Raw genomic sequence first — 56,567 nt, 5'->3', positions numbered from 1 at the left:
CTGCAGCGCGGATGTCCTCCGGTGCGTGCTCGACGGGCACCACCCGGATGACTCCGTCGCCGCCGACACCCGCGCGCCGGTCTGCGAGGAACACCACGTCGTCGGCTGTGATTGCGGGTGTGCCGTCCAGCGCCGGCACGAGCACGAAGTCGTTCTTGGTGCCGTGGCCCTTGGCGAAACTGATGGTCGTCACCCGTCCATCTAAGGTCATCCGGCGTCGCCGCGTCATCCCGGTGTCACGGCCCGGACGCCGGGGCGGCTGCCCGGACGGTCGCCAGCGCGCGGTCGAGCAGATCCGGGGCGTCATACGGCAGCCAGTGGATGCGTGGGTCCGGGCCGAACCACGACTGCTGACGGCGTGCGAACTTCCTTGTCAACGTCGCTGTTTCGGCCTGTGCCTGTGTTTCGGTGAGTATGCCGTCCAGTTGCTGCAGCGCCTGCGCGTAGCCGATGGCACGGCTGGCGGTGCGACCCTCACGCAGTCCGATGCGATCCAACCCGCGCACTTCGTCCAGCAGTCCGTCGTGCCACATGCGCTCGATGCGGACACCGATCCGGTCGTGCAACGTCGGTCGATCGATCTGCAGGCCGAGCATCACTGCCGGAGAGACGAATTCGCGCGTCGGCATGGTTGCGCTGAACGGCTCGCCGGTGAGTTCGATGACCTCCAGCGCGCGCACGATGCGGCGACCGTTGCTCGGGTGGATCTGTTGCGCTGCGGGTGCGTCCGACGAGGCCAGCTGTGCGTGCAGTGCCGGGGCGCCGACCGCGTCGAGTCGGGCCTCCCACCGGGCCCGAACCGCAGGGTCGGTGGGCGGGATCCGCAGGTCGTCCAGCGCAGCCCGCACGTAGAGACCACTGCCGCCGACCAGGATCGGCACCCGGCCGCGCTCGCAGATCCCGGCGATCACCTCGCGCGCATCCTGTTGGTATGCCGCGACGTTGGCCTCCTCGTGCACGTCCAGCACGTCGAGCAGGTGGTGCGGCACCCCTTCCCGCTCGGGCAACGTGAGCTTGGCGGTGCCGATGTCCATCCCCCGGTAGAACTGTGACGCGTCCGCGTTGACGATCTCACCGTCGACGGAGTGCGCGAGCGCGATGCCGAGGTCGGACTTGCCGGTCGCGGTCGGGCCGACGATCGCGATGATCGGGAGCGGGGGCGTCATACGACTCAGTCTGGCAAAGCCGCGGCTGCCGGCCGCGTGCACGCTCCTACGATGAGCCGGTGACCTCGCAACCCACCGTCGATCAGCTCGGTGCCCGCGTTCGCGGCGCCGCACTCCAGCGTGCGTTCGACTACTTCGCCGTGCAACAGCCGGACCGCGCCGACTTCGTCGCCGCCGCGGAGCGGATCTGTGCGGACCCCATCGCACTGGGTCGGATCGGCGAGGTCGTGGGCCGGCTGAGGGCGGGCATGGGGCGGATGCTCGCGCCGCAGCAGATGTTCCTCCCCGCCGCATTCGACCCGCAGGATCCGGACGAGCCGGTCGAGGCGCGCTTCTTCTACCCGGTGGCCTTCGCCGCGACGCTGCCGGACACCTTGGCATTCCATCGGACTCGTGCCATCCCCGACAGCGGCTCGCGCGCGATCCTTGCCGATGTCGGACGCCATCTGCGGGTCTTCGAGCGCACCTTCGGGCACACCGGACTCCATGTCCAGAACTGGATCTCCCTGCACTTGCGCGGCATGATCTTCGACTTCGGTCGGCTGCAGGCCGATCTGGAGGTGCTGGACGCATCGGCGGCCGTGGTGCGGACAGCGTGCCTGCCGGTTGTCACCGGATCCGTGGTGGCCGGCATACACATCCCTGACAGTGGTCCGCTCCGGCCGGCGGAGGTCGACGCGTCCCTAGCGCGGATGCAACCGTTCTTCGCGCAGCACTTCCCCGAGCTGCCGCCGATCTCGGTCGCCCGCTGCACCAGCTGGCTGCTCGACGAGCAGTTGCTCGAGCTGGTGCCGGACAGCAACATCGCACGATTCGGTGCGCGATGGCGGCGGATCGGTGCGCCGACGGACGGAGACGAGTCGGTGCGCAACTTCGTCTTCCGGCGTCCGTATGCCGACCCTGCCGACCTCACCGGTTCGACCCGGCTGGAGCAGGCGCTGCTCGCGCACTGGCGAGTCGGCGGCCACCTGCACCAGCGGTCCGGCCTGCTGAAACTGCCCGGGGCGGTTCCTTCCTGAGCCGGAGTGCGCGACAGTGGGGTCATGAGCACCGAGAACGACGACTACGACCGTGCGGAAGAAGAAGTCGCCACCGAGGAGGGCATGCCCCTGCTGCCCCACCGCGACGACTGGAACGAGCCGATCGAGGACGACGAGGACTGACCTAGCACCAATGGGGCCGAGCGTGGGTGAACCACGCCTGGGAACTACCCGCGAAGTCACCGCCAAAACGATGTGAGTTCTCTCCTACTGCCCTGCTCGTGGGCTCAGCCGGATCTACGTTCGGCCCGGCGCCCATCCCGCGCCACCCGCGAGTCCCAGGAGCAGCCACATGCCCAGATCCCGTTCCACCACGCGCGTCACCACGGTCGCCGGCGCTGGTGTCCTCGCGCTCGCCTTCGCGGCGAGCCTCGGCACCGGCGCGGCGCACGCCACGGACGCCGGCAACACCCGAGTGGCCGTGGCGGCCGGCACGAACGTCGCCGCCGTCCCGGGCGCGAAGGCGTTCGGCGACACCGATCCGAGCACTCCCGAGCAGGTGTCGTTCGTGCTGAAGGAACGCCACAAAGGTGCTCTCGACGCGCAGGTGGAGCACGGTGTGCGACACCAGCTGAGCGTGTCGCAGTTCGCTCACAGCTACGGCCAGAGCAAGCAAACGATCGACGAAATCAACTCGTACCTCGCGTCATTCGGCATCAAGACCACCGTGTATGCCGACAACGTCGACATCGCCGCCTCCGGCACCGCCGGCCAGTTCGACAAGGCGCTGGCGGTGCAGCAGCACGACTACAAGGTTCCGGCGCAAGGCGGGACCGGTGACTCCGGCCGGATCCCCGCGCAGACCGTGCACGGCACGAAGCAGCAGCCGAAGCTGCCGCGCAAGGTGGCCGACAGCGTGCTCGCGGTGCTCGGACTGTCCAACTACAGCCCGTTCGTCTCCCACGCCAAGCACGTCAACTCCGGGGTCCGTGCGAAGCAAGCGGCCACGAACAGTATCGACTGCACCGCTCTCACCGGCCTGCCCGGCGCCTGCAACACCCCCACCGACTACACACAACGCTATGGCCTGGCCAAGACCGAGCAGGCCGGCAACACCGGCGCCGGACAGACCGTCGGCATCGTGACCCTCGCCGCGCTCGACGAGGGCGCTCCGGAGTACTTCTGGTCGAACGTGATGCACCTGCCGGACACCGGTCGGGCCGTCACGGTGCAGAACATCGACGGCGGTCCCGGCGCGCCGAGCGACGCTGCAGGCACCGGTGAGACAGACCTGGATGTGGAGCAGTCCGGCGGCGTCGCACCGGGTGCGGACGTGACGGTCTACCAGGCACCCAACACCGACAACGGTTTTGCCGATGCGTTCTTCACCGCAGCCACCCAGAACACCGCCGATTCCGTGTCGGCCAGCTGGGGCGAGTCGGAGACGATCATCCAGGCGTCCGTCGCCTCCGGCGTCGAAACCCCGCAGTACCAGGCGGCTTTCGACGAAGCGTTCCTCGAGATGGCGGTCCAGGGTCAGTCCGTCTTCGCCTCCGCCGGCGATGAGGGCGCGTATGACGCGAGCCGCGACCTCGGCACCACGAACCTGTCGGTCGACGCACCCGCGGACAGCCCGTTCATCACGTCGGCGGGAGGCACGACGCTCCCCTGGTCCGCGACACTGACCAGCAGCAAGACCGGCAACTCCGCGCAGGTGTCCGTCACCGACGAGCGCGCGTGGGGCTGGGACTACCTGTGGTCACCACTGGCGAAACTGCACAACACCACCGAGGCCGCCGAGGCCATCAAGGAGATCGGCGGTGGTGGCGGCGGATACAGCACCCTGGAGACCGAGCCGTCATACCAGCGTCGCCTGGTGGGCAGCTTCTCCGCGGTGCCGTACCTCACGCCCACCGAATACCAGTCGGTCAGTGGCATCACCGAGCCGACGAACTGGAGCTTCACCGCTGACCCCGCGGTCACCACGGGTCACGGAACGGGTCGCGCCGAGCCCGACGTCTCGGCCGACGCCGACCCCTACACCGGTTACGTGCTCTACGAACCGAGCGCGGGTGCCGGCAACGAGTTGCAGGGCGGCTGGGGCGGCACCAGTTTCGTGGCACCGCAGCTCAACGGCAGTGCCGCTGTGATGGACCAGGCGCTCGGACACCGGGTGGGGTTCCTGAACCCGGCGCTCTACAACCTCGCCGCAGGGAAGAAGTCACCGCTGAACTCGCTGAACACCAGCGGAACCAGCAACGACAACCTCTACTACACAGGGACCGCGGGCACGCGCTACAACCCGGCCACCGGACTCGGCACACCCGACTTCGGCGGCATCATCGCGCAACTCCAGCACCGCTGACGCGCACGGCCTGTGGGTCGAAGGGGCCGACCCGCTGGGCGAGGCCGTCTCGAGACCGCAACACGGTGAACGGATTCCGCCGAGCAGCCAGTTAGGCCGCTCGGCGGATTCGTGTCTTGACCTTCAACCAGGTCGAAGGCCCACGCTCGTCGTATGACGAAACCAGTGGACCCCTGGGCGGCGGCCGCATGAGTGTCCTGGTCCACTTGTGCCGATCGTGCGGGCATCAGCAGACCTGGCACTCAGGCGGCAACGGCGGCTACACCTCGTGTCGTTGCTGTCGTGCCGATGAGTGCGATCCAGCACCGGAACCTGGTCTCCTGCAGACCCTTTCGTTCCCCGGCTGGCAGCTTGAGCCGCTGCTCGCTCCCGGCACCGTCCGCAATTCCGGGTCGATGCACGCCACGGAGTGTTGCGTCTGCGCCGCGTGCGTCGTCGCCTACGAGCGGCTGGTGAAGACGGCTCAGTCCGCCTGACGCTCAGCCAATTCGGTTGCCTACCGGTCCGATCTCCCGCACCCTTGGGTCGTGACCAATTACCTCGCGCTCAACCGCGCTAACTGGGACGACCGGGCCGCTGCACACGCCGTGAGCCCGGACTACGCCGTGTCCGAACTGATCGATGGCACAAGGCGATTGAGCGGTGTGGTGGCCTTCGACGAGGAGCGCCTGGGCGACATCCGCGGTCTCGAAACCTTGCACCTGCAGTGTCACATCGGCACCGACACGTTGTCGCTGCACCGTCTCGGGGCGCGGGCGACCGGCCTCGACTTCTCCCCTGCGTCGTTGGCAGAGGCACGGAGGATCGCGTCAAGTGCAGGGGCACCGATCGACTACGTCGAGTCGGACGTCTACTCCGCCCCGGAAGCTCTGGGCGACCGCACCTTCGACTTGGTCTACACGGGTATCGGCGCATTGTGCTGGTTGCCGTCGGCCGACCGCTGGGCACAGGTCGTCGCGTCGCTGCTGCGGCCCGGTGGCCGTCTCTTCATCCGGGAGGGTCACCCGATGCTGTGGACCTTCGAGGAGGACGGCTTGGAGCCGAATTACTCCTACTTCGAGCAACCCGAGGGCAATACCTGGACCGACGGCGGCACGTATGTCGCCACCGACCACGTGTTCACCGCGAACGCCGGGATCGACTGGAATCACGGGCTCGGCGAGATCGTCACCGCGCTGCTGCGCCACGGGCTGCAGCTGACCGGGCTCGTCGAGCACGACAGCGTGCCGTGGTGCGCGTTGCCCGGCCTGATGTCGGTCGACGAGCACGGCGAATGGCGCCTCACCGAACGACCCGAGCGCCTCGCCGCCAGCTACACCCTGCAAGCGGTCAAGACCTGACCGACCCCGCTCTCCCATACGGCGTCGGTCCTTGACCGGCGCCGTATTTGTATTATTTGCAAAGGAATTCATCATGCAGAAGATCAACGACCGGCTCTTCAACTGGGCCTCGCTGCTCGAGGGCAACACCCGGGAGCAGGCAGAGCTCACCGCGACGATGCCGTTCATCCACCCGCACCTTGCGCTGATGCCGGACGCCCACCTGGGGCTCGGTGCCACCGTCGGGTCGGTCATTCCGACCCTGCGGGCCATCATCCCGGCCGCCGTCGGCGTCGACATCGGCTGCGGCATGATCGCCGTCCGGACCCAGTTCTCCGTCGGCGAGCTGCCGGAGGACCGGTCCGTCATACGGCACAGCATCGAGCGGTCCATCCCCCTGTCGGCCGGTGGATACAACCACCGGATCACGCGGGAGCACACGCAGACTCGGCTCGACGCGCTGTCCGCGATGGCGCGGGACGCCGGATTCGACCCGGCGTCATACGCGAAGAAGTGGGATGTGCAGCTGGGGTCGCTCGGCTCCGGAAACCACTTCATCGAGATCAGCCTCGACGAGCAGGACCGGGTGTGGCTCTTCCTGCACTCCGGGTCGCGGGGTGTCGGCAACCGGATCGCGCAGCGGCACATCAAGGTCGCGCGGGAGCAGTGCGAGAAGTGGTGGATTCCGTTGCCGCACAAGGACCTCGCCTACCTGGTCGAGGGCACGCCGGAGTTCGGCACCTACCTGGCCGAGCTCCGGTGGGCGCAGCACTTCGCGCTGCTCAACCGGGAGGAGATGATGGACCGGGTCGTGCACGACGTGTCGCACTGGGTCGGTGAGCCGGTGGTGGAGCAGGAGCGGATCAACTGCCACCACAACTACACCGAGCAGGAGCGGCACTTCGGCAAGGATGTGTGGCTGTCCCGGAAGGGCGCCATCAACGCCGAGGCGGGGCGGCCGGGCCTGATCCCGGGATCGATGGGCACGGCGTCATACGTCGTCGTCGGCCGGGGCAACCCGGTCGCGCTCAACTCTTCTCCGCACGGGGCAGGTCGGGCCTACTCGCGGTCGGCCGCTCGGAAGAAGTTCACCGGCGACCAGCTGCGGGAGGCGATGGCCGGCATCGAGTACCGGGACACCGATGCATTCCTGGACGAGATCCCGCAGGCGTACAAGGACATCGACGTCGTCATGCGGGATGCTGCCGACCTGGTCGAGGTCCGGCACACCCTGCGGCAGATCGTCAACGTCAAGGGCGACTGACGTCCGGAACCACGCCGAGAGTGCAGTAGTGGTCGTTACCAGCGCCGGCAAACGACAGCTGCTGCACTCTCGGCGCGGCGTCAGTAGCGCAGCCCGATCCGGTCGTGGACGTCATCCAGAGTCCGCACCACGAGCTCGCGGGCACGCGCATTGCCTTGTCGCAGCACGCTTTCCAGGTATGCCGGGTCGGCGGCCAACTCGGCGCGGCGGGACCGGTGTTCCGCGAGACCGTCGTTGACCACGGTGGTGAGTTCCCGTTTCAGGGCTGCCGCTCCCCCGTCGCCGATGCGGTCGGCCACCCGCTCGGGCGCCTCGCCGGTGAACAGCCCGACGATCCGCAGCATGCTGGACACCTCCGGCCGGCCCTCCGGTGCGAAGGTGATCCGGCGCTCGGAATCCGTGCGGGCCTTGCGGATCCGCGTAGCGGTCTCGTCGGCCGTCATACCCAGGGAGATGCCGTTGCCCCGACTCGTCGACATCTTCCGGCCGTCGAGGCCCGGGACGACCGGCAGATCGGTCAGCAACGCGTCCGGTGCGCGGAAGTACTCCTCCCCGGCGGCGTAGCGACTGTTGAAGCGTCGCGCGATCGCCCGGGTCTGCTCGACGTGCGGCAGCTGATCGCGGCCCACCGGCACGACGGTCCCGTGCACGCCGAGGATGTCAGCGGCCTGATGCACCGGGTAGGTCAGCAGCAGCCCGGAGAGCGGACGGCCGTCGGTGGCGGCGAGCTCGTCCTTCACCGTCGGGTTTCGTCGCAGCTCCGCGTCGGTCACCAGGGACAGGAACGCCAGGGTGAGCTGCCCGATCTCGGGCACCGCCGAGTGCGCGAAGATCGTGGACCGGGCCGGGTCGATGCCCGAGGCGAGGTAGTCGGCCAGCTGCCCCAGTGTCGCCGCCCGCACGTCGCCGACACTGTCCCGGTCGGTGATCACCTGATAGTCCGCGACCAGGACGATCGTCTCGATCCCCTTGTCCTGTATGGCGACTCGCGACTGCAACGTGGCAAAGAGGTGCCCGATGTGCAGCGGACCGGTCGGCCGATCCCCGGTCAGCACGCGGAGGTTCTCGCGACCACGCGCCCGTGGGTCGTCGATCAGCTCGTGCAGGGTCGCGCTGCGGGCGTGGCTCGCGGCATACGAGGCGTCGGTGTGCAGCTCGGTGTCGAGCGGAGTGTCATCGAGAGTGGTCATGGTGCGCTCCTTGTCGGTTGATGCCCGGCCGGGAGCGCCATACGAAAAGAGCCGCCCGACCGGGCGGCTCTGGTGGAAAACGGGTTTCGTCAGCGGGCCGCCGGGGAAGGCGACCACCATGCGGTGCTGACGATGTGCATGAAACAAGCCTAGCGCGCTGTCCGGCGGGCACGACGCGCGACCAGCACCGCGACCGCGAATCCGAGCGCCAGAAGCACACAGACATACGCCACGGAGGCGTTCCAGCCGCCCGCCGCGTAGGCGAGGCCGGAGCAGGCGCCGAGTGCCGAGCTGCCGGCGTAGTAGGCGAAGAGATAGAGCGCGCTCGCTTCGGCGCGGTGCTGTCGGGCGAGTAGACCCACCCAGCCGCTGGCGGTGGCGTGTGCGGCGAAGAAGCCTGCGGTGAACAGCAAGACGCCGACCAGTAGAAGTGGCAGGTTGTTCGGCAGCGTCAGCGCCAGACCCGCAGCCGAGACGATCTCCGCGGTGAGCAGCGTCTGCGAGCGGCCGAAGCGATCGGCCAGCCGACCGGCGCGGACGACACGGTACCCGACAGATACATGAGGAACACCGATCCCGCGACCGCCTCGGACAGGTTGAACGGCGCTGCCAGCAAACGGAATCCGAGCATATTGTAGACCGACACGAAACCGCCCATCAGCAAGAACGCCGTCGCGAAGAGTCCGAGCAGTGCCGGTGTGCGCAGGTGTTCGCCGAGCGCGCGAGAGGTCGTGCGCAGTCCGACAGGTTGTGACTCGAAGTAGCGGGAAGCCGGCGCGAGTCGGACGAAGACGACGGTGAATCCGAGGGCAACGAGGGCAGCGATCTCCAGGGCCCATCGCCAGGTGGTGGCGTCGAGCGAGAAGGAGGCGACCAGCCGCCCGGCCAGACCGCCGATCGTCGTGCCGGCGATGTAGCGGCCCATCGCGGCGCCGAGATGCTTGCGGTGCACCTCCTCCGCCAGATAGGCCATCGCCGTGGCGGGGACACCCGCGAGCGCGACCCCTTGGAGCGCTCGCAGCACGACCAGCACTTGCATCGACGGCGACCACGGGAGTACCAGCCCGATGACGGCCGAGGCCACCGCGGAGACGGTCATCACGCGGGTCCTGCCGAAACGTTCGGACAGCGCGCTCGCCGGGATGATCGCGAGCGCGAGCAGACCGGTGGTGGCCGACACGCTCAGCGCGGACACCGCAGGGCTGACGTTGAATTCCGTTGCCAGTGAAGGCAGCACAGCCTGTGCGCAGTACATCGCAACGAACGTCGTCATACCCGCGGCGAAGAGCGCAGCAGTGATCCGCCGGTAGCCGGCATCGCCACGGCGGTATCCGGCGGCTGCGGGGGTCTGCTGAACTGTTGTCACCGGATCCATGTTGGCGTGCCGCGACGTCATACGTAAATGAATCTCTTCTCGTATTGTTATGCGTCTGCGCTATAAAGTGCTCGCATGCGTGATGCCGTGCGATGGTTCGTCGTCCTCGCCGAGGAGGAGAACGTCACGGCTGCCGCGGCGCGCCTGCGCATCCCGCAGCCGACGCTGTCCCGGCGACTGGGTCGCCTCGAGAGACAGCTCGGCACGACCCTTTTCGACCGCAACGGGAAACGGCTGCGGATCAACGACGCCGGCCGCGTGTATGCCGAGCACCTCCGCCGGGCCGACGCGGAACTGACCGCAGCCGAGCAGGCAGTCCGCGAATTGCAGTCGCACGGACCGCGCGTGGTGCGGCTGGGGTTCCTGCATTCGTTCGGGACCTGGCTCGTGCCGGACCTGATCCAACGCACCCGCGAGGCGGACCCGGGTGTTCGGTTCGAATTGGTGCAGGACGCCGCCGAGACGATCACCTCGGCCGTGGTGGCCGACGACATCGACCTCGGCATCGTCTCGCCCCGACCGCGGGATGCGCCGGTGAGCTGGCGCCTGCTGCTACGCCAGGAGGTCCACCTCACCGTGCCGTCGACCGATCCGCTGGCGCGGCGCCGCTCCGTCGGGTTCGCCGAGGTACGCGACCGCGAATTCGTGGCCATGGCAACTGGTTTCGGTATGCGGCAGCTGCTCGATGAGGCGTGCGCTGCGGTGGGCTTCGAGCCACGTATCACCGTGGAGTGTCAGGAACTCGACACCGTCGCCGGCCTGGTCGCAGCGGGCATCGGCATCGCCCTGCTGCCCGAGTCCCCCAACCGGCAGCTGCCGACCGGTGTCACCGCGTTGCCGGTCACCGGCATCGACGCCGCCCGGGAGGTCGGCCTCATCTGGGCGCGTGGGGCTGCGCTGTCCGAGCCGGCCCGGCAGGTGCGGGCGCTGGCGACGTCGCCGTGAAGAATCCGTGACTGGACGGTTGACGAAACATCTTTGAGAGAGTTCTATCGATACATCACTCTCATTGGAGGCCGGATGACCAATCGCTTGAACGATGTCGAACTCGACGCTCACGGTGCGCGGGCACTGGCCCATCCGGTACGCCTCGCGATCCTCGCGAAGCTGCGCGCCGTCGGATCCTCTACGGCCAGTCAGCTGGCCCCCGATGTCGGGGCGAGCCCGTCAGTCACCAGTTGGCACCTGCGCCACCTCGCCGAGCACGGACTGGTCGAGGACGATCCGGCCGACCACGGCGGGGGTCGGTCCCGCTGGTGGCGCGCTGTCGGCTCAGGTTTCCGCTTCCAGGTCGACCCCGACGACCCGGAGCCGGGTCTCGCACTCAGCGACGCCATCGAGGCCTCCGAGGGTGGGCTCGTCGAGCGATGGCGCACGACGCGCTCCTCGCTCGCTCCGGAGTGGCTCGCAGTGTCGGGCCGATACAACACCCGGATCCACGCGACGCCGAAGGAGATCGCCGCGCTCGACGACGCGATCGAGGCGTTGTTGGCGCCGCTGGCCAGGCGCCCCTCGTCCGACCGTCCTGCTGACGCGCGACCGGTGCGGATCCTTCGATACACCATGCCGGAGGCGGTCGACGATGACGATCACAGGCACGGATCAGACTGACACCGCACGCATCTGGCGCGACCGCGGGTTTCGCACGTATTGGACCGGCTACGCCGTTTCCGCGCTCGGCGATCAGGTCTCGGCCCTTGCGCTGCCCCTTGTCGCGGTCGTCGCGTTCGACGCCTCGGCTGCGGAGGTCAGCCTGCTGACCGCCCTGCTGTGGTTCCCACAATTCTTCTCGCTGTTCGTCGGCACGTGGGTCGATCAGCACGGTCGGCAACAGCACCTGCTCATCGCTGCGGACCTGGGCCGTTGCCTCGGCGCCGCCGCCGTTCCGACGGCCTACGCGTTGGGCGGATTGAACCTCGCGGTGCTCTACGGGTGCGCGATCGTGCTCGGCTCCGGCAGCGTGCTCGGCGGGTGCTCCGGACAGAGCTTCTTCGTCCGCCTGGTGCCGAGAACCCAGTATGTCGAGGCGCATTCGTTACTGTCGAGCACCCTGTCGATGGCCGCACTCCTCGGTCCGGCCGCGGGCGGCGTCCTGATCCAGGCGCTCAGCCCGGCGGATGCAGTGGCGGTCGACGCCGCAACCTTCTTCGTATCGGCGATTGCGATCAGCCAGGTGCGCACGCGGGTCCCGGCCGCCGCGCCGTCCACGGGCGACGCGTCCTATCGCCGACGCCTCGGCGAAGGTGTCCGCTACCTGTTCGGCCATCGCTACCTACGCGCCAGCCTGATTGCATCGACCGCGATGAATCTCGGCGACTTCACCGCCCGAGCGGTCCTGATCCTCTTCGCCACACGCGACCTGCAGATGAGCCCGGGCAGGATCGGACTCGCACTCAGCGTCGGTGCGGTCGGCGGGTTGACCGGCGCATTGACGGCCGGCCGGTTCGCCGCGCTGATCGGCACCGGACCGGCCATGGTGATCGGCGGCGGACTGAGCGTTGTCCCGTATGCCGCGCTCGCCGTATTGCGCGGTCCGACAACGGGTTTCGTGGTTCTCGCTGGTGGCGCGTTCGTGGCAGCGTGGGCGGTGTTGCAGTTCGACATCAACAACAACTCGGTGCGCGCCACCGTCACCGACGATGCATTGCGCGGGCGGGTCGCGGGCGCCTACTCGATGATCAACTACGGCTCACGACCGATCGGGGCGCTCTTCGGCGGCTTCATCGCGACGACCATCGGCACCCGTGCCGCCTTCGTCGTGGCCGGAGCGTTCGGGATCCTTTCGGTCGCGCTCATGGTGCGCTCACCGATGTCGCGTGTCCGATCGATCGAAACCGTTGCCGAGGGCGAGTCCTGGCAGCGTTGATCTCGATCTGCTCCTCGGGCGGGCTCCCAGGTTGGGCGATCGGCGTCGGAAGTCAGTTGCAGCCGCAACCATCCGCGACGGGCGTGGTCGCGGGAGCGCCGATGGCCGGCATACCGAGTGCGACGGCCGGCTTGCGGGTCGCACCGTCGGTGGCCTGATCCTGCAACGCTTCCCAGGCGTTGCCGCCGCGAGTGCGGCGCACCTCCCAGGTGCCGCCCTCTGCTCCGGAGTCGGCGACCAGGTGGTGGGGCGCGGCATACGTGACGCTGACGGTGACCAGGTCACCCGGACGCGGCCGGTCGACACCGTCGGGGACGGCGAAGTGCACCAGCCGGTTGTCGCGGGCACGACCGGACATGCGATGGGTCGCGGCGTCCTTGCGACCTTCGCCCGGCGACACCAGCACCTCGACGGTCTCGCCCTCGAGCCGGCGGTTCTCCGCCCAGGAGACTTCCTCCTGCAGCTCGATGAGCCGGTCGAAGCGTTCCTGCACAACGGCTTTCGGGAGCTGGTCGGGCAGGTCCGCAGCGGGCGTCCCGGGGCGGATGGAGTACTGGAAGGTGAAGGCCGATGAGAAGCGGGACTCGCGCACGACGCGCAGCGTCTCGGCGAAGTCCTCCTCGGTCTCGCCCGGGAAGCCGACGATGATGTCGGTGGTGATGGCCGCGTCGGGCATCCGCTCGCGCACACGGTCCAGGATGCCGAGGAACCTGGTGGACCGGTAGGATCGACGCATCGCCTTCAGCACCCGGTCGGAGCCGGACTGCAACGGCATGTGCAACGACGGCATCACGTTGGGTGTCTCGGCCATCGCGTCGATCACGTCGTCGGTGAACGCCGCCGGGTGCGGCGAGGTGAAGCGGACCCGCTCCAGGCCGTCGATCTCGCCGCAGGCCCGCAGCAGCTTGCCGAACGCGAGCTTGTCCCCGAACTCCACGCCGTAGGTGTTGACGTTCTGGCCCAGCAGGGTGATCTCGACGACGCCCTGCTCGACCAGCGCCCGGATCTCGGCGAGCACATCGCCGGGGCGACGGTCCTTTTCCTTGCCGCGCAGCGACGGCACGATGCAGAACGTGCAGGTGTTGTTGCAGCCGACCGAGATGGAAACCCAGCCGCTGTATGCCGAGTCGCGCCGCGTCGGCAGCGTGGACGGGAAGGTCTCGAGCGACTCGCGGATCTCGACCTGTGCCTCGGCGTTGTGCCGCGCCCGCTCCAGCAGCACCGGCAGCGAGCCGACGTTGTGCGTGCCGAAGACGACGTCGACCCAGGGTGCCCGCTTGACGATGTCGCCCTGGTCCTTCTGCGCGAGACAGCCGCCGACGGCGATCTGCATGCCGGGGTTGGCGTCCTTCGCGGGACGCAACTGCCCGAGCTGTCCGTAGAGCTTGCCGGCGGCGTTCTCGCGGACCGCGCAGGTGTTGAAGACCACCACGTCCGGCTGCTCCGGCCGGTCTCCGAAGGCTAGGCCGGAGCGGTCGACATACCCCGCGGTTTCCAGCAATCCGGCGATGCGTTCGGAGTCGTGGACGTTCATCTGGCACCCGTGGGTGCGCACTTCATAGGTCTTCAGATCACCAGTCATGACCGTCCAAGGGTACGGCGTCGGCCCGACACGCCCGGAATCGCCGCCGCCCGGCACGCGATACACCTGCGGCGATCGTCCGCCAGGGCTAGGTTCGGACGGATGAGGCTGCGTGTTCTGCTCGCCGCACTGGTGGCGATGTTGGTGTCCCTGACCTTGACCGTCCCCGCCCGGGCCGCGACAGCGCCCGAGAACCCCTGGCTGCAACGCCGGGTGATGAACATGGCGCACTCCGGAGGTGAGGACGAGGCGCCGATGAACACCATGTATGCGTTCAAGCGAGCGGTGCGGCTGGGCGCCGACGACATCGAGCTCGATGTGCAGTCGACCAAGGACGGGCACGTCGTCGTCATCCACAACGCGACCGTCGACCAGACCACCAACGGCCACGGCTACGTGGTCGACAAGACGCTCGGGCAGATCAAGCAGCTCGATGCGGCGTACTGGTTCGTGCCGGGTCACAGCGCCGAGCACGGGCAGCCCGCGAGCGCCTACCCGCTGCGCGGTGCCCGCCACGGCCACCCGAAGGTGCCGGGTTACCAGAACAAGGACTTTGAGATCCCGACGCTGAAGAACGTGCTGCAGCGTTTCCCGAACACCCCGATCAACATCGAGATCAAGGGCACCTCCGACTCGGACGTCGCGTCATACAAGCGCACGGCCGCGCTGCTCGCCGCCCTGCTCGACAAGACGGGTCGCACGGACGTCATCGTCACGTCGTTCAATGACGAGGCGCTGGCCTACTTCCACTCGCTCGCTTCGCAGATCCCGCTCGCGCCCGGCCAGAACGAGTTGCTGCAGTACTTCCTCTTCGGCGTGCGGCCGATGGCCGGCACCGTGGCGCTCCAGGTCCCGGTGACCTATTCCGGGATCCCGGTGGTGACGAAGTCGTTCGTCGCGCGGGCACATGCCGACGGGTATGCCGTGCACGTGTGGTTCAGCGGCACGGCCCCTGACGACGCAGCCACCTACAACGCGATGATCAATGCCTGCGTCGACGGTCTGATGCCGGCCAAACCGACGTTGTTGGAGTCGATCCTGGATTCCCGCGGGATCGAGCGGCCGGGGCAGCCGGGGGTCGATCCCTGCGCGGACTGACGGCTCACCGCCGGCGCAGCTGCGGGAATCGCAGCGCGATCGCCGGACACACGATCAGTGCCAGCCCGGCCGCGATGCCCATCACCATCCTGCTGGGGGTCGCGAACGTCAGACCGAGCCAGATCGCCTCGCCCACTGCGACAACGCCGAGCAGCATGGCCATCAAGGCTCCGGATGCCTTGCCGCGCAGGCAGTTTTGCCCGGCCCACAGGCCCACCACCGTCGACGCGATCTGCAGGGCCAGGAAGAGGTAGAACAACCACGAAGTGGTCTGGAGGAAGTCGGCCGAGATCTGGTGCAGCCCCTCCTCACCGCCCTGTGCGGCCACGAAGAGACCGAGGAAGCCGACCAGCACCATGATCCCGCCGAGTGTGGCCACGGCGCTGCCCGCACCGATGAATGCCAGCACCGCGGAGGCCGTCCACCAGCCCTGCCCCGGTGCACTCACCGGTGGCGGCACCATCGGCACACCCGGACGCCACTGCGGCATGCCCGGTCGCCATTGCGGAGCGGGCGGCCACTGCTGAGGAGGTATGGCGCCCTGCCCTCGCCACTGCATCCCGTCCACCTGCTGAAGCTGCGGTCGGCCCGGCGGTGGCGGCTGTTGCGTCCGTGGTGGGATCGGACCTTCTGACGATGCGTTCATGCCAGCGAAGCTAATCGACCGTAGTGCCGAAAAGCCGTTGTCCACAGGCAGACTCTCGATCGGGACAGCGTTGACTCAGAAGACCTTGCCGGGGTTGAAGATGCCCTGCGGATCCAGCGCCGCCTTGACCGCGCGCTGCATCGCCATGATCTCCGGGCCGAGCTCACGGGCCATGCCGGGCATCTTCAACAGGCCGACTCCGTGTTCACCGGTCACGGTGCCACCGAGCTTCAGGCACTCGTCGATGATGCGGTCGAAGGCGGTCTGCGCACGCTCCCGCTCCTCGTCGTCGTCGCGACCGGCGACCATCAGCGGGTGCAGATTGCCGTCTCCGGCATGCGCGACGCTCGCGATGGTGATCCCCACCTCCGTCGAGATCTGCTCGATCCGGCGCAGCATCTCCGGCACGTGTTCCTTGGCCACCACGATGTCCTCGGTGAGCAGCGGGCCCTTGCGTTCCATCGCCGGGTAGGCCAGCCGCCGCGCGGCCATCATCGCGTCGGACTCCTCGGCGTCCGAGGTCTCGGCGACGAAGGTCGCTCCCCCGGTCTCGAAGGCGGCGACCATCTCCCGTGCCGCTACCACGCCCGCTTCGCCCGGCTCGTCGACCTTGCCGATCAGCACGACGTTCGCCTCGGACGCCAGGCCCATGCCGGTCATCTCGTCGACGGCCTCCAGGCAGATCCGGTCGACGATTTCCAACGCGGACGGTGTGAGTCCCCGGGCTGCCACATCGCGCACCGCGACACCGGCATCGACGATGTTGTCGAAGTATCCGAGCACCGTCCGTCCCGGATCGGGCAACGGTCGCAGTTTCACGGTCACCTCGGTGACGATGCCGAGCGTGCCCTCGGACCCGACGAACAGTGCGGCGAGATCAAGACCCGCGACCCCCTTCGCCGTACGCCGCCCCAGCCGCACGACCTCGCCAGTGCCGGTCACCACCTGGAGACCGATCACGTAGTCTCGCGTCACGCCATACTTCACACAGCAGACGCCGCCGGCGTTGGTGGCGACGTTGCCGCCGATGGTCGACCACGGCGAACTGGCCGGGTCCGGCGGGTACCAAAGTCCTTGCTCCGCAACGGTTTTACGCAGGTCATCGTTGACGACGCCGGGCTGCACGACGGCGATGCGTTCAAGGGGGTTGACCTCGAGCACGGCGTTCATCTTCTCCAGGCCGACCACGACGCAACCCTCGGTCGAGTTGGCGCCGCCGGACAGGCCGGTGCCCGCACCGCGCGGCACCAGTGGCACGTGGTGCTCCAGCGCCCAGCGCACGGTCTGCTGCACGTCGTCGGTGCTCGTCGCACGCACCACAGCGAGCGGCACGCTGTATGGCGCCCACTCCGCTTCGTCGTGGACGTAGGACCCGATGACGTCGGGATCGGTCAGCACCCGGGAGCGGTCGAGTCGGTCGATGAGATCGTCGATGGCGGACATGGCACTCACGCTAGTGCGGGTCTCGCACCCGGATCAGCGCGGGACGAGCGTGATGCCGATCGCGGTGAAGAGCCCACCGGCGATCCGGTCGATGGTCCGTTGCAGTCGCCGGTATGCCGCGACGACCGGCTGCGATCCGGCGCACCAACTGACGACGGCGAACCACCCGACGGCCATCGCCAGCATCACGCTCAGCACCGCGACACGGACGCCGACACCCTCGTGCCGAGGCATCAACGTGGCGAAGAGAGCACCGAAGAAGACAAGCGCCTTCGGATTGGCCACATTAGTGAAAAGGCCCAGTCGCCAATAGTTTCCGGTGCTCGGCCGCCGCTCCTGTATGGCGCCGTGGCCGGCCTTGCGCGCCGACCACAGGATGTGGACGCCATACCCGATCAGCAGCACCGCACCCACGCTGCGCACGACGAGGTAGAGGTGCTCGTAACGCGCCAGCAGCGCGCTCAGCCCGCACATCGCGAGCGTCGCCCAGCAGGCGATGCCGGACACGACCCCGAAGCCGACCCGCATTCCCGCCGACCGACCTTGTGCAGCCGAAGTGCGAAGCACCGCAAGGAAATCCGGTCCTGGACTGATGACGGCAACGAGCCACGCGAGCAGAAGTGGGAAGACGAGGAACATACGGATCATCCGTTCAGAGGCTGACCGGCGAGGCAATGAGGACGGTGAGGTCCGCCGGCTCGGAGGTGGTTCGGTAGGAGTGCGCGGTGTCGCCGGGGAACGCCAGCAGGTCGCCGGGGCCGAGTTCGACGAGATCGCTCGTCGGCCCTGCGGACAGACTCCCCGACGCGACCACGAGATGCTCGAGCGTGCCGGTCGCGTGTGGGACCCCGTCGAACTCGGTGTGCGCGGGGAGCCGGAGTCGCCAGATCTCCACCTGGTGACCCCCGCTCACCCTGCGCAACAACTCACGATGCGGTCCCGAGGTGTCAGCGTCTGTCGCGCGCACGATGTGCGCGCCTGCGTCGTCGGTCTCCGCGAGCAGATCGGCCAGCGGCACGCCCAACGCGACGGCGACCGCGTCGAGGGTGTCGATCGTCGGATTCGCTCGCCCCGACTCCAGGCCGGACAGCGTGGCCTTGGACAGGCCGGCGCGCCGGGCGAGCTCAGCGGCGGACATACCGCGTTGGTCGCGACGCAGGCGTAGCTGCGTTCCCACGGACGCTGCGAGCGAGGACGGCGGCATACCGTCCACTATATCGAACGTCCAGTTCATTTCAATATGTCTACAGCAGCCCGACCACGACGAAGTCGTCGCCGTTCTGCCAGGCCGTGCCGACTTCGGCGCATCCCGCGTCCTGCAGCGCACGTCGCACATCGGACAGCGACGCCACCCGTTGCCGGCGACGATCCTCACTGGTCTGCAACTGTTCCGCCGCCCGGCGCTGCACGAGCGCCCGCAATTCCGGCGCCTCGGCCACTGCATCCCACCATGCCCCCCAGTCCTCGGCATCGACGCGTCCGGCACGGCACGCGGCGCCGGCTGCCACGTCTCGTCGCACGGCGTCGAGCCGGGGCGTGTGCTCCGGCTCGTAGAAGTGATCTCCGTCGACGAAGACCCCGCCCGGCGCGAGGTGCCGGATTGCCTCGTCTGCGACAGCCGCGAAGTCGTCGGCGCCGAGCCAATGGAGGGCCGTCGTGCTGACGAACGCATCCGGCGCGCGGTCCAGCCCCAGCCGCCCGCACCAGCCTCGTTCGGTGAGGTTCTTTTGCACCACGCTGAAACCGTCGCTGCCGTATGCCGATTCGGCGAGTCCCAGCAGCAATGGGTCCATGTCGACCCCGACCACCGTCGCAGCGGGAAGCCGCTGCAGCAGCCGATGGGCCAATGACCCCGGGCCGACACCGAGGTCGACGACCAGGGGGTCCGGGCGTCCGACTGCCGCCTCGACGACGTCGACAATCACCTCGAAACGTTCTTCCCGGTCCACGAAGTAGGTGGCCTGCTGGTCGTCCCACCGGCGCAGCCAGCCGAGTGCCGATTCCTTGTCGATCTGTGTTGTCATGCATCGATCCTCCGGCCCGACCAGGGGTCAGCGGTAGATGCGGATCGGCGCCGATCGGTCATAGGCTTGGCCTATGCCATCCGTGCCTGAAGTAGATGACCTACGGCTTGTGCGGGAGGTGCTGCGGGCGGGTTCCGTCGGCGGCGCGGCACGCGGCATGCGGATCACCCAGCCGTCGGCCAGTGCCCGACTCGCCAGGCTCGAACGGCGGATCGGCATCGAACTGTTCGAGCGGGACACCACCGGCGCCAGACCGACGACGGCCGGCGCCGAACTGGCCCGCCAGGCCGACCACATCCTCGGCCATCTCGAGGGCGCGTTCGGCGCGGCTCGCGCCGCCGCGTCCGACCGTCCGCTCGTCGTCGGCAGCTTCGCCAGCCTGACCTCGTTGCTCTTTCCCGCGCTGGACGCCCTACTCCCCGAGGTTGCGATCGAGCAACGCCAGGACCACGGTCCGACGCTGGTCCAGTGGGTCGCCGAGGGCACGATGGATGCCGCCTTCGTCGCGATCGCGGACCAGGTCACCTTGCCCAGTGGCGTGGTGGCGCACCCGATCGGCCTCGACCCGTTGGCGCTCTTCCGTGCGGCCGGGGTGCAGCCGATGTCCAGCGGCCGTATGCCGCTGCGCGACCGACCGGTGATCGTCTCGACGTTCGACCTGCGGCTGGACGAACTGCTGGACCGACTGCAGCGCCTCGGCGCGGATGCCCGTCGCGGCGTCACCCTTGCCACCGCGATCTCGATGGCTCGCCGTCGTGGCCATCTCGCGGTGTTGCCGCGCAGCGCTGTCGCGATGGATCTGCATCCGGATGAGGCGATCGACCGACTGCCCTTCCGTATGTCGGTGCAGCTGACGATGATCACCGGACGGCGGCCCGACCCGCGACTGCTCGGGATCACCGGCGCCCTGCGCAAGGAGCTCGGCCTGCGTCCCCCTGCGCGGCGATCATCCTCGGACTGATCATCTACTATTTGCGCATGCATGCAAGTACGCAACCGCCGGCGTGGGGCGATGACGTCGTCACTCTTGCGGTCGAGGTTTTGCGGATGCTGGCCGATCCGACCCGCCTGCAGCTGGCCGGGCTCCTGCTCGATGAGGAGCAGTCGGTCTCTGAGCTGGCAACCCAGCTGGGCAAGCCGGTGCCGGCGGTCTCGCAACATCTGGCCAAGATGCGGATGGCGCGACTGGTGACGACGCGCAAGGTGGGCACCTCGGTGCTTTACCGGGTCGAGAACGGCCACGTGCGCCAACTCGTCATCGACACGATCGGCCACGTCGAGCATCTGCTGGACGACGTGCCCGCCCATCATCGGGCCGAGGGAAGCGCGTCATGACGACGGGGCAGCGCCAGTCGCAGCACGACCACGAAAACCATGGGCATGGCCGCCAGGGGCACGGCCACCAGGACGCGCATCACCACGACCACGACGATGAGCATGAGCATGGGCACCTCCACGACGCCGGGCTGCTCGGTCGGATCCGGCACGCGGCCTCGGACATCTTCGGCGCGCACTCGCACGACGCGGCCGACCAGGTCGACGACGCGCTCGAGGCCGATGCCCGTGGCCGCCGAGCACTCTGGATCAGCCTCGCGGTCCTCGCGGCCACCGCACTGCTGCAGGGCATCGTCGTGCTGTTCACCGGCTCGGTGGCCCTGCTCGGCGACACGATGCACAACGTGGCGGACGCGGCGACCGCCGTACCGCTGCTGGTGGCGTTCGGGCTGGCGCGGCGGCCGGCGAACTCCCGCTTCACGTATGGCTATGGCCGTGCGGAGGACCTGGCCGGCCTCTTCGTGGTCGCCATGATCACCCTCTCCAGCGTGCTGGCCGGATGGGAGGCGATCGATCGCCTGCTGCACCCGCGCGAGATCTCCTACCTGTGGGCGGTCGCCGCTGCCGGAGTCATCGGATTCGTAGGGAATGAAGTCGTTGCGCGTTATCGGATCAGGGTCGGTCGACAGATCGGCTCGGCCGCACTCGTTGCGGACGGATTGCACGCTCGGACCGACGGATTCACGTCGTTCGCCGTCGTGCTCGGGGCAGTCGGCGCTGCCGTCGGCTGGAAGTGGGCCGACCCGGTCGTCGGGCTGCTGATCGCCATCGCGATCCTCGGAGTGCTGCGGTCGGCAGTCAAGCAGGTCGGTGCCCGGTTGATGGATGCCGTCGACAGCAGCCTCGTCGAGCGCGCACAGACGGCGATCATCGGAACCGACGGTGTACGTGACGTGCGCGAGCTGCGGCTGCGCTGGATCGGTCATGCGCTGCAAGCGGACGCAGACGTCGTCGTCGACCCTGACCTGACCGTGTCGGAGGCGCATGACATCGCGCACGATGTCGAACGACGGCTGAGCACGCAGGTCCCACGGCTCACCCTTGCGGTGATCCATGTCAGCCCGAAGGGAGCGCACCATACCGCGGCCTGAGCGACCTCAGTCGGGTTGGTGCTCCGGTGCGTCGGCGATCGCCTCGCGGATCACCGACCAGGCGATCGATGACGAATAACCTTTGCGCGCAAGCATTCCCGCCAATCGCCGAGCTTGGACCGTCGCATCCAACCCGTGCATCGAGCGCAGCTTCTTGTCGACCAGCGCCTGGGCACGCTCCCGCTCGTCATCGTCGTCGATGCTCTCGAGCTGCTCGTCGATGACCTCGGAGGCGACCCCCTTGCGGCGCAGCTCCTGACTGATCCCCTGTCGACCCAGGCCTCGACGTGTCTGCTGGGACTGGATCAGGGTCGCAGCATAGGCGGCGTCGTCGACCAGTCCGACCTCCTCCAACCGGTCGAGCACGGTCGCGGCGATGTCGTCGTCGCAGCCGCGCTCGCGCAGCTTGTCGGCCAGTTGTTTGCGGCTGCGCGGCGCCGAGGTGAGCTGACGCAGCGCGATGGTGCGCGCCACGTCGTAGGGGTCTGCGTCGTCACCCGCCTTGTCGAACGGCGGCTCGCGGTCATTGCGCGCCTGTCGTGCGGTGCGGCGCCCGCGGTCGCTCGTCGCTGCGCGGGAGCGGCGCTTGGCCGGCCCGGTGCGTGAGGGGACGGCACCGTCGCTCGCATCGGCACTGCTGGGTGGCCCGTCTCGGTCGCCGGAGCCGGCCCACGGACCGACGATGACTTCCGCCGGGTCGACGAAGTCCGGCGGCGAATCCGGTGCACTGTCAAAGGGATTCATGGCTGCGGAGCCTCTCGCCATACGGAAAGGTCGTCTCGGCCACCGAAACGCCCGATCGGTGGCCGAGACGAGGATCAGAAGTCGACTGCGGCAGCAACCGGCGCAACCGCCGGCGCGTCAGTCTCCTCGGCAGGCTTGTCGACCCGTGGCCCGACGCCCAGCTTCTCCTTGATCTTCTTCTCCAGCTCGTCGGCCAGGTCGGGGTTGTCCCGCAGGAAACCGCGCGCGTTCTCCTTGCCCTGGCCGAGTTGGTCGCCCTCGTAGGTGTACCAAGCGCCGGCCTTGCGCACGAAGCCCTGCTCGACACCCATGTCGATCAGGCCACCCTCGCGCGAGATGCCGTGGCCGTAGAGGATGTCGAACTCCGCCTGCTTGAACGGCGGGGACACCTTGTTCTTGACCACCTTGACGCGGGTGCGGTTGCCGACCGCGTCGGTGCCGTCCTTCAGCGTCTCGATGCGGCGCACGTCCAGCCGGACCGAGGCGTAGAACTTCAGCGCCTTGCCACCGGTCGTCGTCTCCGGTGAGCCGAACATGACGCCGATCTTCTCGCGCAGCTGGTTGATGAAGATCGCGGTGGTGCCGGTGTTGTTGAGTGCACCGGTGATCTTGCGCAGCGCCTGAGACATCAGTCGCGCCTGCAGACCGACGTGGCTGTCGCCCATCTCGCCCTCGATCTCGGCGCGCGGCACGAGTGCGGCGACGGAGTCGACCACGATGATGTCGAGCGAACCGGACCGGATCAGCATGTCGGCGATCTCGAGTGCCTGCTCACCGGTGTCGGGCTGGCTGACCAGCAACGCGTCGGTGTCGACGCCGAGCTTCTTGGCGTATTCGGGGTCGAGCGCGTGCTCGGCGTCGATGAAGGCCGCGATGCCGCCGTTGCGCTGCGCGCTGGCGACGGCGTGCAGGGCGACCGTGGTCTTACCGGAGGACTCCGGACCGTAGATCTCGACCACGCGACCGCGCGGCAGTCCGCCGATGCCGAGTGCGACATCGAGCGCGATGGCGCCGGTGGGGATCACGTCGATCGGCGGCCGGATGTCATCGCCCAGACGCATGACTGCGCCCTTGCCGTGGGCCTTCTCGATCTGGGAAAGGACGGTGTCCAGCGACTTGAGTTTGTTGTCACCGGCGTTCGCCGTTTTTGCTGCCATGTGCGGCACTCCTTCAAAGAGTTCGTAGGTGGGTCGCGTCCACCGGCGACCGTCCGCAGCCCGTCAGTGCAGCTCGGGCTTTGGAACGTGTCAGACGCTAGGCCCCCGCACCGACAACCCGATCTGTCATGTCCATGCACTGTGGACAACGGGTCGTCGTTCGAGGACTTGTGGATGAGCCTAACGCAGTTTCCCGAACATCCGTACGAAGGTTTGCGGCGTGGCGTGTCGCTCCTCGACGAGACTCCTCAGGGGTGCAGATGCGCGCCCTTGAGGATCTTGTCGACGCCGTTCTTCGGCCCGTGCACCGCGATCCCGACCAGGTTCAACTCCTCGCCCGGCACGTCCGCGGTGGCCGCGCGATTGGCGGCGTCATACCCGGTCTTGAACATCTCCTCGGTGTAGATCGCCGGGCGCAGCCCACGAGAAACCGCGCGATTGCGTGCGTTGGCGAGGTCCCGTGCGCCGCCCTCAAAGACGAGCACCGGCATACCGAGCAACCGCAGGTAGGTCCCCCCGTCAGCGTCGCGGTAGGACTCCCCCACCAGCTCCGGGTTCGCGGCCGCGATGCCCGTTGCCAGGAAGGCCGTGACATTCATCCGCTGCCAGGCGGCAAGGTCGTCCCGCAGCAGGATGGCGACCTTCGTCGCGAAGGGCGGGGTCAGCAGGTCGGAGGTGGTCTCGTGCTCGGTGACGTCATACATGCCGTCATCGTGTCGGTGGTCATCGCCACTGGTCTTGTACGAAATTGATCCGATGCCGTCGCCGTCAGCGCCCGTCGCCGTCAGCGCCCGTTCTCCAGCACACGAATGACGGTCTTTCCGCTGTGGCGTGCAGTCGAGGTGAAGCTGGCGACAGCGTCGTCGAGGCTCACGATCTTTCCGATGTTCGTGCGCAGCCGCCCGTCGCGCACGCGTTGGACGATCTCGGTCAGCCCAAGGCGGTCAGCCTCGACGACGAAGTCGATCGCGAGGCCGTCCGTCGGGCGAGCTTCAACCGGCCCGACGACGGACACGAGCGCTCCACCGGGTTTGATCAACGGCGCGGAGTTCTTCTGCACGTCGCCACCGATCACGTCGAAGACGAGGTCGACGCTGCCGATGTCGGCAAGCGTGTCGCTGTCCAGGTCGATGAACTCCTGCGCTCCGAGATCGAGCACCTTCTGGCGATCGGCACCACGTCCGGTGCCGATGACATATGCCCCGGCCTCTCGGGCGAGCTGGGTCACCATCGCGCCGACAGATCCGGCTGCTCCGTGGGCGATCACGGTCTGCAAGTTGCCGGGGAGATCACTCCACTCAGGAACGCATTGCAGGCTGCCATCGACCATGTTGAGATGTTCTGCACTCACGCAGCCGACTCCGTATGACGGCGCTACGGGCCGAGGTGCGGAAGCGACGAACACCACCGAGGAGAGCTCATGCCCATCAAGTTCGAGAACGTCGGCATCGCCGTGCGCGATCTGGACGAGACCATCGCCTTCTTCTCCGATCTCGGCCTGAGCGTTCTCGGACGCGACACCGTCAGTGGGAAATGGGCTGACACTGCTGTCGGGCTCGACGGAAACCACGCCAAGGTCGCCGTACTTCAGACGCCGGACGGCAACGGTTGCCTGGAACTATTCGAGTACATCCATCCCGACGCCATCGAGACCGAGCCGACCCGACCGAACGAGATCGGAATGCACCGCGTCGCGTTTTCGGTGGACGACGTCGACGAAGCGGTGGCGATCGCACAGCGGCACGGCTACCACCCGTTGCGCGGCGTGGCGACCTACGCGGACGTCTACAAGCTGACGTACGTCCGCGGCCCCAGCGGGATCCTGGTGATGTTTGCCGAAGAGCTCAAGAAGAGCTGATCCGGGATGCGGCCGGGTCGGCCGCGCCGCGCTTCTCGTGAGGTCTCCGACGCTCAACCGGACGCATTCTCGGCACCCTGGCCGGTTCAGGCCATCGAGGCCCGGAAGCTACCCGGCGAGGTCCGCAGCAGCCGCCGGAAGTGCCGGTGGAAATGCGCCTGGTCGTAGAAACCGGTCGCCACCGCCACCGAGGCCGCCGGCTCACCGTCGAGCAGTCTGCGACGCGCCAGATCGAGCCGCCGTCCGGTGACGTACCGGTGCGGCGGTATGGCGAACTCCTTCGTGAAGGAGCGAACGAGGTAAGCCGCGCTGACCCCGAGCCGGGCGGCCAACTCCTCGACCGACGGCGCACCGACCGGGTCGGCGTCGAGCACATCCCGTGCCTGCGCCGCGATCCGCGCCCGCCGCGGCGGATCGTCCCGACCAGCCGCGGGCCGTCCGTCCAGATGCCATTTGAGCGCCTCTGTCACCAGCGCGAGGTGGGACTCTGCCGCCAGTGGGTCATTGGCGGACAAAGAGCCGTCCAGCTCCGAAACCGCCTGCCGCACAACAGGATCTGCCACCAGCGGCGCGTCCACGCAGCGGCCGATCAGCCGCTCCGGCAGCACCGCCTCCTCGAGGTAGACCACCCGCTTGCGAAATCCGCTCGACGTCAACGGATGCCCGTCGTGTGTCACGTGCGGCGGCAAGAGTGTCACGCCGACACCGGCATCCGCACGGTCACGGTGTCGGTCCACGTCATACCCGATGAGGCCGTCGTCGACGATCAGCAGCGTCCAGGCGTCGTGGGTGTGCGCCGGATAACTGTGGTCGGCCCATGACGCGTGCAGCACCTCACGGATCCCGGCGACACCAGGATCCCAGGCGCGCACCCGATCGCGCGGAGCTTGCGGCATACCCCCGAATCTACCGGCGCCACCTATCTGCCGAATGACGGCTTCTTCGCCGAATGACGGTCCGATCTCGCCGTCACTCGGCGAGGAAGCCGTCATTCGCGATGTGGGGTGTGACCCTTGACACATCAGGTCATCAAGTGATCTAGTCACTTTCGTGACCGCACAGACCTCGCTGACCAGCCGCCTCGCCGACGAGATCGTCGACCTGATCGTCGACGGAGGGCTGCGCCCCGGCGACGCCCTCGAGTCGTCCCGGGCGCTCGCCCAGCGATTCGAGGTGACGACGCCGACCGTGCGCGAAGCCCTGCGCCGCCTTGAGGCCACCGACGTCGTGCAGTTCCGGCACGGCTCGGGGACGTATGTCGGTGCGGGTTTCGAGCGACGGATGGTCGTCAACCAGCACGCCGGTCGCGACTCGATCGAAGAGCTCATCGCCACGCGCCTCCTGCTCGAGCCGTCCATCGCGGCAGAGGCGGCCCGCTGTCGCACGGACGTCGACCTCGAGGTGCTCGAGGGCGCTCTGACCAATGCACTCACCCCGCAGCGTGGTGACGAGCGTCCGGCACTGCACTTCCACGTCGCGGTGGCCGCCGCGACCGGCAACCGCTTGGTCGCCGAGACGCTGGAAGCGTTGCTGCACCTACGATCTCGCGAGCAGGTCCAGATCCGTCATCGGTATGACGACCGCGAGCGCGACCACGCCGAGCACGAGCAGATCCTGGAGGCCATTCGGGTCGGCGACGCCGACCGTGCGTCCGAGCTGACGAGTTCCCACCTGCAGTCGATCCGCGACGTCCTGGTCGACGGCTCCGCCGGAAAGGGCGCGAAATGACCGACACGTCATACCGATTGGGTGAACTGACCACCGACGACGCGGCCGCTTCCGTCGCGCGCGGTGATGTCGTGATCCTGCCTGCGGGCGCGTTCGAGCAGCACGGACCCGCGATGCCGATGGCCACCGACCTGATCCGCGCCGAGGACATGGCCGACCGGGTGGCCGCAGCGCTTCCGGGCCGGGTCGTGATCGGGCCGAGCCTGCCCGTCGGGGTGTCGCCGCACCACCTCGGCTTCGCCGGCACCGTCACGCTGCGTCCGGCCACCTTCCTCACGGTGGCTCGCGAGTATGTCGATTCTCTCGCGCAGCACGGGTGGCGCCGGATCCTGGTGATCACCGGGCACGCGGGCAACAACGCCACCCTCGGCGCGCTCGCGCAAGACCTGCTGCACGACCGTCCGGACATCGAATTCGTTTGGACCGCAATAGCTTCCCTCGCTGCACCCGTCACCGCGAAGATGGACCGAGCTGAGGTGACCGGGCACTGTGGCGAGTCGGAGACCGCCCAGATGCTGCATGTCGCACCGCATCTGGTGCACGCCGACCGGCTGGTCCCGGGCACCACCGCCCTCGACCAACTGGATCCTCTGTCGCGCCAAGCGCGACGCACCGCACCGTCGCTCGCGCGACGGTACGACCAGCTCAGCGCGAACGGCGTGCTGGGCGACCCCACGACCGCGACGGCCGACCAGGGCCGCGCGATCGTCGACGCCGTCACCACGGCACTCGTCGACTATGTCCAGGAGTGGCTCGCCGCCTGACCTCCACATCCCGTCATGACCGGTCGCCTCCCCTGGGCCGACCGGTGGGTCGAGCACGCCCTCGCGTACCTCGATCCGGCCGAAAGGAACTCTCCATGAACAAGACTCGACAGCGGACCGCTGTTCTGACCATCAGCGCGCTCGTCACGGGTGCCGTCGGCGCTCCGGCGGTTGCGAGGAGCATCTCCCCCGCCGAGGTCCGGCCTGTTGCAGACCGGCTGTCCGCGCACTCCTGCTCCAAGGCGACCGACCAGGAGTCCGACGCGAGCGCGAAATACACGATCAGCAGCGGCGGACGTGACCGCACCTACATTCTGCACCTACCGAAAGGCTATGAGCGCCATAGTAATTGGCCGTTGATCATCGCGTATCACGGCCGCGGCAGCACCGGCACCGAGATCGAGGGCTTCTCCGGCCTCTCCTCCCTTCCCGCCGTCGTCGCCTACCCGAACGGCGCGATCGGCACCGGTTCCGGATATCGGCAGGCGTGGGAGGGTGCGCCATACGCCCCGCCGGGAGTGGACGACGTGCAGTTCACCTCGCACCTGCTCGATCAGCTGCAGTCCGACTACTGCGTCGACCCGACCCGCAGCTACGCCACCGGCAAGTCCAACGGCGCGGGACTCGTCGGGCTGCTCGCCTGTCGGCTGCCGGACCGCTTCGCCGCGTTCGCCCCGGACTCCGGAGCCTTCTACCCGCAGGCCCGAGAAGGCTGCGCGGACGCGAAACCCACTGCAGTTCTTGACATCCACGGCACCGGCGACACGACCATCCCGTATGCCGGAGATCCCGACCGGAAGCTGCCGGCCATCCGCTCCTACGTCGCCGATTGGGCTGCCCGCGACAAGTGCGACCCGAATCCGTCCACTCGCACGATCGGCACCGACGTCACGGTCTTCGACTGGGAGCACTGTGCGGCGGGCACGGACGTCGAGCACGTCGCCGTCACCGGCGGGGGCCACGTCTGGCCGGGCACACACACCTACTCCGGTGGCGGGCACGTCACGCACACCATCGCGGCACAGGACGTGATGTGGCGCTTTTTCAGCAAGCACCGTCTGACCGCACCGAACGGAGCCACGTCATGACCGCCCCCACCAAGGCCGCGCCCGACGGGGCGCAGGAGGAGCGGCTACCGCGCATCATCCGCGCCATGGCCATCGTCGAGAAGGCCGGCAATGCCCTGCCGAATCCCTTCTGGCTCTTCTGGATCCTGGCCCTCATCCTCGGCGTCCTCAGCGCGATCCTCGCCGGCGCCGGCGTCAGCGTCGTGTCCCCGAGCGACGACAAGACGGTCTCGGTGCGCAACCTCTTCAGCGGCGACGGTCTGGCCATGGCGATGTCGACCGCGATCGAGAACTTCGCGACGTTCCCACCGATGGCGACGATCGTCGTGGTCATCATGGGTGTTGCGGTCGCCGAGCGGACCGGCTTCCTCGCCGCCGTCATGAAGGTCGGCGTCTCACGGGTGCCCGCGTCGGCGGTCGTCTTCGCAGTCGCCTTCCTGGGGACGGTCTCGCACGTCGCGTCCGCCGCGGCATACATCATCCTGGTTCCGTTGGGCGGCCTGGCTTTTCGCGCCGTCGGTCGCTCTCCGGTCCTCGGCATCGTGGTCGCGTACACCTCCATCGCGTCCGGGTATGACGCCAGCCCCATCCCCACCCCGAACGACACCATCTTCGCCGGCATCACCACCTCCGCCGCGCGGATCATCGACAAGGACGTGACGGTCTCGGCGGTGAGCAACTGGTTCTTCAACATCGCATCCTCCCTGCTGCTGGCGACGGTCATCACGCTGGTGACCCGCTGGGTGCTGGCCAAGCGACCCGACCTGGACCCGGACCCCGACGTCGACCTGGAGGACATCGGCGACCTGCACCTGTCCGACAGGGAGCGGTCGGCCGTGCGTGCCGCGTGCCTCACCCTGCTCGGTCTGCTCGTGTTGGTGGCGGCTGTCGTCATACCGTCCGGGTCGCCGCTGCGGGGTGAGCACGGCAGCATCGCCGAGTCGCCCTTCCTGGACGGCATCGCCTTCGTGATCGCGGTGCTCTTCGGGGCGACCGGCATGGTCTACGGGCTGCGCACCGGCGTGCTGAAGGGCGTCGGTGACACGCCGCGGCTGATGGCCGAGGGCATCAAGCAGATGGCGCCGGTGCTGGTGTTGTTCTTCGCGATCGCGCAGTTCCTGGCGTACTTCGACTGGACCCACCTGGGCGACGTGATGTCGGTGAAGTCCGCCGACCTGCTCGATCAGGCCAACGTGCCGGCGCCGATCATCTTCCTGATGGTGCTCGCGCTGCTGAGCGTCGTGAACGTGTTGGTCACCAGCGGATCGGCGATGTGGTCCATCGCGGCGCCGGTGCTGGTGCCGACGTTGATGCTGCTGTCGGTGCCGCCGGAGACCACGCAGGCGATCTTCCGGATCGCCGACTCCGGATCGACCGCGATCACGCCGATGAGCCCGTATTTCATCATGGCGCTGGGTTTCCTGCAGCGCTATCGCAAGAAGGCCGGGATCGGAACGCTCGCGTCATACACGCTGCCGCTGGCGATCGCGATGACCGTCACCTGGACGATCCTCTTCTTCGTCTGGTGGGCGCTCGGCATACCGCTCGGTCCAGGCGCGCCGGTCCGATGACCCTCCCGAATGACGGCTTCTTCGCCGAGTGACGGTCCGATCAAGCCGTCACTCGCCGAGAAAGCCGTCATTCGGCAAAAGGGGGCGGGTCCGTTCAGGTCAGGTCAGCTCAGACGTCGCGGCGCTCACGAATCGGCATGTCGCGGCCGAGCCGGCGTTCCTCGGGCACCTGCAGGTCGTCGCAGACCGCGGCCCAGATCTCACGGAACTTCACCCCGTCGGCGATGGCCTCGTCCGGAGTCCGATTGCCCAGGACCTGCAGGACGTGACTGTTGCCGAGGACGCCGGCGTATGCCGACCCGAACTCCTCGGTCATCAGTCGCCTGTACTCGGAATGCTTCACCGCACAAGGGTAAGTGCCGCCGCGGGGTGCCCGCGCCACTCGGTTCTCGAGCCGGACCCTGGCCGCGGAAGGCTACCGGCACGTAAGTTGGTCGATCATGGCTACTGATCGACTGCAGAACAAGAAGATCCTGATCACCGGCGGCGCGCGCGGCATCGGTGCCGCCCTCGCCCGGCGCCTCGCCGAACGCGGCGCGCAGGTCGCCGTCGCCGGCCTCGAACCCGAACTGCTCGAGGAGGTCGCGCACGAGACCGGCGGACCCTGGCGCGAGTTGGACGTCGCCGATCGCCAGCAGGTCGACTCCGTCGTCGAAGAGCTCGTGGGCGAGTTGGGCGGCCTCGACATCGTGATCGCCAACGCCGGCATTGCCAAGCAGCTCCCAATCGTCGGCGGTGACCCCGACGTCATGGAACGCACACTCGCCGTCAACACGCTCGGCACCTACTACACGCTGCGCGCCGCGGCGCCGCACATCGCGCACCCGGGTGGTTACGCACTGGCGACCTCGTCCCTCGCCGCCGCCGTGCAGGCGCCGCTGATGGGTGCCTACTCCGCGTCGAAGGCAGCAGTCGAGGCGATCGGCAACACGCTGCGCTGGGAGCTGCACGGCACCGGTGCACGGGTCGGTGTCGCCTACTACGCCGAGTTGGACACGGACATGACCAGCCGGGGCTTCAGCACCCGGGCGGGCTCGACGCTGCTGGGCGGCCGCAAGTCGGCCACTGTCATCACACCTCTGTCGGCCGCGATCAACGCACTGGAGCGTGGCATCAACCGCCGATCGCGGTTCATCTGGGCGCCGTGGTGGATCGCACCGTTACTTCCCGGCCGGATGATCGCGCAGCGCGTCGCGGAGCTGAAGCCAATGCCGGACCTGCAGCGCGCACTGCAGCTGGCTCGCGAGGAGCACACGGAATTCACCACGGCACAGCCGGATTCGCGGATCGAGGGCAAGGTATGACGACGGGATCGCCGGGCCTCGATATGCCCTCCTCCGCCCCGTCACCCCGCGAAGTTTCTCCGCCGCTTCGCTCCCCCGAATACTTCGCGGGGCCCCCGACGGCGCTCCCCCGGGCTACTCGACCAGCGACTGGGGTGGCGCGGGTCCGACCGGGAACGTGGCGGACCAACGGTCCGCTGGCCGCTGGGTTCGCCCAACTTGCGGGTCGTGTCACGCGCACAGCTCCGCCGGCGATCTTCACCGTGCTGGGACGGGGCCGGCGGACGTTCTGGGGTTGGCTCGCGTTCGCCGGGACGCTCATGCCGTTCGGGTCGCTGCCGCGCGGCGACAGCGAGTTGGTCATCCTGCGGGTCGCGCACCTGCGCGGCAGCGACTACGAAGCCGCGCACCATCGGTCGATCGCGTTTCGCGCGGGACTGACCGCGGACCAGATCGAGCAGCTGCTGAGCGCGACGCCCGAGGCGTCATACTTCAGCGAGCGCCAGCAGAGCCTGATCGCAGCAACCGACGAGTTGATCGCCGACGACGATCTCTCCGATCCCACTTGGCAGCGCTTGCACGGTCAGGTGGGGGACCGCGGCTGCGTCGAATTCCTCCTGTTGGCAGGCCATTACCGCATGTTGGCGACGGCGCTGCACACCATGCGGATAGAGCCTGACCAACCAAGGTGAGCGACAGGCTGACCAAGGCGGCCAACAGATCAGATGACCAGCCACGGTGACGGCACAGAACAATTCCTGCAGCCAACCGATCACGCGAGCCGAACGGGGAGCCGGCTGCGTCGTCGGCCCGGGCCTATGCAGCGAAGTGGAGCGCTAGCGGAACGAAGCGGAGTGAGACCGGGACGGCGGCGCAGCCGGCGACCATCAAGGCGATCACCCGACGAGCGTGGCGGGTCTCGATACGCTGCTCCGCTTCGCTCCTCCGGCACTCGACCAGCAGATGCTTCGCTACTCGACCAGCTTTCTTCGTCGGTCTCGACCATCAGCTGTCGGTGGGTGATGCAAAGCTTGGACCTCCATGACCGATGACGTGCTGCGCCGCTTCTCCCCTGCCACTCGCGCGTGGTTCGAGGGGTCGTTCAGCGCGCCGACGCCCGCACAGGCCGGCGCCTGGGACGCGATCAGCAACGGGGATCACACCCTGGTCGTGGCACCGACCGGGTCTGGGAAGACGCTGTCGGCGTTCCTGTGGGCTATCGACCGGATGGCCGCGACACCGGCACCCGAAGAGGCGTTGAAACGATGCCGGGTCCTCTATGTCTCGCCGATGAAGGCGCTGGCCGTCGACGTCGAGCGCAACCTACGATCGCCCCTGGTCGGCATCCAGCACGCGGCCGACCGGCTCCGGCTCGAGCAGCCCGACGTCACGGTGTCGGTGCGGTCCGGTGACACCCCGGCGACCGAGCGGCGCGCATTCGCCCGCCGGCCGACCGACATCCTGATCACCACACCGGAGTCGCTCTTCCTGCTGCTCACCTCGGCGGCCCGGGAGGCGCTCTCGGGGGTGGAGACGGTGATCGTCGATGAGGTGCACGCCGTCGCCGGCACCAAACGTGGCACGCACTTGGCGTTGTCGCTGGAGCGGCTGGACGCCATACTCCCCCAGCCCGCGCAGCGCATCGGCCTGTCCGCCACCGTGCGCCCGGTGGAGGAGGTCGCGCGCTATCTCGCGGGCGGCCGTCCCGTGACGACCGTGCAACCACCGTCCGAGAAGTCCTGGGACCTCGAGGTGGTCGTGCCGGTGCCGGACCTCACCGAGTTGGGCCGGGTGACCGACGACGTCACGGGTCCGTCCACCGATCCCGTGGAGCGTGCGTCCATCTGGCCGCACGTCGAGGAACGCATTGTCGATCTGATCGCCAAGCATCGATCGACGATCGTCTTCGCCAACTCGCGACGGTTGGCCGAGCGGCTCACCGCACGACTCAACGAGATCTGGGCCGATCGCAACGAACTACCCGACGACCTGCCGGAAGGGTCGGAGGACGATGCGGGGTCCCCGCGAAGTATCGGAGCGAGGAACGAGCGGAGAACTTCGTGGGGTGCGGGGGCACCGGCGCAAGTCATGGCCCAGGCCGGCCAATCCGCCGGCGCACCAGGCGTTCTGGCACGCGCCCACCACGGATCGGTCAGCAAGGAGCAGCGCGGCGAGATCGAGGACGCACTGAAGTCGGGTCGTCTCCCGGCGGTCGTCGCGACCAGCTCGCTGGAGCTCGGCATCGACATGGGACTCGTCGATCTGGTCATCCAGGTCGAGTCACCACCGAGCGTGGCGAGCGGCCTGCAACGGGTCGGCCGTGCCGGTCACCAGGTCGGCGCGGTGAGCCGCGGCGTGCTCTTCCCGAAGTTCCGCGGCGACCTCGTGCAGACCTGCGTCGTGGTCGACCGGATGAAGGCCGGGATGATCGAATCCCTTGCCGTGCCGAGCAATCCGGTCGATGTGCTGGCCCAGCAGATCGTCGCGATGTGTGCGATGGACGACTGGTCGGTCGATGATCTCGAGCAGCTCGTCCATCGCAGCGCGTCCTTCGCGAGCTTGCCGCGCAGCGTCCTGGAGTCGGTGCTCGACATGCTCGCCGGCCGTTATCCGTCGGACGACTTCGCCGAGCTGCGCCCGCGCATCGTGTGGGATCGCATCACCGGCACGCTCAGCGGGCGCCGCGGTGCCCAACGTCTCGCCGTCACCAGCGGTGGCACCATCCCCGACCGTGGTCTGTATGGCGTCTTCCTCGCCGCCGGCGAGGGCCCCGGCCGGCGGGTCGGCGAGCTGGACGAGGAGATGGTCTACGAGTCGCGTGTCGGTGACGTCTTCACGCTCGGCACCACCAGCTGGCGGATCGAGGACATCACCCACGACCAGGTGCGGGTCTCGCCTGCCCCAGGTCAGCCGGGCAAGCTGCCCTTCTGGAAGGGCGACTCACCCGGTCGTCCGCTCGAACTCGGCACTGCCGTCGGCGGATTCGTCCGCGAGCTGATCGCGCTCCCCGACGACGCGGCACGTGCTCGGGTCAGCGCCACGGGACTCGACGAGTGGGCCGCCGACAACCTCTTCGCCTACCTGCGCGAGCAGCAGGAGTCGACCGGGCAAGTGCCACACGACAAGGCGATCGTCGTCGAGCGGTTCCGTGACGAGCTCGGCGACTGGCGGGTCGTGATCCATTCGCCGTATGGCGCACCGGTCCACGCACCCTGGGCGCTGGCCATCGCGGCCCGGATGCGCGAACGCTTCGGTGTCGAGGTGCAGGCGATGCACGGCGACGACGGCATCGTGCTGCGTCTGCCGGACTCCGACCCGGACACCGATGCGACGGCAGCCGAGCGGCTCGTCGAGCTGATCGTGCAGGATCCCGACGAGGTTGCGGAGATCGTGACATCCGAGATCGGCGGATCCGCTTTATTCGCAGCGAGATTCCGTGAGTGCGCTGCACGGGCACTGCTGCTGCCGCGGCGCAACCCTGGCCGCCGCCAGGCTCTGTGGCAGCAACGGCAGCGGTCGGCTCAGCTGCTCGAGGTGGCCTCCCGCTTCCCGTCCTTCCCGATCGTGCTCGAAGCGGTGCGCGAGTGTGTCCAGGACGTCTTCGACGTGCCTGGTCTCGAGCAGCTGATGCGCGACATCACCGCACGAAGGATTCGCGTCGTGCAGGTCGACACCGAGAGCCCGTCGCCGTTCGCGACCAGCCTGCTCTTCGGCTACGTCGCGCAGTTCCTCTACGAAGGTGACTCGCCGCTTGCCGAGCGTAGGGCCGCGGCTCTAGCGCTCGACCCGTCGTTGCTGGCCGACCTGCTCGGCACCGGCGAGGGTGCGTCGCTGCGCGATCTGCTGGATGCAGAGGTCGTTTCGCAGGTCGAGCAACAGTTGCAACGCCTCGCACCGGAGCGGCACTCGCGGGACGCCGAGGACGTTGCCGACCTGGTGCGGGTGCTCGGTGTGCTCACCCCGGCGCAGATCGAGGAACGCACCCGCGTCGATTCCCGTGCGCAGGTGGCGGACTGGCTGGCCGAGCTCGTCGCCGCACGCCGGCTGATCGAGGTGCGGTGGTCGGACACGGTCGGCTACGCCGCGATCGAGGACGCGGCCCGGCTGCGCGATGCGCTCGGGCTGGCGCTCCCCGCCGGTGTCCCCGCGGTCTTCCTCGAGCCGACCGAGGACCCACTGGGCGAGCTGGTGGCACGCTATGCCCGCACACACGCGCCGTTCCCGGAGACCGAGGTCGCGGCCGCACTCGGCATCGGCCGTGCTGTCGCACACGACACGTTGCGTCGGTTGGTGTCCTCCGGACGGCTCGTCGACGGCGAGCTGCGGCCGCCCGAGCTGGGCGGCGGTGTCCACGGCATCGACTTCGCCGACCCCGAGGTGTTGCGCAGCATCAAGCGCAGGTCCCTGGCGTCGCTGCGAGCCGAGGTCGAGCCGGTGCCCGCCCGGGACCTCGCCTCGTTCCTCCCCGCCTGGCAGGGCGTCGGCGGCGGACTGCGCGGCACCGACGGATTGCTGCGTGCGATCGAGCAGTTGTGCGGTGCCCGCGTGCCCGCAAGCGCCCTGGAGACGCTGATCCTGCCCGAGCGCGTGGCGTCATACCACCCGGGCATGCTGGACGAGTTGATGGCGGGGGGTGAGGTGCTCTGGCAGGGCCACGCCGCACTGCCCGGGGACGACGGCTGGGTGTCGCTGCACCTGGCCGACACCGCCCCACTGACCTTGGCGCCACCCGACGAGACCGTCGACCTGGCGCCCGCGCACCGCGAGATGCTGACAGCTCTGGACAGCGGCGGTTCCTTCTTCTTCCGTGCCCTGGCCGACGTGGTCAACGCGACCGATGCCCGCAGCAGCGACAGTGACCTGCAGGCATATCTGTGGGATCTGGTCTGGTCCGGGCAGGTCAGCGGTGACACATTCGCGCCGGTGCGTGCATTGCTCGCCGGCGGCCGCACCGCGCACAAGTCACGCTCGCAGGGTCCGCGGCAGAGCCGACACGGCCGCATCGGCACCGGGCTACGTGGATCCCGCAGTGGACTGACACGCCCGACCTCCGCACAACGCACCGGACCGCCGACGGTCTCCGGGCGGTGGTCCCGACTACCACAGCTCGAATCAGACCAGACTGCAAGGGCGTTCGCGCTTGCCGAGGTGTTACTCGATCGTCACGGGATCGTCACGCGAGGCGCCGTCCAGGCGGAGTCGGTCACCGGTGGTTTCGCAACCGTCTATCGCGTGCTCGCGGCTGCTGAGGAGACGGGGCGCGTCCGTCGCGGTTACTTCATCGAAGGTCTGGGAGCGGCGCAGTTCGGCAGTGCCGGGGCTGTGGATCGGTTGCGGGCAGCCGGCCGCACGACCGCTCCCCCACGCAATCCCTGGGACATCGCGCCGGCCGAGCCGGAGACCGCGCGAGTGTTGGCCGCTGCCGACCCCGCCAACCCGTTCGGGGCCGCACTCCCCTGGCCGAATCGCGACGTGGAGGGGGCCGATCACCGGCCCAGCCGTCGGGCCGGGGCGATGGTCGTGCTGGTCGAGGGCGACCTGATCCTGTATGTCGAGCGTGGTGGCCGCAAGGTGCTGACCTTCACCGATGACGCGGGCCGGCTGGCCGCCGCCGCGGCGGCACTGGCTCGCACCGTCGTGCTGCCTCCGGACACCCGCGGCACCCCGCGCCTGCGCGGACTCACCGTCGAGGGCATCGACGGCAAGCCCGCGCTGGGCTCGGATCACCCGTTGGCAACCGCCTTGACCGACAACGGTTTTCACGTGTCCCCGAAAGGCCTGCGGATCCGACGCTAGCTGGAGACATCGCGCCGGCGGAGGATGACGCCGACCAGCAGCACGCCCACCACGGCATACAGGGCGAGCCGCAGGGCCAACGTCGCACCGGTGACGGTCGCCGTTTCGGGTGCGACGACATACCGCAGCAGCAGCCCTGGGAACCAGTGCGAGCCGAACGTCAGGTTGTCGCCGAGGACGTTCTCGATCGGCCCCGCCCACAGGATGCCCACACCGAGGCCGACTGCGACCGATCGGGTGAGGATGCCGATGAGGGTGCCGAGCAGTGCCCAACCGATCACGAAGACCATGACTCCGAGGAAGTCGTCGACCGCCATCCGCAACGAGGTGTCATCGAGCCAGGAGCCGGTGTCGATGCCCTGCCCGGGCGCCACGACGTATGCCGTCACCATGCCTGCCACGAACAACACCGCGACGATGACCGCGCCGATCGCGATGCGAGCGCCGAACGTGCCGACGGCGAGGGTGAGCCGCCGCGGCTGCTGCAACAGCGAGGCCCGCCACGTGCCGCGTGCGAACGAGCCGGCGCTCATGCCGACGAACACCGCGAGGATGAGCACCGACGTGAAGGCTGCAGCCGTCCGCACCGCGAGCGTGCCACCGCCGGATTCGCCGAGCGCCTGGATGCTGATACCAGCGGGCGCCCGCTGGGGAGCAGTGTTGATCATGACGACCGTCAACACGGCCGAATAGACGACGGTCGCAGACAACGCGATCAGCCAGATTCGCTTGCTGGACAAGCGGATCCACTCAGCCACGAAGGCGCGCGCGAGTGCCGGCGCCGGCTTCGCTCGGACCGGGCTGCTGAACTGGACGACTTCAGTGCGCGTGCTGGTGCTTGTGCTCATGATCGACTTCCTGTTCCGACCAGGTCGAGCACCCGGTCCTCGAGTGACTGTTTCTGATGGTGCAGCTCGACCAGGTGGATCCCACTCTCGGCTGCATTGCGATTGATCCGACCGGCCAGCTGCGCCGGGTCGATCTCTCCGACGTCGACGGCGAAACCTTCCGCCCGGCGCTCGACCGTCAGGCCCTGGGTGCTCAGCATCCGGTGCAGTGCCTCGTCGTCGGACTGTCCGGACCCCCGCAACAGGATCACTTCGGGGCGCGATGCGGGCAGCTCGGTCAACGACCCGGAGTAGCGCAGACCGCCCTGGTCCAGCACGATCACTCGGTCGCAGATGTGCTCCAGCTCGGCCAGCAGGTGCGAGGAGATCAACACCGTCCGACCGTCCGCCGCGATGCGCCGCACCATGGCACGGATGTCTCGCATGCCCGCCGGGTCGACACCGTTGGTCGGCTCGTCGAGGATGACCAGCTTCGGGTTACTCAGGAGGGCAGCCCCGATGCCGAGGCGTTGCTTCATGCCCAGCGAGTATGACGAGAACGAATCCCCTTCTCGCCCTTGCAGACCCACCAAATCCAGGACGGCCGGGATGCCGGACCGGTCGTGTCCGCCGAGGCGCGCGAAGTACTCCAGGTTGCCCCGTCCGGAGAGGTTGCCGAAGAAGGCAGGACCCTCGATCAGCGCACCGACGTCCGGCAGGTAGTCCGCCGGTCGGGACAGGTCGTGCCCGAGTATGGTTCCGCGTCCGGCAGACGGCCGCACCAGCCCGAGCAGCATCGACATGATGGTGGTCTTGCCGGCGCCGTTCGGGCCGATGAGCCCGGTGATCGAACCGGCGGTCAGATGTAGGTCGACATCGTCGACGACTGTGCGGCGGCCATAGCGTTTGGTCAGGCCCTCAACCGCAACAACTTCGAGTTCTCCATGTGTGCTCATGGCTTCAACGCTGTCGCGTTCCTGTCTCGCGCACATCGCACCGGCGTGGAGATCGCCGTACGTCAAATGTTGAGGCTCCTCACCGAGCGGACAGGAAACCGCTGACCGGACAGGAAAATCCAGCGTATCGACGCGGATTTACCTGTCCGCTCGGTTCTGATCCTGTCCGCTCGGTTCTGATCCTGTCCGCTCGGTGTGGAGGGACGGGCGAGCACGTCAGGGCACGTCGGACGCAGGTGGCGGTTCGGCGAGTCCGTGCTGATAGGCGATCACGACCAACTGCGCGCGGTCCCGTGCGTGCAGCTTGGTCATCGCTCGACTGACGTGGGTGCGGACGGTCGCTTGGCTGACGAACCAGCGACCCGCGATCTCGTCGTTGGACAGGCCCTGGCCGACCAGGCCGACGACCTCCCGCTCCCGTTCGGTGAGCAGCGTTGCGAGAGGGGACACCGGTCGCGGTCCCAGCGTCGCATCGGGCGGCGGCTCCGCGGTCGCGAATCGGGCGATCAACCGGCGGGTGACGGTCGGCGACAACAGCGCATCCCCGCCTGCCACCACTCGCACCGCACGAATCAACTCGTCCGGTTCGGTGTGCTTGACCAGGAAGCCGCTGGCGCCGAATCGCAAGGCCTGGAAGACGTATTCGTCAAGATCGAAGGTCGTCAGCATCACCACGTGAACCCCGGACAACGACGCGTCATCGGTGATCTGACGCGTCGCCTCCAGTCCGTCCATGTCGGGCATCCGGATGTCCATCAGCAGCACGTCCGGTCGGTGCTCCTGGGCGGCAGCGACTGCTTCGCGTCCAGTGGTCACCTCGGCAACCACGTCGATGTCCGGCTCGAGGCCGATCAGCGCCGCGAAGCCGCCCCGCACCAGGGCTTGGTCGTCGGCGATCACCACCCGGATCATGCTGTCTCCCACCGTGCTTCGACCTGGTAGCCGCCGTCCGGGAGCGGACCGTGCCGCAGCACCCCGCCGGTCGCGCGGACCCGCTCCGCCATACCGACCAGACCGTGGCCGCCACCGGCGGGCTGCACCGAGGCGCCCGGCGCCGGACCGTCATCGGTGAGCGACACCCTCAGCTCGGTCCCCTCGCTCTCCATCGTCAGTCGGACGTGTGCGCCGGGCGCGTAGCGCACCGCGTTGGTCATGCCCTCCTGCACCACGCGGTATGCCGCCGCCTGCACCTCGTCGGACACATCGTGCAGCGACGCGCGCTCGACCTCGACCAGCAGGCCGGCCTCCCGCGCGCGCTGCACGAGCTGGTCGATCTCGTCCACACCGTGCTGCGGACGCGTCGGCGCGACTCCTGGCTCCCGCAGGGAGCCGACGATCGCATTCAGATCGACAAGGGCATCCCGACCCGCCAGTCGGGCGGCGCGTGCCGCCTCGGCGGCTCGCTCGGGCTGGTCGCGGGCCAACCGCTCGGCGAGGGCGGCCTGGACGGTGATCGCCGTCAGCGCGTGGGCGACGCTGTCGTGCAAGTCACGCGCCAACTCCAGCTGTTGCTCGACAGCCGCTCGTTTCTGCTGCTGCTGCAACGCGTTTCGTCGCTCGATGGCTCGGTCGGCCAGCGTCCGCAACCACTCGGCGAGCAGCACGGCCGCGACTCCCCAGCTCAGCATGATCGTGACCCGCACCGCGGTGTCGTCCCCGCCACCGAAATAGGCACAGGCAGCTTCGGCAAGGATCGCGACCGGCATCAGCCGGTGCGCCAACGGTCGCGCTGCGTGGAACCCGAAGCAGAAGACACCCAACGGCAGCAGGAAGTAGGTCGGCCCGTTGGGATAGTTGATCAGCAGGTATGCACCGAGCGCGACGCACGGCACGACCAGGCTGACCAATGGGGACACCCGGCGGGCGACGACGGCCGCCAGGCCGACGAGCCCGAGCGTGATCGCCAGTGGGTCGATGCCGCGTTCGGCACCGTGCGTGTCAAGGTGGCCTGCGGAGCCGATGATGGCCAGCGCGCCGACGCCAACGAGCACGTCGAGCAGGTGCCGCTGCCACCAGGGCGCGGCCACGGGCGGGACGGTGTCGGTCATGCAGGTCAGCGTACGGAGCGCGGTGGCTGCGCTCGTCATACCAGTGTTGAGATGATCGGGAGATGAGCAGGTGCGGTAGTGCCCGAAGGTGATGCGGTCCGTCGCGCCGCGCGACGGTTGGACGACGCATTGCGCGGCGAGCCACTGGTGGGTTGCGAGCTGCGCTGGCCCACTCTCGCGGGTCGCTCCTTGCACGGTATGACGACACTCGAGGTCGTCAGCCGTGGGAAGCATCTGCTGCACCGATTCGACTCCGGTATGACGCTGCACTCCCACCTGCGGATGGACGGCAGGTGGCGAGTGCGTCCCACCCAGGAGATGACTGCGAAGACCGTTCACAGCACTGCGATCCGGGCGCTGCTCGCGAGCGCACAGTGGACCGCGATCGGCTACCGCCTCGGCATGCTCGATCTGGTCCGGACCCGGGACGAGCGCCGGCTCGTGGGGCATCTCGGCCCGGACCTGCTCGGCACCGACTGGGATCCGCGGGAAGCTACGGCGCGCCTGCGCGCTCAGCCGGATCGGCCGATCGGCGCTGCGCTGCTCGACCAGCGCAACCTGGCCGGCCTCGGCACGATCTGGACGACCGAGACGCTCTTCCACACGCGGGTCAGCCCATGGGCGACAGTGGATGCCGTGACCGCCATACAGCTGGACGATGTGGTGCGGACGGCGCACCGGCTGTTGACCGCAGCCGCAGCGAGTCCGGCATTCGAGCAACAGGTCTCGGCATACGGGCGAGAGGGCGAGCCGTGCCCCAGGTGTGGACGTCTGCTGCGCGCCGGACCCATCGGAGAGGCACCGGAGCAGCGACGACTCGGCTTCTGCGCCGGCTGTCAGGCCGGCGGATGAGTCAGGCTGCCGACGAGACGACCGGCGATCGGTCGGCCACCGGCAGCGGAACGGGGGCGGCCAGCCCCTCGGCGGCCGCCAACCGCTGGGAAACACTCAGCAGGGCCTCGGACATCGGCACACCCAGGGCATCGCAGACCGCGGCGAGCAACTCCGAGGAAGCTTCCTTCTCGCCCCGCTCGATCTCCGAGAGGTAACCCAGCGACAACTGTGCGTCCCGGGCCACCTCGCGCAGAGTGCGCCCCTGGTCGCGGCGAACACCGCGCAGCACGTCACCGAGCTCGCGACGAAGCAGGATCATGGCGCCTCCCAGGTGACATCGACGGTTTGCCTTCTTGTAGTCAGCTTAACGCCCGACACCGACGCCGGGCCGGTGCGGCATGTGGAAAACGGACTCACCGGACTCAACCACGGTGCCCGGGTCACTCATTCCCGTCCCTCGGCGACGCAGCTCTCCAGCAGCTCGAGCACCGCCGTGACGGTCTGCTCGCGGATGGCGGCCCGGTCGCCGGTCAGGTCCAGCATCCGCACCTCGTCCAGTGGCACCCCGGGCGCGTCGTCCCACGCGACCGCGATGAAGACCCGGCCGACCGGCACGTCGTCCTGTGGATCGGGCCCGGCGACTCCGGTGGTCGCGATGCCATGGGTGGCGCCGAGCAGGCGTCGTACGCCGTGCGCCATCTGTCGGGCGACCTCCGCCTGGACGGCGCCGCCGGAACGCAGCAGCTGTGCGTTGACTCCGAGGACGCTCGCCTTCACATCCGTGGCGTATGACGTGACGCTGCCGCGCACCACCGCGCTCGCGCCCGGCACCGCGGTCAGCGCGGCGCAGACGAGGCCACCGGTGAGTGATTCGGCCACTGCGACCGTGTCCCCGCGGCGTACGAGCGCCCCGATCAGCGCCTCGCCCTGCACCGGCATCAGTCGCCTCGCCGAGCGGCGCGGCGAGCACGACGCAGCCGGGAACGCTCGCTGTTCTTGCGCAACCGGATCGCGCGGAACACGTAGTCGACACCGGTCACGACCGTCACCGCGAGTGCGGCCAGCATCACGCTCCACGCCACGACGTCAAACCAGCCGCTGATCGGCAGCAGGAAGAGTCCGATGGCGATCGCTTGCAGGAAGGTCTTCAGCTTGCCGCCGCGACTGGCGGGCAGCACTCCGTGCCGGATCACCAGCAGGCGCAGCACGGTGATGCCCACCTCGCGGATCAGGATGACCGCGGTGACCCACCACGGCAGGCGTCCGATGATCGACAGGCCGACCAGCGCCATACCCATGAGCGCCTTGTCGGCGATCGGGTCCATCATCTTGCCGAAATCAGTGACCAGATTGCGAGACCGGGCCAGATCGCCGTCGATGCGGTCCGTGATGGACGCGAGCGCGAAGACTCCCACCGCGCCGAGCCGATAACCGGTGTTGTCACCGCCGTGCATCAACAGCAACCAGCCGAACACCGGGACCAGCGCGATCCGGAACATCGTCAGCGCATTGGCGATGTTCCAGTTGCTCACGCCGCTGCTGGGCGCCGAGGCCGGGTCCGGTGGCGGCGGGGCGAGCAGGGGCTCCCCCGCCGCGCGACGCCGCTCGAACTCGGCGCGACGGCGCTCGAACTCCGCCCGGCGCCGCTCGAGTTCCTCACGGGTATAAGCCCTCCCACGCTCGACGCCCTCACGGGCGGTCGGACGGCCTTCTCGGCGCTCAGCGCTCACCGGGTGGCCGCCGTCGGTGTGGCGATCAGGTCGATGCCGAGCGTGCTGGTGACGGTCGCGGTCACGATGTCGCCGATCGCGACGGAGCCCGGCGCGATCGCGAGGATGGTCTCGCCATCCACATCGGGGCCCTGCTGGCCGGCGCGGCCGCGCACCTCACCGTCATCACCGTCCCCGGTGCCGTCGGACTCGATCAGGACCTCGACGGTCTCGCCGATCCGGTCCGTGGCACGCTGCTCGTTCAGTTGCTCGGCCAGCGTCTGGAAGTGCGCGAGCCGATCCGCGACCTCGTGGTCCGGGAGCTTCGCGTCATACGTCTCGGCCTCGGTGCCGTCCTCGTCGGAGTAACCGAAGACGCCGACGACGTCGAGCTCGGCCTCGGTGAGGAACGCCTCGAGCTCGGCCAGGTCCGCATCGGTCTCTCCCGGGAAACCGACGATGACGTTGCTGCGGATCCCGGCGTATGGCGCCCGCCGCCGAACCTCCTGCAGCAACTGCAGGAAGGACTCGCGGTCGCCGAACCGACGCATCTTGCGCAGCAGCGGTCCACTGGCGTGCTGGAACGAGATGTCGAAGTAGGGCACCACGCCCGGTGTCGCGGTCATCACGTCCAGCAGCTCAGGGCGGATCTCGGCGGGCTGCAGGTAGGACACGCGCACACGCGAAATGCCTTCTACGCGGGCGAGTTCGGGCAGCATCGTGTCGAGCAGGCGGAGGTCGCCCAGGTCCTTGCCGTATGACGTGGAGTTCTCCGAGACCAGGAACACCTCGCGCACGTCGTGCTGCCCGAGCCAACGTGCCTCGGCCAGCACGTCGCTGGGGCGGCGCGACACGAACGCGCCACGGAAGGACGGGATCGCGCAGAACGCGCAGCGCCGGTCGCAGCCGGACGCGATCTTCAGGGGCGCCCAGGGCCGACCGTCGAGGCGAGCGCGGATCACCCGTGGCGAGGACGCCGGTGACGCGATCTCGACGTCGTCCGGGCGGCGCAGGTCGCCGTGTCCGGGCGTGGAGACGTTGCTCCCCTGGCGGTCCACGGGGCTGATCGGCAACAACTTGCGGCGGTCGGACGGCGTGTGGGAGGCGGGCGCGTGACCGTCGAGGACCGCGCGCAGGTGGCTGGACATGTCGACATACGAGTCGAATCCGAGCACCGCGTCGGCTTCGGGCAACTGCTCGGCGAGTTGTGCGCCATACCGCTCGGCGAGGCAGCCGACCGCGACGACAGCCTGGGTCCGGCCGTGCTCCTTGAGATCGTTGGCCTCCAGGAGCGCGTCGATCGAGTCCTTCTTGGCCTGCGCCACGAAGCCGCAGGTGTTGACCACAGCGACATCGGCGTCGGCGGCGTCGTCCACGAGGGTCCAGCCCTCGCCGGCGAGCCGGCCCGCCAACTCCTCGGAGTCGACCTCGTTCCGTGCGCAGCCCAAAGTGACCAGAGCAACGCTGCGGGATTCCATGCGACCAACTGTATGGGACGCGGGACGAGGTCAGAGAACCCGTGATCTTTCGGGGTGGCTTCATGATGGGATGGCGAGTATGGCGAACACCGACACCTCCCCCACCCTTGACCGCGTCCGCGCCGTTCTCGCGAAGCATCCGCTGATCGACGGGCACAACGACCTGCCGTGGGAAGCCCGTGATCTGGTGCGCTACGACTTCGACAAGCTGGATCTTGCCGCCGGCACCGCCGATCGCACCCACACCGACATCAAGCGGCTGCGCGAGGGCTGCCTCGGTGGGCAGTTCTGGTCGGTCTACGTGCCGTCCAATCAGCCCGGCAGTGAGGCTGTCACCCAGACGCTCGAGCAGATCGACGCCGTACACCAGATGATCGGCCGCTGGCCCGAGACCTTCGGACTCGCGCGCACGGCCGACGAGGTGGAGTCGGTCTTCACCTCCGGGCGGATCGCGTCGCTGCTGGGCGCCGAGGGCGGACAGTCGATCGACAGTTCGTTGGCGACGCTGCGGATGCTCTACGTGCTGGGCGTGCGTTACATGACCCTGACGCACAACGACAACAACCCGTGGGCCGACTCCGCGACCGACGAGCCGGTGCACGACGGGCTGTCGCGGTTCGGCGTCGAAGTGGTGCGCGAGATGAACCGCATCGGCATGCTCGTCGACCTGTCGCACGTCAGCGCCGACACCATGCGCGCGGCGCTGGCGGTCTCGGAGTCACCGGTGATCTTCAGCCATTCCTCCGCCCGCGCGGTGTGCGACTCCCCACGCAATGCACCCGATGACGTGCTCGAGACGCTGCGCGACAAGAACGGCGTGATCATGTCGACCTTCGTGCCGGCGTTCGTGTCGCCGGCGTGCGCCCAGTGGCGGGTCGATGCGGGCGAGGCCGCGCGGGACGCCGGCGTCGTCCCCACGGACGTCACCTCGTTCCAGAAGTTCTCCGAGCAATGGGCGGACCGGCACCCGATGCCGGTCGCGACCCTCGACGACGTCGTGGCGCACTTCGTGCACATCCGTGAGGTCGCCGGCATCGATCACCTCGGAGTCGGCGGGGACTACGACGGCGTGACGGTGCTGCCGGAAGGCATGGGCGACGTCTCGTCATACCCGAAGGTCTTCGCGGCGCTGGCCGACCTCGGCTGGTCCGACGAGGACCTGGCGAAGGTCGCCGGCGGCAATGTGCTGCGCGTGCTGCGGGATGCCGAAGCCGTCGCGCGGGACCTGCAGCAGACCCGTGGCCCGAGTGTCGCCACCATCGAGGAACTCGACGGCTGATCGCGCCGTCTGCGCATGCCCGTTATGCCAAGAGTGCGCCTGACCGCACGTCCTGCTGGCCCCAACCGGACATCTCCACGCCTGCCCAGTTGGGACCAGCAGCACGTGCGCTCCACCGCACATCCTGCTGGTCCCAGAACAGTGGCCGCCCGAAACAGCATCTCTGCCCGGCAGATCGTGCGACGCGTCTTCCGCACGTTGGGCAGGTCAGCAGCCGGGACCCATTCGCTTTGTGCACGGCCAGCTGGAACTCCGCCTCGCCACGGTTCCCAGGTCGGTATCCGGGAACCGCACGCTTCGAACTGAGACGCGGCAGCGAGGTGCATTGCGCATCTGGACGGTCGCCGGAGTTCAGCGCATCCTCGGACGGCTGGCCTCGGCGCGCAGCACGTCATAGGTATGCCGCACCTGCTGCATGAACTTCTGCGGGAGCAATCGAAGACCGATCACGGGCACCCGCAACACGCGTTCGCCCGCCGTGACGCGATCGTTCTGCCGCAAAGCGTCATCGATCGGGTTGAGCGCGAGCGCATGGTGTCCGCCGTCGATCTCGACGACCAGTCCGACGTCGTCCCACGACACGTCCAGATAGACCCGACTGTCCGGTCCGTCACGCAGAGACTGGTGACTGGGCGGCGGCAGTCCGACCCGGCGCGCCATCCGAGTGAAGTCGAGTTCGCCCAGTGAGTGTGCGCCGTCCGCGACATCGCCGATGACACCATCGAGCAGCTTCCGTCGTGCCGAACGCTGGACGCCGTGCCATGCCAACTGCAACCGCGACGGCGTGGTGAGTCGTTGCTGCAGCGGCATACAGATGACCAGCGCAGCCTGCCGGTCCGTAGCCGCCCACTGTGCGGCGTGAATCGTCGCTATGTCAGGAGCGACCTTCCTGATCCCGGCTCCGACCACCGGCGCCGGCACCCGTGGAAGATGCAGGCGAACGCGCTCAACCGCATGCGTGTGACTCGACTTCGGCACCGTCACGTCGATCACCGAAGCGTGATAACCCGTCATCCCGCTCGCCTCGAGCGCGCTCACTCCATCCAGTCGAGCACCCGACCCGCTCTCCCACACTGCTCGCCACCAGCGCGCTGTTTCGTTCAGCTCCGGCGAGTGAATCGCCACCGTATGGCGGCCGACCTTGAACCACCGCCCGGCGGCAACCTCGTTCCGGACCGCGAACCGATCGATCCCGTGCTCGGCCAGCGCCAGCCGATGCACCACTCCCCCATGCGCGGCGGCGAGTTCACGGGCGATCGCACGCCGATCCGCGCCGTACACCCGCGGCCGACCGACGACGACGTGGACAGTGCTTGCCGCTTCGTTGCTCACCGCACAAGCGTCCGTGCCGCAACACTGGCTCGGGGCGAAAACCGCTGGAGCTGTGGACAACCGGGCCGTTGCCGGGCAGATGTGGATGCGGCTGACTTCGCAGCTACGTTGCGGCGTCCTGCCGATCGTGCGCCGCGTCCTCCGCACCATCTGCGGGCCCCGAGACCCCAAGCACCGGATAACGCACAGTCGCGACCAGCAACAGGTGCGTCCCACCGCACTTCCTGCTGGCCCTAACCGGACATCTCCACGCTCGCCCACTTCGGACCAGCGAAGAGTGCGCCCAACTGCACCTCCTGCAGGGCGCAAAACGATCGTTGCCGGCACATGGCCGTGGTCCTGCACACAGTGCGCTCCACCGCACTCTGCAGGACCTGGTTATGCCCATAACGCCGTGCCGACCGGCCCGTCAAAAACGCGTCAAGGCCCGCAAAAACCGCATCAACGCCGCGGAATCGGTCCACCGACCGGCGAACCCTGACAGATATGACCGAATATCTCGTCGCGGGGGTCGTCGCCTTCGCACTCCTGGCCTACCTCGTGTACGCCCTCGTCCGTCCGGACAAGTTCTGATGAGCGAGCAAGCGAGCGGGCTGCTGACCGTCGCCGTCCTGGTGGCGGCGCTGGCGGCGGTGCACGTGCCGCTGGGCGACTACATCGCACGGGTCTTCAGCAGCGACAAGGACCTCGCGGTCGAGCGGGCGTTCTACCGCCTGAGTGGCGTCAATCCGCAGTCGCAGCAACGCTGGTCGCGATATGCCGTCTCGGTGCTCGCCTTCTCCGGCGTCAGTGTCGTCGCACTCTGGGCGCTCTGCACCTGGCAGGGCCGACTCCCCCTCGATCGTGGCGCCACCATGGACTGGCACACCGCGATCAACACCGCGATCTCCTTCGTCACCAACACCAACTGGCAGAGCTACGCCGGCGAGTCCGGAGCGAGCGCGCTCGTCCAGACGCTCGGTCTGGCGGTGCAGAACTTCGTGTCGGCAGCGGTCGGCATCGCAGTGGCCGTGGCGCTCATCCGTGGCCTGGTAGCGCGCCGCACCGGGCTGCTCGGCAACTTCTGGGTCGACCTCACCCGTGCGACCGTCCGCCTCCTGTTGCCCATCGCGTTCCTCGGAGCCGTGCTGCTGCTGGCCGGTGGCGTCATACAGGATCTGGCGGCGCCGCAGGTCGTCGAGACGATCACCGGCGGCCACCAGACCATCGAGTCAGGTCTGGTGTCGAGTCAGGAGGCGATCAAGTTGCTGGGCACCAACGGCGGCGGCTTCTTCAACGCCAACTCGGCGCACCCGTTCGAGAACCCCAACGGCTTCACCAACCTCGTCGAGATCTTCCTCATCCTCATGATCCCGTTCTCGCTGCCGCGTGCCTACGGCCGGCTGGTCGGCGACAAGCGTCAGGGGTATGCCGTGCTGGGTTTCATGGCCTTCCTCTGGACCTCGATGCTGGTCGTCATCACGTGGGCAGAGCAGGCCGCGGCCGGCTCCCCGACGGGTGCCATGGAGGGCAAGGAAGTCCGCTTCGGCGTGTGGTCGTCGGCGTTGTTCGCCACCTCGACCACCGCCACCTCCACCGGTGCCGTCGACTCGTGGCACGAGTCGTTCAGCCCGATCGGCGGTGGCGGCGCACTGACCAACATGCTTCTCGGCGAAGTGGGTCCCGGAGGCGTCGGCTCCGGCCTGTATGGCGCCCTTGTCGTCGCGATCCTCGCGGTCTTCATCGCCGGACTGATGGTCGGCCGCACACCGGAGATCCTCGGAAAACAGGTGGGGCGCAAGGAGATCACGTATGCCGCGCTCTACTCGATCACCACGCCCGCGCTCGTCCTGCTGGGCACCGGGGCAGCGCTGCTGGTGTCGGGCGCCAAGGGGGCCATCCTCGCGACCGGACCACACGGCCTCACCGAAATCCTCTACGCCTACGCGTCGGCGTCGAACAACAACGGCTCCGCGTTCGGCGGACTGAGTGCCGACCAGCCCTATCTCAACCTGACCCTCGGCGCCTGCATGCTGCTCGGCCGCTTTTTGCCGATCATCGCCGTGCTGGCCCTCGCCGGCTCCTTCGCCGCACAACATCGGCGACCCACCACCGACGGCACGATGCCGACGCACACGCCGCTCTTCGCCGGGCTGATGGTCGGGGTGGCCCTCCTGGTCACCGGCCTCACCTTCCTACCCGTGCTCGCCCTCGGACCCCTCGCGGAGGCTCTGTCATGACCGTGCAACTCGCCTCTCCCACAACGCAATCCATGCCGAAGGAGCCCGCTGGATCCTCCCTCTGGCGGCAATTCGGCCCGGCCCTGCCCGGCGCCGCCGCCAAGCTCGATCCACGCCGGTTGTGGCACCAGCCCGTGCTCTTCGTGGTCTGGGTCAGCGCCGCCCTCACGACCGTGCTGGCAGGTGTGCACCCGTCGTGGTTCGCCTGGCTCGTCGCGATCTGGCTCTGGGCGACCATCCTGTTCGCGAACCTGGCCGAATCCGTCGCCGAGGGCCGCGGTAAGGCGCAGGCCGACAGCCTGCGCAGGACCCGTGCCACGGCCACGGCGCGGCGGCTCACCCCTGCCGGCGAGGAGGAGATCGCGGCAGCCGACCTGCGGCTGGGCGATCACGTGGTGGTCGAGGCCGGTCAGGTGATCCCGGGCGACGGTGATGTCGTGGAAGGCATTGCCACCGTTGATGAATCGGCCATCACCGGCGAGTCCGCCCCAGTGGTTCGCGAGGCGGGCGGCGATCGGTGCGCGGTCACCGGAGGCACCACCGTCCTGTCGGATCGCATCGTCATACAGATCACGGCGAAGCCGGGCGAGACTTTCATCGACCGGATGATCGCCCTGGTCGAAGGTGCCGAACGCCAGAAGACCCCGAACGAGATCGCCCTCGGCATCCTGCTCACCGTCCTGACGATCATCTTCCTGCTCGCGGTCAGCACGATCCCGCCGTTCGCCGGCTGGTCGGGCCAACGACCGAGCGTGCTGGTGCTCGCCGCGCTCCTCGTCTGCCTCATCCCGACGACGATCGGTGCGCTCCTGTCCGCGATCGGCATCGCCGGCATGGACCGGCTGGTGCAACGGAACGTACTCGCCATGTCCGGTCGCGCCGTCGAGGCCGCCGGCGACGTGTCGACCCTGCTGCTGGACAAGACCGGCACCATCACCCTCGGCAACCGCCAGGCCGCCGACGTCGTCGCTGTCGGACGCAACGACGTGAACGCGGTGCATCGTCTCGCTCATCTGTCATCGCTCGCCGACGAGACACCGGAGGGTCGCTCGATCGTCACCTGGACCGCGGAACGCCTTGGTATGACGATGGATACTCCTTCCGACGCGGTGGTCGTTCCGTTCACCGCGCAGACCCGGATGAGCGGCCTCGACCTCGCGGACGGCACACAGTTGCGCAAGGGTGCGGCAGCTTCGGTATGCCGCCTGGTGCGCGATTCGGGCGGGTCCGGCGCGGACGAGGCGTCGGCCGTCGCCGACCGCATCTCCGCCGCCGGCGGCACTCCCCTCGTGGTCGCGGCCGGGGCGACCGGCGCTCCGATCGATGCCGTCGGTGTCATACATCTCAAGGACGTGGTCAAGCCCGGCATGACCGAACGCTTCGCGCAGTTGCGCAACATGGGCATCCGGACCGTGATGATCACCGGCGACAATCCGTTGACTGCCAAGGCGATCGCCGATGAAGCCGGTGTCGACGACTTCTTGGCCGAGGCGACCCCCGAGGACAAGATGCGCCTCATCAAGAGCGAGCAGGAAGGCGGGCGACTGGTCGCCATGACCGGCGACGGCACCAACGACGCCCCGGCGCTGGCGCAGGCGGATGTCGGCGTCGCGATGAACACCGGCACCTCCGCCGCCAAGGAGGCCGGCAACATGGTCGACCTCGACTCGGATCCGACCAAGCTCATCGACATCGTCGCGATCGGCAAGCAACTGCTCATCACCCGAGGGGCGCTCACGACCTTCTCCATCGCCAACGACCTGGCGAAGTACTTCGCGATCATCCCTGCGATGTTCGTCGCGAGCCACCCCGGACTGTCGGCGCTGAACATCATGGGCCTGCACTCGTCGAACTCGGCGATCCTGTCCGCGGTCATCTTCAACGCCCTGATCATCGTGGCGCTCATCCCGTTGTCCCTCAAGGGAGTTCGCTACCGGCCGCTGCGCGCGGACCAACTCCTCGCCCGCAACATCCTGGTCTACGGACTCGGCGGGGTCATCGCCCCGTTCATCGGGATCAAACTCATCGACCTCCTCGTACAACTCCTCCCCGGGATGTGACCTCAGATGGCAACCTCCTCGCTGACCGTCGGCCGCCAGACACTGGCTGCACTGCGCGTCTTCCTCGTCCTGACCGTGCTGCTCGGTGTGCTCTATCCGGCAGCGGTCTGGGGCGTCGGACGCGTCGCCTTCCACGACCAGGCGACCGGATCGCTGATACGCCACGACGGCCGGGTCATCGGCTCCTCGCTCATCGGCCAGCGCTTCACCGGCCCCCAGTGGTTCCACGGCCGCCCGTCGGCCACCGACTACTCCGGTGACGCCAGCGGCGGATCCAACCTCGCCGCGAGCGACGAACGGCAGCGAGCCGCAGTCTCCGCACGCCGGAACGCGCTGTCTCGCTTCGGTGGCACGCCGCCGCCCGACGCGCTCACCATGAGCGCCAGTGGCCTGGATCCGGACATCTCCCCGGCATACGCGCGGTTGCAGGCACGAACCGTGGCCGCGACGCGCGGGCTCCCGGTCGGCACCGTGCAGCGCCTGATCGACGCCGCCACCACCGGCCGCGCCGCAGGATTTCTCGGCGAACCGCGGGTCGACGTCCTGCGGCTCAACCTGTCGCTGCTGCGGCACACCGGTGAGAAGTGACGGCCGATGAGCGCCCACCGCAACGCGCCGGACCCGCCACGGGACAATCGTCGTATGACGCGCGGCCGACTTCGCATCTACCTCGGTGCTGCCCCCGGGGTGGGCAAGACCGTCAAGATGCTGCAGGAGGCACACCGCCGGCGGCAACGCGGCACCGACGTCGTCGTCGGCATCGTCGAGACCCACGATCGCAGCTACACCGCTGAGCAGCTCGAGGGACTGGAAACCGTCCCACCGCAGGAGATCCGGCACGGCGGCACCACACTTCACGAGCTCGACGTCGATGCGGTCCTGCGTCGCCGGCCGGATGTGGTCCTGGTGGACGAGCTCGCACACCGGAGGGTGTCCGGTCCGCATCAGCGTCGCTGGGAGGACCTGGACCGGCTGCTCGAGGCGGGCATCGACGTCCTCTCGACGGTCAACGTGCAACACCTGGAGTCGTTGAACGACGCCGTCTTCCAGATCACCGGCATCCGTCAGCAGGAGACCGTGCCGGACGCCGTCGTCCGGGCGGCCGACCAGATCGAGCTCGTCGACATGGCGCCCGAGGCCCTGCGCCGAAGGCTGGCCCACGGGCATGTCTACCCCGCCGAGCGCGTCGACGCCGCACTGGCGAACTACTTCCGTGCCGGCAACCTGTCGGCGTTGCGCGAGCTCGCGCTGTTGTGGACCGCCGACCGGGTCGACGAGGCGCTCGCCCGTTATCGCGACGACCACGACATCGCGTCCACGTGGCCGGTGCGCGAACGCATCGTCGTCGCCCTCACCGGCGGTCCGGAGCAGGAGACCCTGCTGCGACGAGGCGCGCGCATCACTGCGCGCGGCGCCGGCGGTGAGCTGTATGCCGTGCAGGTCGTGCCCGACACGGGACTGCGCGACGTCCCGCCCGAATCCGCCACAGCCACAAGGCAACTGGTGGCCGAGCTGGGCGGCACGATGCACACGGTGACAGGGTCCGACGTGGGCGAGGCGATCCTGGAGTTCGCCCGCGGCATCAACGCCTCGCAGATCATCATCGGAGCGTCTCGGCGGACCCGCCTACAACGGATCTTCGGCCGCGGCGTCGGGGACACCGTTGTCGACGGGTCCGGCGACATCGACGTGCTCATGGTGACGCACGACCTCGCGCACAGCGGCAAACGACCTGCGATCAGCTGGGGAGGTGTCGGACGACAACGCGAGATCGCCGGCTGGTTGCTCGCCACCGTCGGCCTCGCACTGCTCACCACCCTGCTCAACGCGACCGGGCACTGGCACGCGCTGCCCCTCGTCGTGCTGATCTACCTAGCGTTCACCGTCGTGACCGCCATCGTCGGCGGCATCTGGTCCGGCCTGGCGGCGGCGGTGCTGGCCAGTTTGGTGCTCAACTGGTTCTTCGCTCCCCCGACCGGTGCATTGACGATCAACCAACCGCAGAACGTCGCCGCGCTGGTGCTCTTTCTCGTGGTCGCCGCATCCGTCGCCTCCGTGGTGCATCTCGCCGCGCGCCGCACGGCGCAATCCGTTGCAGCGGAATATGATTCGCGAGTCCTTGCGGAGCTGACGCACTCGCTGCTCGCGGTCAAGGACCCCTTGCCCGAGTTGCTGGAGCAGGCTCGTGACATCTTCTCGACGGCGGGCGCGGCGATCGTCCGGACGACCCGTACCGGCGTACCCGGGCAGGTCGTCGTCGTCAGCGGTGACGTCCCCCTAACCGATCTCGATGCCCGGCTCAGCAGGGCACCGATCGACGACGAGCACCAACTGGTGCTGCAGGGCGACGTGGTCGATGCCGGTCGGCAACGGCTGATGGAGGCCTACGCAAGCGTCGCGGCCGCGATCCTCCATCGCAACGAACTCGCCCGACAGGCCGCCGCAGCGGCCGGGCTCGCGAAGGACAACCGATCGCGGGCCGCGCTGCTCGCGGCGGTCTCGCACGACCTGCGCACTCCCCTGTCGGCGATCAAGGCCGGCGTGTCCAGCCTGCGCAGCACCGACATACAGCTGTCACCCGCCGATCAGCGCGAACTGCTCGAAACTGTTGAAGGTGCGACAGATCGACTCGACGGGTTGATCGAGAATCTGCTCGACATGTCCCGGATCCAATCCGGCAACATCACCGCACGCACCGACGACATACTCGTCGCCGACCTGTTCGCGGTCACCAGGCACTCGCTGAGCACACCTGAACGAGTGCGCACCTGGCTGCCCGACCCGAGCCTCAGTTGCCTGGCCGACCCTGGCCTCGCCGAACGCGTGCTGGCCAACCTGTTGGAGAACTCGCTGCGCTATTCGCCGGGCCGCCAGGAGGTCGTGCTCACCGGCGAACGACTGGGTGAATGGGTCGAGCTGCGTGTCGTCGACCGTGGTCCCGGCGTGCCCCAGTCGGAACGCACCGGCATCTTCGCGCCCTTCCAGCGGTATGGCGACAGTCCTCGCGGCAACGGCGTCGGCCTGGGGCTGGCGGTCTCCAAGGGCCTCACCGAGGCGATGGACGGCACACTGGACGCCGAGGACACCCCGGCCGGCGGTCTGACGATGTGTGTGCGACTGCCCGTCACGGCCGACACCGACAGCACCCGAGGAGCGACCCGATGATCAAGGTGCTGGTGGTCGACGACGAACCCGCCCTGGTGCGCACGCTCAGCATCAACCTGCGCGCCCGCGACTACAGCGTGCAGCATGCTTTCGACGGGCGCACCGCGCTGCAGAGCATCGCCGAGGATGCCCCCGACGTGGTCGTCCTCGACCTCGGCCTGCCCGACCTCGACGGCGTTGAGGTGATCCGGCGGGTCCGTCGCACCAGCGACCTGCCGATCATCGTGCTGTCGGCACGGCACGACTCGGATGACAAGGTCGAGGCACTCGACGAGGGAGCGGACGACTATGTCACCAAACCGTTCGGCATGGACGAGTTGCTCGCGCGCGTACGCGCCGCCATACGCCGCCGAACCGTCGCGACCCCGCGCGCACAGCCGGTCCGCACCGCCGACTTCTCCCTCGACTTCGCCGACCGCGTCGCGCAGCGCGACGGCGCGCCCATCAAACTGACGCCGACCGAGTGGCATGTGTTGGAAACCTTGGCGATCCAGCCCGGGCATCTGGTCAGCCAGGCCGATCTCCTGCGGGAGGTGTGGGGCCCGGGCTACGAGAAGGACACGCACTACCTGCGGGTGTATGTCGCGGGCCTGCGCCGCAAGCTCGAGCCGGAACCCGCCCGGCCGCGCTATCTGCTCACCGACCCGGGCCAGGGGTACCGCCTCAGCGTGTGACCGGCTAGTGCCGTTAGTCAGAAATAGAGCAGGTACGGATGTGGGCAAAGTTGCCGGTCAGGCGCGAAGCGACTGTCAGGCAACTCTGCCCGCGCCGCCCTTGCGACGCATGGCGTGCACGATCAGCAGCACCAACGCGGCGATCCAACCGAACAGCACACCCCACAACACTCCGTTGCTGATGTCGTTCTGCCACATACCGGTGGGATAGGAACCCTGCCGCGCGATCACGCCGACGACCGGCTCGGCGATGGCACCGGCGAGCACCGTCGCC

Annotated in this window: 54 protein-coding genes (2 of these 54 cut by a window edge); 27 read left to right on the top strand and 27 right to left on the bottom strand. The window is 68.4% G+C overall.

Features of this window, described 5'->3' with window-relative positions; translation table 11 throughout:
• Positions 1 to 193, bottom strand: the 5' portion of a protein-coding gene (dapF, locus tag IEX71_RS02130; protein WP_229749385.1) for a diaminopimelate epimerase. Its footprint begins 689 nt before the window's first position; only the first 193 of its 882 coding nucleotides appear in the window; the start codon lies at positions 191 to 193; its stop codon lies off the left edge, out of view.
• A 43-nt stretch (positions 194 to 236) separates the two neighbouring features.
• Complete coding sequence (miaA, locus tag IEX71_RS02125; protein ID WP_188835300.1) at positions 237 to 1,166, bottom strand: tRNA (adenosine(37)-N6)-dimethylallyltransferase MiaA; 930 nt, start codon at positions 1,164 to 1,166, stop codon at positions 237 to 239.
• Between the two features lie 59 nt (positions 1,167 to 1,225).
• Here miaA and IEX71_RS02120 point away from each other — a divergent pair, with 59 nt between their 5' ends.
• The 4 genes from IEX71_RS02120 (at position 1,226) to IEX71_RS02105 (ending at position 7,094) form a co-directional block, all read left to right on the top strand.
• The gene (locus IEX71_RS02120; protein WP_188835299.1) at positions 1,226 to 2,185 is read left to right on the top strand and encodes an acyltransferase domain-containing protein; all 960 of its coding nucleotides are present in this window, start codon (positions 1,226 to 1,228) and stop codon (positions 2,183 to 2,185) included.
• A gap of 313 nt (positions 2,186 to 2,498) precedes the next feature.
• The gene (locus IEX71_RS02115; protein ID WP_188835298.1) at positions 2,499 to 4,511 is read left to right on the top strand and encodes a S53 family peptidase; all 2,013 of its coding nucleotides are present in this window, start codon (positions 2,499 to 2,501) and stop codon (positions 4,509 to 4,511) included.
• Positions 4,512 to 5,038: 527 nt separating this feature from the next.
• Complete coding sequence (locus IEX71_RS02110) at positions 5,039 to 5,851, top strand: class I SAM-dependent methyltransferase (protein ID WP_188835297.1); 813 nt, start codon at positions 5,039 to 5,041, stop codon at positions 5,849 to 5,851.
• 73 nt (positions 5,852 to 5,924) lie between these two features.
• A complete protein-coding gene (locus tag IEX71_RS02105; RefSeq protein ID WP_188835296.1) occupies positions 5,925 to 7,094 on the top strand; it encodes an RtcB family protein in 1,170 nt (389 codons plus the stop codon).
• Between the two features lie 80 nt (positions 7,095 to 7,174).
• Here IEX71_RS02105 and trpS read toward each other — a convergent pair whose 3' ends face one another.
• The 3 genes from trpS to IEX71_RS02095 form a co-directional block, all read right to left on the bottom strand.
• Positions 7,175 to 8,284, bottom strand: coding sequence for a tryptophan--tRNA ligase (gene trpS, locus IEX71_RS02100; RefSeq protein ID WP_188835295.1), 1,110 nt, complete (start codon positions 8,282 to 8,284; stop codon positions 7,175 to 7,177).
• 149 nt (positions 8,285 to 8,433) lie between these two features.
• Complete coding sequence (locus IEX71_RS22370) at positions 8,434 to 8,763, bottom strand: hypothetical protein (RefSeq protein WP_229749476.1); 330 nt, start codon at positions 8,761 to 8,763, stop codon at positions 8,434 to 8,436.
• Positions 8,736 to 9,650, bottom strand: a complete 915-nt coding sequence (locus IEX71_RS02095; protein ID WP_229749384.1) for an MFS transporter — start codon at positions 9,648 to 9,650, stop codon at positions 8,736 to 8,738. The genes IEX71_RS22370 and IEX71_RS02095 overlap by 28 nt, the downstream gene beginning before the upstream one ends.
• An 84-nt stretch (positions 9,651 to 9,734) precedes the next feature.
• Between IEX71_RS02095 and IEX71_RS02090 the strand changes: the two genes are divergently transcribed.
• From IEX71_RS02090 to IEX71_RS02080, 3 genes are all read left to right on the top strand, one after another.
• Entirely contained in the window at positions 9,735 to 10,604 is an 870-nt protein-coding gene (locus tag IEX71_RS02090) for a LysR family transcriptional regulator (RefSeq protein ID WP_188835294.1), read from the top strand.
• 75 nt (positions 10,605 to 10,679) lie between these two features.
• Positions 10,680 to 11,270: an ArsR/SmtB family transcription factor gene (locus IEX71_RS02085; RefSeq protein ID WP_188835293.1), complete on the top strand. Its 591-nt coding sequence runs from the start codon at positions 10,680 to 10,682 to the stop codon at positions 11,268 to 11,270.
• Positions 11,242 to 12,525, top strand: coding sequence for an MFS transporter (locus IEX71_RS02080; protein WP_188835292.1), 1,284 nt, complete (start codon positions 11,242 to 11,244; stop codon positions 12,523 to 12,525). Before IEX71_RS02085 ends, IEX71_RS02080 begins: the two co-directional genes overlap by 29 nt.
• Before the next feature lie 52 nt (positions 12,526 to 12,577).
• Here the strand turns inward: IEX71_RS02080 and miaB are convergent, their stop codons facing one another.
• Positions 12,578 to 14,107, bottom strand: a complete 1,530-nt coding sequence (miaB, locus tag IEX71_RS02075) for a tRNA (N6-isopentenyl adenosine(37)-C2)-methylthiotransferase MiaB (protein ID WP_188835291.1) — start codon at positions 14,105 to 14,107, stop codon at positions 12,578 to 12,580.
• A gap of 102 nt (positions 14,108 to 14,209) precedes the next feature.
• Here miaB and IEX71_RS02070 point away from each other — a divergent pair, with 102 nt between their 5' ends.
• Positions 14,210 to 15,205 carry a glycerophosphodiester phosphodiesterase family protein gene (locus IEX71_RS02070; RefSeq protein WP_188835290.1) on the top strand — a complete coding sequence of 332 codons (996 nt, stop codon included), beginning with the start codon at positions 14,210 to 14,212 and terminating at the stop codon, positions 15,203 to 15,205.
• A 4-nt stretch (positions 15,206 to 15,209) separates the two neighbouring features.
• Here the strand turns inward: IEX71_RS02070 and IEX71_RS02065 are convergent, their stop codons facing one another.
• The 5 genes from IEX71_RS02065 to IEX71_RS02045 form a co-directional block, all read right to left on the bottom strand.
• Positions 15,210 to 15,764 carry a hypothetical protein gene (locus IEX71_RS02065; protein WP_188835289.1) on the bottom strand — a complete coding sequence of 185 codons (555 nt, stop codon included), beginning with the start codon at positions 15,762 to 15,764 and terminating at the stop codon, positions 15,210 to 15,212.
• 162 nt (positions 15,765 to 15,926) lie between these two features.
• Positions 15,927 to 17,294, bottom strand: coding sequence for an FAD-binding oxidoreductase (locus tag IEX71_RS02060; RefSeq protein WP_188835288.1), 1,368 nt, complete (start codon positions 17,292 to 17,294; stop codon positions 15,927 to 15,929).
• Between the two features lie 33 nt (positions 17,295 to 17,327).
• Positions 17,328 to 17,933, bottom strand: a complete 606-nt coding sequence (locus IEX71_RS02055; protein ID WP_188835287.1) for a LysE family translocator — start codon at positions 17,931 to 17,933, stop codon at positions 17,328 to 17,330.
• Positions 17,934 to 17,946: 13 nt separating this feature from the next.
• Positions 17,947 to 18,528 carry a helix-turn-helix domain-containing protein gene (locus IEX71_RS02050; RefSeq protein WP_229749383.1) on the bottom strand — a complete coding sequence of 194 codons (582 nt, stop codon included), beginning with the start codon at positions 18,526 to 18,528 and terminating at the stop codon, positions 17,947 to 17,949.
• 10 nt (positions 18,529 to 18,538) lie between these two features.
• Positions 18,539 to 19,318, bottom strand: coding sequence for a class I SAM-dependent methyltransferase (locus IEX71_RS02045; RefSeq protein ID WP_188835286.1), 780 nt, complete (start codon positions 19,316 to 19,318; stop codon positions 18,539 to 18,541).
• Between the two features lie 73 nt (positions 19,319 to 19,391).
• Between IEX71_RS02045 and IEX71_RS02040 the strand changes: the two genes are divergently transcribed.
• Genes IEX71_RS02040 through IEX71_RS02030 form a run of 3 tightly spaced genes read left to right on the top strand, consistent with a single transcriptional unit; the run spans position 19,392 to position 21,744 of the window.
• Positions 19,392 to 20,279: a LysR family transcriptional regulator gene (locus IEX71_RS02040; RefSeq protein ID WP_188835285.1), complete on the top strand. Its 888-nt coding sequence runs from the start codon at positions 19,392 to 19,394 to the stop codon at positions 20,277 to 20,279.
• Positions 20,280 to 20,296: 17 nt separating this feature from the next.
• A complete protein-coding gene (locus IEX71_RS02035; RefSeq protein ID WP_188835284.1) occupies positions 20,297 to 20,653 on the top strand; it encodes an ArsR/SmtB family transcription factor in 357 nt (118 codons plus the stop codon).
• A complete protein-coding gene (locus IEX71_RS02030) occupies positions 20,650 to 21,744 on the top strand; it encodes a cation diffusion facilitator family transporter (RefSeq protein ID WP_188835283.1) in 1,095 nt (364 codons plus the stop codon). Before IEX71_RS02035 ends, IEX71_RS02030 begins: the two co-directional genes overlap by 4 nt.
• A gap of 6 nt (positions 21,745 to 21,750) precedes the next feature.
• Here IEX71_RS02030 and IEX71_RS02025 read toward each other — a convergent pair whose 3' ends face one another.
• From IEX71_RS02025 to IEX71_RS02010, 4 genes are all read right to left on the bottom strand, one after another.
• A complete protein-coding gene (locus IEX71_RS02025) occupies positions 21,751 to 22,488 on the bottom strand; it encodes a regulatory protein RecX (RefSeq protein WP_188835282.1) in 738 nt (245 codons plus the stop codon).
• Positions 22,489 to 22,562: 74 nt separating this feature from the next.
• Entirely contained in the window at positions 22,563 to 23,645 is a 1,083-nt protein-coding gene (recA, locus tag IEX71_RS02020) for a recombinase RecA (protein ID WP_188835281.1), read from the bottom strand.
• A gap of 248 nt (positions 23,646 to 23,893) precedes the next feature.
• Positions 23,894 to 24,349, bottom strand: a complete 456-nt coding sequence (locus IEX71_RS02015; RefSeq protein WP_188835280.1) for a DUF2000 domain-containing protein — start codon at positions 24,347 to 24,349, stop codon at positions 23,894 to 23,896.
• 80 nt (positions 24,350 to 24,429) lie between these two features.
• Positions 24,430 to 24,996 carry a zinc-binding dehydrogenase gene (locus IEX71_RS02010; RefSeq protein WP_229749382.1) on the bottom strand — a complete coding sequence of 189 codons (567 nt, stop codon included), beginning with the start codon at positions 24,994 to 24,996 and terminating at the stop codon, positions 24,430 to 24,432.
• A gap of 69 nt (positions 24,997 to 25,065) precedes the next feature.
• Here IEX71_RS02010 and IEX71_RS02005 point away from each other — a divergent pair, with 69 nt between their 5' ends.
• The gene (locus tag IEX71_RS02005) at positions 25,066 to 25,503 is read left to right on the top strand and encodes a VOC family protein (RefSeq protein ID WP_188835279.1); all 438 of its coding nucleotides are present in this window, start codon (positions 25,066 to 25,068) and stop codon (positions 25,501 to 25,503) included.
• An 86-nt stretch (positions 25,504 to 25,589) separates the two neighbouring features.
• On the opposite strand, the gene IEX71_RS02000 is transcribed toward IEX71_RS02005, so the two are convergent.
• The gene (locus tag IEX71_RS02000) at positions 25,590 to 26,399 is read right to left on the bottom strand and encodes a helix-turn-helix transcriptional regulator (RefSeq protein WP_188835278.1); all 810 of its coding nucleotides are present in this window, start codon (positions 26,397 to 26,399) and stop codon (positions 25,590 to 25,592) included.
• Positions 26,400 to 26,553: 154 nt separating this feature from the next.
• Between IEX71_RS02000 and IEX71_RS01995 the strand changes: the two genes are divergently transcribed.
• From IEX71_RS01995 to IEX71_RS01980, 4 genes are all read left to right on the top strand, one after another.
• A complete protein-coding gene (locus IEX71_RS01995; protein WP_188835277.1) occupies positions 26,554 to 27,231 on the top strand; it encodes a FadR/GntR family transcriptional regulator in 678 nt (225 codons plus the stop codon).
• Positions 27,228 to 27,995: a creatininase family protein gene (locus tag IEX71_RS01990; protein WP_188835276.1), complete on the top strand. Its 768-nt coding sequence runs from the start codon at positions 27,228 to 27,230 to the stop codon at positions 27,993 to 27,995. Before IEX71_RS01995 ends, IEX71_RS01990 begins: the two co-directional genes overlap by 4 nt.
• A 95-nt stretch (positions 27,996 to 28,090) precedes the next feature.
• Positions 28,091 to 29,083, top strand: a complete 993-nt coding sequence (locus IEX71_RS01985; protein ID WP_188835275.1) for a CE1 family esterase — start codon at positions 28,091 to 28,093, stop codon at positions 29,081 to 29,083.
• Positions 29,080 to 30,633, top strand: a complete 1,554-nt coding sequence (locus IEX71_RS01980) for an AbgT family transporter (RefSeq protein ID WP_188835274.1) — start codon at positions 29,080 to 29,082, stop codon at positions 30,631 to 30,633. Before IEX71_RS01985 ends, IEX71_RS01980 begins: the two co-directional genes overlap by 4 nt.
• Positions 30,634 to 30,742: 109 nt before the next feature.
• Here IEX71_RS01980 and IEX71_RS01975 read toward each other — a convergent pair whose 3' ends face one another.
• Entirely contained in the window at positions 30,743 to 30,976 is a 234-nt protein-coding gene (locus IEX71_RS01975) for a DUF3046 domain-containing protein (RefSeq protein ID WP_188835273.1), read from the bottom strand.
• Between the two features lie 97 nt (positions 30,977 to 31,073).
• Here IEX71_RS01975 and IEX71_RS01970 point away from each other — a divergent pair, with 97 nt between their 5' ends.
• From IEX71_RS01970 to IEX71_RS01960, 3 genes are all read left to right on the top strand, one after another.
• The gene (locus IEX71_RS01970) at positions 31,074 to 31,937 is read left to right on the top strand and encodes an SDR family NAD(P)-dependent oxidoreductase (protein ID WP_188835272.1); all 864 of its coding nucleotides are present in this window, start codon (positions 31,074 to 31,076) and stop codon (positions 31,935 to 31,937) included.
• A 134-nt stretch (positions 31,938 to 32,071) separates the two neighbouring features.
• Positions 32,072 to 32,608: a carboxymuconolactone decarboxylase family protein gene (locus IEX71_RS01965; RefSeq protein WP_229749381.1), complete on the top strand. Its 537-nt coding sequence runs from the start codon at positions 32,072 to 32,074 to the stop codon at positions 32,606 to 32,608.
• A 349-nt stretch (positions 32,609 to 32,957) separates the two neighbouring features.
• Entirely contained in the window at positions 32,958 to 37,712 is a 4,755-nt protein-coding gene (locus IEX71_RS01960; protein WP_188835271.1) for an ATP-dependent helicase, read from the top strand.
• On the opposite strand, the gene IEX71_RS01955 is transcribed toward IEX71_RS01960, so the two are convergent.
• From IEX71_RS01955 to IEX71_RS01940, 4 genes are all read right to left on the bottom strand, one after another.
• Positions 37,709 to 38,560: a hypothetical protein gene (locus IEX71_RS01955; protein ID WP_188835270.1), complete on the bottom strand. Its 852-nt coding sequence runs from the start codon at positions 38,558 to 38,560 to the stop codon at positions 37,709 to 37,711. The genes IEX71_RS01960 and IEX71_RS01955 overlap by 4 nt on opposite strands.
• Complete coding sequence (locus IEX71_RS01950; protein ID WP_188835269.1) at positions 38,557 to 39,495, bottom strand: ABC transporter ATP-binding protein; 939 nt, start codon at positions 39,493 to 39,495, stop codon at positions 38,557 to 38,559. Before IEX71_RS01950 ends, IEX71_RS01955 begins: the two co-directional genes overlap by 4 nt.
• A gap of 216 nt (positions 39,496 to 39,711) precedes the next feature.
• A complete protein-coding gene (locus IEX71_RS01945; protein WP_188835268.1) occupies positions 39,712 to 40,407 on the bottom strand; it encodes a response regulator in 696 nt (231 codons plus the stop codon).
• Positions 40,404 to 41,543 (bottom strand): sensor histidine kinase, encoded by a 1,140-nt coding sequence (locus IEX71_RS01940; RefSeq protein WP_188835267.1) that lies wholly within the window; start codon positions 41,541 to 41,543, stop codon positions 40,404 to 40,406. Before IEX71_RS01940 ends, IEX71_RS01945 begins: the two co-directional genes overlap by 4 nt.
• Positions 41,544 to 41,621: 78 nt before the next feature.
• Here IEX71_RS01940 and IEX71_RS01935 point away from each other — a divergent pair, with 78 nt between their 5' ends.
• Complete coding sequence (locus IEX71_RS01935; RefSeq protein WP_188835266.1) at positions 41,622 to 42,395, top strand: DNA-formamidopyrimidine glycosylase family protein; 774 nt, start codon at positions 41,622 to 41,624, stop codon at positions 42,393 to 42,395.
• Between the two features lies 1 nt (position 42,396).
• Here IEX71_RS01935 and IEX71_RS01930 read toward each other — a convergent pair whose 3' ends face one another.
• The 4 genes from IEX71_RS01930 to rimO all read right to left on the bottom strand — a co-directional run bounded on the left by IEX71_RS01930 (position 42,397) and on the right by rimO (position 45,564).
• Positions 42,397 to 42,696 (bottom strand): helix-turn-helix domain-containing protein, encoded by a 300-nt coding sequence (locus tag IEX71_RS01930; protein WP_188835265.1) that lies wholly within the window; start codon positions 42,694 to 42,696, stop codon positions 42,397 to 42,399.
• 125 nt (positions 42,697 to 42,821) lie between these two features.
• On the bottom strand, positions 42,822 to 43,316 hold the full coding sequence (locus IEX71_RS01925) for a CinA family protein (RefSeq protein ID WP_188835264.1): 495 nt from the start codon (positions 43,314 to 43,316) through the stop codon (positions 42,822 to 42,824).
• Positions 43,316 to 44,107 (bottom strand): CDP-diacylglycerol--glycerol-3-phosphate 3-phosphatidyltransferase, encoded by a 792-nt coding sequence (gene pgsA / locus IEX71_RS01920; protein WP_308420947.1) that lies wholly within the window; start codon positions 44,105 to 44,107, stop codon positions 43,316 to 43,318. Before pgsA ends, IEX71_RS01925 begins: the two co-directional genes overlap by 1 nt.
• Complete coding sequence (gene rimO / locus IEX71_RS01915) at positions 44,104 to 45,564, bottom strand: 30S ribosomal protein S12 methylthiotransferase RimO (RefSeq protein ID WP_188835263.1); 1,461 nt, start codon at positions 45,562 to 45,564, stop codon at positions 44,104 to 44,106. Before rimO ends, pgsA begins: the two co-directional genes overlap by 4 nt.
• Before the next feature lie 79 nt (positions 45,565 to 45,643).
• Between rimO and IEX71_RS01910 the strand changes: the two genes are divergently transcribed.
• Positions 45,644 to 46,843, top strand: coding sequence for a dipeptidase (locus IEX71_RS01910; protein WP_188835262.1), 1,200 nt, complete (start codon positions 45,644 to 45,646; stop codon positions 46,841 to 46,843).
• A 351-nt stretch (positions 46,844 to 47,194) separates the two neighbouring features.
• Here IEX71_RS01910 and IEX71_RS01905 read toward each other — a convergent pair whose 3' ends face one another.
• Entirely contained in the window at positions 47,195 to 48,175 is a 981-nt protein-coding gene (locus tag IEX71_RS01905) for a PDDEXK family nuclease (protein WP_229749380.1), read from the bottom strand.
• A 486-nt stretch (positions 48,176 to 48,661) separates the two neighbouring features.
• On the opposite strand from IEX71_RS01905, the gene kdpF reads away from it, so the two are divergent.
• From kdpF to IEX71_RS01875, 6 genes are read left to right on the top strand one after another with little or no spacing between them, the layout of a single operon-like run.
• Positions 48,662 to 48,748 (top strand): K(+)-transporting ATPase subunit F, encoded by an 87-nt coding sequence (gene kdpF, locus IEX71_RS22790; protein WP_188835836.1) that lies wholly within the window; start codon positions 48,662 to 48,664, stop codon positions 48,746 to 48,748.
• Positions 48,748 to 50,394, top strand: a complete 1,647-nt coding sequence (gene kdpA, locus IEX71_RS01895; RefSeq protein ID WP_188835261.1) for a potassium-transporting ATPase subunit KdpA — start codon at positions 48,748 to 48,750, stop codon at positions 50,392 to 50,394. Before kdpF ends, kdpA begins: the two co-directional genes overlap by 1 nt.
• Positions 50,391 to 52,454: a potassium-transporting ATPase subunit KdpB gene (kdpB, locus tag IEX71_RS01890; protein WP_188835260.1), complete on the top strand. Its 2,064-nt coding sequence runs from the start codon at positions 50,391 to 50,393 to the stop codon at positions 52,452 to 52,454. Before kdpA ends, kdpB begins: the two co-directional genes overlap by 4 nt.
• Before the next feature lie 6 nt (positions 52,455 to 52,460).
• Positions 52,461 to 53,042: a potassium-transporting ATPase subunit KdpC gene (gene kdpC / locus IEX71_RS01885; protein ID WP_188835259.1), complete on the top strand. Its 582-nt coding sequence runs from the start codon at positions 52,461 to 52,463 to the stop codon at positions 53,040 to 53,042.
• Positions 53,043 to 53,096: 54 nt separating this feature from the next.
• Positions 53,097 to 55,619: an ATP-binding protein gene (locus IEX71_RS01880; protein WP_188835258.1), complete on the top strand. Its 2,523-nt coding sequence runs from the start codon at positions 53,097 to 53,099 to the stop codon at positions 55,617 to 55,619.
• On the top strand, positions 55,616 to 56,293 hold the full coding sequence (locus IEX71_RS01875) for a response regulator transcription factor (RefSeq protein ID WP_188835257.1): 678 nt from the start codon (positions 55,616 to 55,618) through the stop codon (positions 56,291 to 56,293). Before IEX71_RS01880 ends, IEX71_RS01875 begins: the two co-directional genes overlap by 4 nt.
• A 75-nt stretch (positions 56,294 to 56,368) precedes the next feature.
• Here IEX71_RS01875 and IEX71_RS01870 read toward each other — a convergent pair whose 3' ends face one another.
• Positions 56,369 to 56,567: the end of a hypothetical protein gene (locus IEX71_RS01870; RefSeq protein ID WP_188835256.1), read on the bottom strand. It continues 620 nt past the right edge of the window; only the last 199 of its 819 coding nucleotides appear in the window; the start codon falls outside the window, past its right edge; its stop codon occupies positions 56,369 to 56,371.

The organism is Flexivirga endophytica (genome assembly GCF_014640635.1).
Classification (GTDB): Bacteria; Actinomycetota; Actinomycetes; order Actinomycetales; family Dermatophilaceae; genus Flexivirga; species Flexivirga endophytica.
This window is presented reverse-complemented; position numbering and strand designations above follow the sequence as displayed.

Excerpts from the sequence above, each read along its gene's own strand:
- IEX71_RS02105 (WP_188835296.1), top strand. The coding sequence starts at position 5,925 with ATGCAGAAGATCAACGACCGGCTCTTCAACTGGGCCTCGCTGCTCGAG.
- rimO (WP_188835263.1), bottom strand. The coding sequence starts at position 45,564 with ATGGAATCCCGCAGCGTTGCTCTGGTCACTTTGGGCTGCGCACGGAAC.
- IEX71_RS01930 (WP_188835265.1), bottom strand. The coding sequence starts at position 42,696 with ATGATCCTGCTTCGTCGCGAGCTCGGTGACGTGCTGCGCGGTGTTCGC.
- IEX71_RS01955 (WP_188835270.1), bottom strand. The coding sequence starts at position 38,560 with ATGAGCACAAGCACCAGCACGCGCACTGAAGTCGTCCAGTTCAGCAGC.
- IEX71_RS02070 (WP_188835290.1), top strand. The coding sequence starts at position 14,210 with ATGAGGCTGCGTGTTCTGCTCGCCGCACTGGTGGCGATGTTGGTGTCC.
- recA (WP_188835281.1), bottom strand. The coding sequence starts at position 23,645 with ATGGCAGCAAAAACGGCGAACGCCGGTGACAACAAACTCAAGTCGCTG.
- IEX71_RS01910 (WP_188835262.1), top strand. The coding sequence starts at position 45,644 with ATGGCGAACACCGACACCTCCCCCACCCTTGACCGCGTCCGCGCCGTT.
- IEX71_RS02015 (WP_188835280.1), bottom strand. The coding sequence starts at position 24,349 with ATGTATGACGTCACCGAGCACGAGACCACCTCCGACCTGCTGACCCCG.
- IEX71_RS02085 (WP_188835293.1), top strand. The coding sequence starts at position 10,680 with ATGACCAATCGCTTGAACGATGTCGAACTCGACGCTCACGGTGCGCGG.
- IEX71_RS02045 (WP_188835286.1), bottom strand. The coding sequence starts at position 19,318 with ATGACAACACAGATCGACAAGGAATCGGCACTCGGCTGGCTGCGCCGG.
- kdpF (WP_188835836.1), top strand. The coding sequence starts at position 48,662 with ATGACCGAATATCTCGTCGCGGGGGTCGTCGCCTTCGCACTCCTGGCC.
- IEX71_RS02040 (WP_188835285.1), top strand. The coding sequence starts at position 19,392 with ATGCCATCCGTGCCTGAAGTAGATGACCTACGGCTTGTGCGGGAGGTG.
- IEX71_RS02090 (WP_188835294.1), top strand. The coding sequence starts at position 9,735 with ATGCGTGATGCCGTGCGATGGTTCGTCGTCCTCGCCGAGGAGGAGAAC.
- IEX71_RS01970 (WP_188835272.1), top strand. The coding sequence starts at position 31,074 with ATGGCTACTGATCGACTGCAGAACAAGAAGATCCTGATCACCGGCGGC.
- IEX71_RS01960 (WP_188835271.1), top strand. The coding sequence starts at position 32,958 with ATGACCGATGACGTGCTGCGCCGCTTCTCCCCTGCCACTCGCGCGTGG.
- miaA (WP_188835300.1), bottom strand. The coding sequence starts at position 1,166 with ATGACGCCCCCGCTCCCGATCATCGCGATCGTCGGCCCGACCGCGACC.
- IEX71_RS01950 (WP_188835269.1), bottom strand. The coding sequence starts at position 39,495 with ATGAGCACACATGGAGAACTCGAAGTTGTTGCGGTTGAGGGCCTGACC.
- IEX71_RS01925 (WP_188835264.1), bottom strand. The coding sequence starts at position 43,316 with ATGCCGGTGCAGGGCGAGGCGCTGATCGGGGCGCTCGTACGCCGCGGG.
- kdpC (WP_188835259.1), top strand. The coding sequence starts at position 52,461 with ATGGCAACCTCCTCGCTGACCGTCGGCCGCCAGACACTGGCTGCACTG.
- kdpA (WP_188835261.1), top strand. The coding sequence starts at position 48,748 with ATGAGCGAGCAAGCGAGCGGGCTGCTGACCGTCGCCGTCCTGGTGGCG.
- IEX71_RS01945 (WP_188835268.1), bottom strand. The coding sequence starts at position 40,407 with ATGATCCGGGTGGTGATCGCCGACGACCAAGCCCTGGTGCGGGGCGGC.
- IEX71_RS02050 (WP_229749383.1), bottom strand. The coding sequence starts at position 18,528 with ATGAACTGGACGTTCGATATAGTGGACGGTATGCCGCCGTCCTCGCTC.
- IEX71_RS01980 (WP_188835274.1), top strand. The coding sequence starts at position 29,080 with ATGACCGCCCCCACCAAGGCCGCGCCCGACGGGGCGCAGGAGGAGCGG.
- IEX71_RS02030 (WP_188835283.1), top strand. The coding sequence starts at position 20,650 with ATGACGACGGGGCAGCGCCAGTCGCAGCACGACCACGAAAACCATGGG.
- IEX71_RS02080 (WP_188835292.1), top strand. The coding sequence starts at position 11,242 with ATGACGATCACAGGCACGGATCAGACTGACACCGCACGCATCTGGCGC.
- miaB (WP_188835291.1), bottom strand. The coding sequence starts at position 14,107 with ATGACTGGTGATCTGAAGACCTATGAAGTGCGCACCCACGGGTGCCAG.
- IEX71_RS01990 (WP_188835276.1), top strand. The coding sequence starts at position 27,228 with ATGACCGACACGTCATACCGATTGGGTGAACTGACCACCGACGACGCG.
- IEX71_RS02060 (WP_188835288.1), bottom strand. The coding sequence starts at position 17,294 with ATGTCCGCCATCGACGATCTCATCGACCGACTCGACCGCTCCCGGGTG.
- IEX71_RS02055 (WP_188835287.1), bottom strand. The coding sequence starts at position 17,933 with ATGTTCCTCGTCTTCCCACTTCTGCTCGCGTGGCTCGTTGCCGTCATC.
- IEX71_RS02025 (WP_188835282.1), bottom strand. The coding sequence starts at position 22,488 with ATGAATCCCTTTGACAGTGCACCGGATTCGCCGCCGGACTTCGTCGAC.
- kdpB (WP_188835260.1), top strand. The coding sequence starts at position 50,391 with ATGACCGTGCAACTCGCCTCTCCCACAACGCAATCCATGCCGAAGGAG.
- IEX71_RS02035 (WP_188835284.1), top strand. The coding sequence starts at position 20,297 with ATGCATGCAAGTACGCAACCGCCGGCGTGGGGCGATGACGTCGTCACT.
- IEX71_RS02000 (WP_188835278.1), bottom strand. The coding sequence starts at position 26,399 with ATGCCGCAAGCTCCGCGCGATCGGGTGCGCGCCTGGGATCCTGGTGTC.
- IEX71_RS01875 (WP_188835257.1), top strand. The coding sequence starts at position 55,616 with ATGATCAAGGTGCTGGTGGTCGACGACGAACCCGCCCTGGTGCGCACG.
- IEX71_RS01880 (WP_188835258.1), top strand. The coding sequence starts at position 53,097 with ATGACGCGCGGCCGACTTCGCATCTACCTCGGTGCTGCCCCCGGGGTG.
- IEX71_RS02005 (WP_188835279.1), top strand. The coding sequence starts at position 25,066 with ATGCCCATCAAGTTCGAGAACGTCGGCATCGCCGTGCGCGATCTGGAC.
- IEX71_RS01985 (WP_188835275.1), top strand. The coding sequence starts at position 28,091 with ATGAACAAGACTCGACAGCGGACCGCTGTTCTGACCATCAGCGCGCTC.
- trpS (WP_188835295.1), bottom strand. The coding sequence starts at position 8,284 with ATGACCACTCTCGATGACACTCCGCTCGACACCGAGCTGCACACCGAC.
- IEX71_RS01940 (WP_188835267.1), bottom strand. The coding sequence starts at position 41,543 with ATGACCGACACCGTCCCGCCCGTGGCCGCGCCCTGGTGGCAGCGGCAC.
- IEX71_RS02115 (WP_188835298.1), top strand. The coding sequence starts at position 2,499 with ATGCCCAGATCCCGTTCCACCACGCGCGTCACCACGGTCGCCGGCGCT.
- IEX71_RS02065 (WP_188835289.1), bottom strand. The coding sequence starts at position 15,764 with ATGCAGTGGCGAGGGCAGGGCGCCATACCTCCTCAGCAGTGGCCGCCC.